This window comes from Bacillus sp. FJAT-42315 (assembly GCF_002797375.1).
Taxonomy (GTDB): Bacteria; Bacillota; Bacilli; order Bacillales; family Domibacillaceae; genus Bacillus_CE.
Genome location: NZ_KZ454941.1, coordinates 303,322 through 355,124, shown reverse-complemented (window position 1 = coordinate 355,124; position 51,803 = coordinate 303,322). Strand labels below are relative to the sequence as shown.

Here is a 51,803-nt window from a genome sequence, read left to right as displayed (position 1 = left end):
GTTATTTTTTGGCGGTCATCATTTCGTCCACATATCGGTCCGCTTTGTCGATCTTTATTTGCTGATAGTAATGATGAATAATTTGTTGGTGATCCTTTCCTTCTTTCGCCATCCCATTGGCTCCATACTGACTCATGCCCACACCATGGCCGTACCCTTTCGTTGAAACAATCACCTCATCACCTTTCACGACCCAACTAAAGTCAGAGGAAGGTAATTGAAGCTTTTCCCGCACTTCTCGTCCAGAAAACTCCTTATTGCCAATTTTCACTTTCGCAATTCGCTGCCCTGGCGTTCGTTTCGTAATCATCCCTGCTTCCTGCCCTCCGTCAATAGAGACACCTAGCTTCCGTTCAAACTCGCTAAGAGGCAATCGCAGTTGGGCGCGATATTTAGGTGATTGCTCATCCCACGGACTTGCCACACTTTTTAAATAAGGAAGTGGCTGACCCCAATAGTCTTCCGAGTTCTCAGTGTAGCCGTTGCTCGTCGAAAAAAAAGAAGCGGTAATAGGAGTACCATCGTACGTGATAATTTCCCCCTTTGTTTCCTGCACAGCTTCATTGATCTTTTTCCATTTCCATGAGAAATCATTACCCCACGTCTTTTCTAGCTCACTTTTCGTTTGAAACACTTGATGATTCACTGTGTCGGTAACGTGCGCTTGACCGTTGCTCACGGTTTTTCCGTTCATCATATGTTGAATAATAAATGTTCTTGCTGTGAGTGCTTGCGCCTTGAGCGCCTCTTTCTCAAACTCTGCAGGCATCTCAGCTGCCACGACCCCTGCCACATATTGTTCTAGTGGGAAGTTCTCTATTTGTTGGCTTCCTGAACGAAATACGGCCACTTCTACTGCGGGTTCTTCAGCAGGAGCATTCGGTGTTGTCTTGTTCGGCTCTTTCATTGCCATCTCCTCTTCTTTAGGAGAAAAAATGAGCACAAGCAACGAAGGGATGACGAGTGCTGTAAAAAATAGAGCAGCAATAATAAGGAATAAAGAGTGACGTTGTTTTTCCATGAATTCCACGCCTCCATCGATAGATTGAGCAAAATACTTAATAGTATAAATATGGTGAGCGCTAGAGGTTTATCACGAAAAAATGTTGCTTTTTTATGAATAAAAACGAGGCGTTACGTATAAGAATATAAATAGTAAAAATATAAAAGAGCCTGACTGTAAGTAGTCAGGCCCTTCATCATTATTAAGCGTTTATATCCGTTATCACTTTTTCAGTAACTGTTTCTTCGCTAACGCGCGTAATATCCGCACCAAGCGCTGCTAGTTTGCCATGGAAATCCACATATCCACGATCTAAATGCTTCAGTTCTGTGACGCGAGTATAGCCATCTCCGATTAATCCAGCAACGATTAACGCCGCTGCCGCACGAAGATCCGTTGCCGCTACTTCTGCGCCTTGAATTGTTGAAGGTCCATTGATGATAACAGAACGTCCTTCGATTTTAATATTGGCATTCATACGACGGAATTCCTCTACATGCATAAAACGGTTTTCAAATACTGTTTCTGTAATCATGCTTGTGCCTTCCGCTTTCAATGCTAATGCCATCATTTGCGATTGCATATCTGTCGGGAAACCTGGGTGAGGCATCGTTTTAATATCGACAGCTTTTAACTTTTCAGGTCCAATAATACGAAGACCTTCTTCTTCTTCGATCACCTGCACACCCATTTCTTTCAACTTAGCAATTAAAGAAGACATATGTTCAGGTACAGCATTTTGGATAAGCACGTTTCCGCCTGTAATCGCTGCGGCTGTCATAAATGTGCCTGCTTCAATACGGTCAGGAATGATGTTGTGATCTGCACCATGAAGCTCTTCTACACCTTCAATACGAATCGTTCCTGTGCCAGCACCGACGACTTTAGCACCCATTTTATTTAGCAAGTTCGCTAAATCAACAATTTCTGGCTCCTTGGCACAGTTTTCAAGCACAGTCGTACCTTCCGCCAACGTAGCAGCCATTAAAATATTTTCTGTTGCTCCTACGCTAGGGAAGTCTAAATAAATTTTTGCTCCCTTTAATCGCTTGCTAACTTCCGCTTCAATGAAGCCATTTTCTACGCGAACGACAGCACCCATTGCTTCAAATCCTTTTAAATGCTGATCAATTGGACGTGAGCCAATCGCACAGCCTCCAGGAAGTGCTACACGAGCTTTTCCAGTGCGCGCTAACAATGAACCCATGACAAGTACAGACGCTCTCATTTTGCGTACATATTCGAAAGGAGCTTCAACGAATAATTCATCAGATGCATCAACAGTTACTGTATTGTTTTCAAATGCTACATGACAATTTAAATGGCGTAACACTTCATTAATTGTATATACATCAGAGAGAGTCGGCACATCCCGAATCACACTCTTTCCTTTACTAGCTAACAAAGTAGCGGCGATTACTGGCAGAACTGAATTTTTTGCTCCTTCTACTTTCACAGTTCCACTTAACTTTTGTCCGCCGCGGACGATAATTTTATCCAAGGTATTCCCCTCCGCGTCCAATTTATATATTAATATTCAATCGTGATGATCGGCGTGCCTATCACAAAGTTTGTCTTAGCTCCCGATCCGTTTTTTCTTAACCCAATTTGCACATTCATTTGATGCGATGGCAACGGAAGGCCTTGATTGAAATGCTCTGAATACGCTGATAAAGAATAAAAATTCTCTTCAGAAACAACTTCCAATTCATTTGCTTTCCAGCCATTTATTAATCCAGAAAACTGATTTGACAAAACTTCTTCAATTTTACCATCAAAACTTCCTTTAACACAAGTAAAAACCTGAGTAGATTCGTGGAAAAATTGTGAATGAATTTTCACAAATTCCCTTTTCATAAATGCTCTTATTCGATCCTCATCTGTAGAAATAACTGTATAGAGAAGAAAATAATGACTATCCTGTTGACCTGTAGATACGATCTGAATTTTTTGACGTAGCTTTCCTGTTGAATGACTAGCAACAACGGCTTTTTCATCTTTCAAGTCCACTGTAAATGTCCACTCGGATAAGTATTCTTGAAGTTTCAAAGCTACTTGCTTCATTTCCTGCTCATTTAAACGTTCACGCATATGTACGGTCCATTCTTCAATATGTCCATTCTCCTTTTGCACGTCTTCTGTCAGCCGCACTAAGTGATTAGAAGTAGACTTCGCAATAGTGCTATTCCCGTAAACAATGACAATGAAACAAATTAATAAAAGGCATTTAATCACTCTGCTCTTTTTCATTCTACTCATCTCCTTATCTGCTAGTATGACCTAGTAGATAAGAAACATACGAGAATTCAAACGACAAATCATCGAAGAAATCGACTTCGCCTTGTTCAATGATTCACTTAAGTAGAAGCAAAAAACCTCTCTAAAAAAATCATATACAAAATCCAAAAAATTTCAACGTGAAAGAAGTACTATCTATTATGCTTCGAAAAAAATTATTGAAATAACAGTGGCAATTGGCGGGACCATAAGAAGTAATCAAGGAAGAAGTTGCTGACCGCAGATCCGATCGCAATTGATAACAAAATAAATAACAACCTTGCTTGAAACACATGATTTGCCTTGATTATTTGTTCATATCGAACAGCTTGTAGTGCCCAAAAAGACAAACCGATAAATACAATATGAGACAAGATACTGATCAATGCCTCTTGTCCAAAATCAGAAACCATCTCATACACCCCAACTTTCACAAAATTTATCCCGCATTAACGGGCTGTAAGACCCCCACCTCAACACGGCAGAAAGAAGCACAGGCATGTAGGTGGGGGATCAACAGCCCGTAAACGCCCGATCGGTTCAACTAACAATCAATGGGGAATGAAGAACCTCCCCACTGATTGAAGTTTCACTTTATTAACGATACATCAAAAACCTTCCGGATCCGGAAGGTTTTTGACTATTACATTTTGCCTTCATAGATTTCAATACGGTTAATTGCCCGTTTTAATGCTAATTCAGCACGTTTAAAATCTACATTTTCTTTCTTATCGCTAAGCAGGCGTTCAGCGCGCATTTTCGCTTCTTTCGCCCGGGCAATATCAATATTTTCCGCTAGTTCAGCAGCTTGTGCTAAAATCGTCACTTGGTCTGGACGAACTTCTAAAAAGCCGCCGCTAATTGCTACCAAATCTGGTTTGCCAGCGCCTTTATTTAAACGGACAGCGCCAATTTGTAAAGGAGCGACCATCGGAATATGACCCGGTAAAATACCTAGCTCACCACTTTGAGCTTTTGCACTGACCATTTCCACATCCGATTCGTACGCTGGGCCGTCAGGAGTGACGATACTGACTTTAACTGTCTTCATTGCTTAACCCCCTGGTCCCTTATTATGCCTCTACACCCATCTCTTTAGCTTTAGCAACAACTTCTTCAATGCTACCTACTAGACGGAAAGCATCTTCTGGAAGATTATCGTATTTGCCGTCAAGAATTTCTTTAAATCCACGAACGGTATCTTTTACTGGTACATAAGAACCTGCTTGACCTGTAAACTGCTCAGCTACGTGGAAGTTTTGTGATAAGAAGAACTGGATACGACGCGCACGTTGTACAACAAGCTTGTCATCTTCTGAAAGCTCATCCATACCAAGGATTGCGATAATATCTTGAAGTTCTTTATAACGTTGTAATGTTTGCTGCACTTGACGAGCTATACTGTAATGCTCTTCGCCTACGATTTCTGGAGAAAGGGCACGTGAAGTAGATGCCAATGGATCTACCGCAGGGTAAATACCCATCTCAGAAAGCTTACGCTCAAGGTTAGTTGTCGCGTCTAAGTGAGCGAATGTTGTTGCAGGAGCTGGATCCGTGTAGTCATCGGCTGGTACATAGATCGCTTGGATCGATGTAACAGAACCAACGTTTGTAGACGTGATACGCTCTTGTAATTGACCCATCTCTGTTGCAAGTGTTGGCTGATAACCAACGGCAGAAGGCATACGACCTAATAGGGCAGAAACCTCAGAACCTGCTTGCGTGAAACGGAAGATGTTGTCGATAAAGAATAATACGTCTTGGCCTTGCTCATCACGGAAGTACTCCGCCATTGTTAATCCTGTTAAAGCTACACGCATACGCGCACCAGGTGGCTCGTTCATTTGTCCGAAAACCATCGCTGTTTTCTTAATAACTCCAGAATCGCTCATCTCATGGAAAAGGTCATTTCCTTCACGAGTACGCTCACCAACACCAGCGAATACTGAGATACCGCCGTGCTCTTGAGCAATGTTATTGATTAATTCCTGGATTAATACTGTTTTACCTACACCGGCACCACCAAACAGACCGATTTTACCACCTTTAATGTATGGAGCAAGTAAATCTACTACTTTAATCCCTGTTTCAAGGATTTCAACTTCTGTAGAAAGTTGGTCAAAAGTAGGAGCTTGACGGTGGATAGCATCACGGCGTGCATCAGCAGAAATCTCTTCGTTCAAGTCGATTACTTCACCTAGTACGTTAAATACACGTCCTAAAGTAATATCTCCAACTGGAACAGAGATTGCATGACCCATATCTAGTACATCTGTGTTACGTTGCAATCCATCAGTAGAAGCCATTGCGATTGTACGTACTGTATCATCACCTAAATGAACCGCTACTTCCAAAGTTAACTCGGAAGCTTCTTTACCCGCTTGTGCAGGAATTTGCACTTTTAACGCGTTATAGATGTCAGGAAGTTGACCGCTTTCGAACTTAACGTCAACGACTGGACCCATAACTTGAAGAACGCGTCCTTTGTTCATTTCTTTCCCTCCTAACTAGCTTTTCACTACTCTAAAGCCGCTACGCCGCCGACGATCTCAGTGATTTCCTGTGTGATCGCTGCTTGACGTGCACGGTTGTATGAAAGCGATAAAGAATCGATTAATTCTTTCGCATTGTCTGTTGCTGATTTCATTGCTGACATACGGGCCGCATGTTCACTTGCTTTACCGTCTAGTAAAGCACCGTAAATCAAGCTTTCCGCGTATTGAGGAAGTAATACTTCCAAAATCTCTTCAGCAGATGGTTCAAATTCATAAGAAGTTAATTTATTAGAAGCTGCAATATCCGTCAATGGCAATACTTTTTTCTCTGTTGCGTCTTGTTGAATAGGACTAACAAAGTGATTGTAGTACATATACAGTTCGTCATAGGTGCCATCAGCAAACATGCCAACTGTTTTGTTCACAATCGCTTTAATATCAGAGAAAGAAGGTTGATCAGGAAGTCCTGCAATATCTAGCACAACATTCATTCCGCGATTTTTGAAGAAATCACGGCCCATACGACCAATAGCGATGATGACATACTCATCTGTTGATTTATGACGCTCTTGAATCAAGTTATGAACAAGGCGAAGAATGCTGCTGTTGTATGCTCCCGCCAAACCACGGTCTGAGGTAATAACCAAATACCCGGTTTTCTTAACGGGGCGGGAGGTTAGCATCGGATGTGTTACATCTTTGCTTCCAAGAGCAATGGATGAGACCACTTCCTGAATTTTCTCCATGTAAGGAACAAATTTCTTAGCATTTGTTTCTGCACGGTTTAATTTAGAAGCGGAAACCATTTCCATCGCTTTTGTGATTTGGCTCGTCTTTTTAGTAGAGTTAATCCGAGTCTTTATATCGCGTAACGATGCCACTGGTTCTCACCACCCTTTTTAATGTTAGAAGTAATGAAAGGGGCGGACCATTAACGATCCTTTCCCGCTTTCAATGATTCTGAAAAATTATTCAGATTTCGCAAACGTCTTTTTGAACTCGTTGATTGCTGCTTTCATTTCATCATCAGAAGCAAGCTCTTTCGTTGTGCGAATATGTTCTAACACATTTGTGTGGTTGTGATCTAACCAGCTTAATAACTCGTCTTCAAAACGACGGATGTCCGTTACTGGAATATCATCTAAATGGCCACGAGTTAATGCATAAAGGATAACAACTTGTTTTTCAACCTTAAGCGGTTTGTTCAAGTCTTGCTTTAATACTTCAACTGTACGCGCACCACGGTTTAATTTTGCTTGAGTTGCTTTATCAAGGTCAGAACCGAACTGAGCAAATGCTTCTAGTTCACGGTATGCTGCTAAGTCTAGACGAAGTGTACCAGCAACCTTCTTCATCGCTTTGATTTGAGCGGATCCACCTACACGGGATACAGAAAGACCAGCATTGATCGCAGGACGTACACCTGAGAAGAATAAGTCAGACTGTAAGAAGATTTGTCCGTCAGTGATTGAGATAACGTTCGTTGGAATGTAAGCAGAGATATCGCCCGCTTGTGTTTCAACGAATGGAAGAGCAGTGATTGAACCTGCACCTAATGTGTCATTTAATTTCGCTGCACGCTCTAGTAAGCGAGAGTGCAAGTAGAAAACGTCACCAGGGTAAGCTTCACGACCTGGAGGACGGCGTAGTAATAGTGAAAGTTCACGGTATGCTGCTGCTTGTTTTGATAAATCATCATATACAATCAGAACGTGCTTGCCGTTGAACATGAATTCTTCACCCATTGTTACCCCAGCATAAGGAGCAAGGAATAACATTGGAGCTGGTTGTGATGCAGATGCTGTTACTACGATTGTGTAATCTAATGCGCCATGTTTACGAAGAGTTTCTACTGCATTACGAACAGTAGATTCTTTTTGTCCGATAGCTACATAGATACAAACCATATCTTGATCTTTTTGGTTAAGAATTGTATCGATCGCTACAGATGTTTTACCTGTTTGGCGGTCACCGATGATCAATTCACGTTGTCCACGACCGATTGGTACAAGAGCGTCAATCGCTTTAATACCTGTTTGTAATGGTTCATGAACGGATTTACGATCCATAACCCCTGTTGCTGGGCTTTCGATTGGACGTGTTTTTGTTGTGTTAATTGGGCCAAGACCGTCAACCGGCTGTCCTAGAGAGTTAACAACGCGTCCGATTAATTCTTCGCCTACTGGAACTTCCATGATGCGTCCAGTACGACGAACTTCATCACCTTCACGAATATCTTTGTAAGGTCCAAGGATAACGATACCTACGTTGTTTTCTTCCAAGTTTTGTGCCATACCCATGACACCAGTTGAGAACTCTAGAAGTTCTCCAGCCATGACGTTGTCGAGGCCATGAGCACGAGCGATACCGTCACCAATTTGGATAACTGTACCAACATCGCTTACTTTCATATCGGACTGGAAGTTTTCAATCTGCTTTTTAATCAGCGCACTGATTTCTTCAGCTTTGATGCTCATGAATTTCACCCCTCATAATATATTAGTGGTCAAAGAGAAATTAATAGTCTTTATTAATTCACTCAATTTCGTTTAATTCAATACTTATAACTTATTGATTAGCAACTAATTGTTTTTCTAGACGATCTAGTTTGCCGCGAAGGCTACCGTCATAAATACGGTTACCAATGCGTACTTTCACGCCACCTAACAAATTAGCATCTACTTCATTTGTAATTTTCAATGACTGCTTACCAACTTTTTTAGCGAACTGAGCAGAAATCGATGCTTCTTCCGTTTCCGTTAATGGACGAACAGATACAACTGTTGCTTCTGCCACTCCGCGCTCTTCATTTGCTAATTGTATGTAAGCATCTACTACATCAATAATGTACATTTCACGGTGACGCTCAGTTAAAAGCATCAACAGATTTACAGTATATGATGAAGCATTAGTGAATGCTGACTGCAAAAGAGCTTTCTTTTGTTGGATCGTCATTTTTGGTGATTGTAACAAAGGAAGAAGTTCTTTGCTGTCCGTAAATACGGCTTTCACTACACGAAGCTCTTCTTCAATTGCATCTAGTTGCTTTTGTTCTTTGGCGATTTGGAAAAGTGCTAATGCATAGCGCTTAGCGACTACAGAGTTACTCATCGCTCTTCCCCTGCCTCTTTAATGTACTCGTTAATTAATTTTTCTTGATCCGCTGCGCTCAATTCTTTTTCAATTACTTTAGAAGCAATTAAAACAGAAAGTGATGCGACTTGTTCGCGAACCGCTGCCAACGCTTGCTCTTTCTGCTGATCGATTTCCATCTTCGCAGACTCTTTCAAACGTTCTGCTTCTGCACGAGCAGCCGCAATAATTTCGTTCTTTTGATCGTCGCCGACTTTTTTCGCGTTTTCAATGATTGATTGTGCTTCTTGGCGAGATGCTTTTAATTCTGCACGTGTTTCATCTAATAATTTCTTAGCTTCTACACGGCTTTTTTCAGCTGCTTCGATCTCTGAGGAAATATGTTCTTCACGCTGTTGCATGATTCCCATAAGTGGACCCCAGGCGAACTTTTTAATCAACGCAAGTAAAACGATAAACATCACTAATTGGAACAGAATGTCTCCACCGTTAAAGCCGGCAGATGCTCCAAGTACAAATGCGTTTGCTAACACGCCTACTTCACTCCCTTCAAGAGTCTTAATCCCCTCTTAAATAGAGAAGATTCTATTAAACGAAATGTTTTTTTAAAGATTGAACATAAAGGAATGGCGAAGGTTCGCTTGGAATGATCTTCGCCATTTGGAACAAAATCCCGAAATATAATTTGGCTTCTAGTGTTAAAAATAACATTTTAGCCATTTTTATGATCGAGCTTTGACGACCAAACTACTGAACATATACAAAGCTTGCTTATGTAGCAATCTTGCTTATGACAATATCTAAGTAGTCGTTTCTTGAAGTTATTATTGACCTTGAACCATGAATGCGATAACTACTGCGATGATAGGAATCGCCTCAACTAATGCAACCCCGATAAACATTGTTGTTTGAAGCATACCGCGAGCTTCTGGTTGACGAGCGATACCCTCAACTGTTTTTGAAACGATTAAACCGTTACCAATACCTGCACCAAGTGCTGCTAAACCAATTGCAATTGCTGCTGCTAATAGACCAATTGAACCTGTCATTGTAAAATTTCCTCCTTTTAATGTATGAATAAAATATTTTTCACATAGTTCTGTTCATATAAATGAACGAATTATAATTAATGGTCTTGACTCACTTTGTGGGCCAGATAAACCATTGTTAACATAGTAAAGATAAACGCCTGGATTCCTCCGATAAATAATGAGAATCCTTGCCAAGCAAGTGTTGGAATGACGGCAGCGATATGACCGCCTACTCCTGTTGCCAAACTTCCTGCTAGTAAAGCTAGTAGGATCTCACCCGCGAAAATGTTTCCGTAAAGCCGGAGACCAAGAGTGAGCGTGTTGGCAAACTCCTCAACGATTTTCAATGGGAATAAGAAACCCATCGGACGGAAGAAATCCTTCCCGTACTCGCTGAAGCCTTTCATTTTAATTCCATAATAATGTGATAAACCAACAACCATTGCAGCAAGTGTTAATGTAATGACTGGATCTGCTGTTGGTGATTTCCACCAAAGCGTGTCATTATATACGACTGAAAATGGAAGTCCTAAGAAGTTGGAAATCGCAATGTAAAGGAATAAGGTTAAACCAAGGGCATGAAAGCGTCCCCCCGTTTTCCAGTCCATATTGCTTTGGATAATCCCTTTCACGAAGTCCATGATCCACTCAAAAAAGTTTTGCAACCCAGTAGGCTTCATTGCTAACTTTCTTGTAGAGATGACTGCAATAAGAAAGACAATTGTACTAGCCACTGTGATCATTAACATGTTGGCTAAGTTAAATGTCAGTGAAAAGCCATCAAAAACTTCCCATGTAAACGTTGGATTTTTATGATGCAACTTTTTTCACCTCTCTTCCCCGGTTTTATTTATTAAAAAATGAATGAAAAAATCTATCATAATGACAAGATAGGATGTCATTAATCCCAAAACTGTGAAAATAAGATGGATATGCTCAGGATAGCGTAAGGCAATGAGCGCAGCTAATCCCGCTGAAGCCATTCTAGATAAAGTGCCGAGCGATTTCACTTTTTCGCCTTTATCGATAGCATTGCTAAAACGGTTCATTCGATTGACCATTAACCAATGGTTGAAAAAACTTATGCTTGTCCCAAGGATGAGGCCTGCGAATACAGGCTTATAGGGCGTAATTCCCCAGCAGAAGACGAAAATGGAGAGCAAGTAGATTATGTACTTTCGGTGCCTTGAAAATGTGTGCTGGAGTTCCGGCATAACAAATTAATCTCCCGAATTAAAATAGCGGACTGATTGTAACATTAAAAAAATGCCAATGGTTAAACCCAATAGCAGTCCAATAATTAAACAAAGCGGGTCGGTGTTCCACTTTCCGTCAAGCCAGCGTCCAGCAAATATCCCGATAAGGATCGAGGCTGTTAACTGTGCTAGAATGGAACTGTACAAGGCCATTGCTCGAAAAGGGCTTTTTCGGTTTTTCATGCGAAAACACCTCAATTCTAGAACGGTTTACTTGACATTACAAAAACGGTTACAATTGTTTGTTCCTTACCCTTTGTTAGCATACAATAGGGGTTTTTCAATGTCAATGTGTTTAGAGTGAAAAAGATCACAATTTGTAACGAATCTTTCACAAAATGATCAAAAATTAGGGATGATTATAAGTTTTTCTTATAATATAGAAAAAACTCGACTTTTTACCAAAGGTTCGGTGACACTTCTTCGACTTTCTGACCCTTTCTTTGACCTTGCGTGACACTTCTTCGACTTTCTGACCCTTTCTTTGACCTTGCGCCGCACTTCTTCGACTTTCCAGTTTTTCTATTATAAAAGCCAGCTGCACACTACGCAGCTGGCTTTTATGCAAATTTAGAACCGTTCTGGCTTTTGATCGGTTGCTTTGAAATGGTAGCGGATCGCTTCGCAAATGCGGCGAGACGCTTCCCCATCGCCATACGGGTTAGAGGCTTTTGCCATTTTTTCGTACTCGGCTGGATTGTTTAATAACTCTGTGGCCAATTCGTAAATCGTTTCTTCTTCCACACCTGCAAGCTTTAATGTTCCCGCTTCGATTCCTTCTGGTCGCTCCGTTGTGTCACGTAACACTAGAACCGGTACCCCAAGCGATGGTGCTTCTTCTTGCACCCCACCGGAATCGGTTAAAATTAAGTGCGCTCTTGATGCGAAATTGTGAAAATCAATCACATCAAGCGGTTCAATTAAGTGAATGCGCGGGTCATTACCAAGGATTTCGTCAGCAATCTCACGAACCGCTGGATTTAAATGCACCGGATACACGACTTGAATGTCGCTATTTTCTTGAACAAGACGCTTGATCGCTGAGAACATATTACGCATCGGTTGTCCAAGGTTTTCACGGCGGTGAGCCGTCATTAATACTAGACGATCACTGCCGATACGTTCAAGCACTTCATGACTATATTCTTCTTTCACCGTTGTTTTCAACGCATCGATCGCTGTGTTTCCTGTAACGAAAATCGCTTCTGCTTTTTTATCTTCGTTTAACAGATTGCGTTCTGCTTGATCAGTCGGTGAGAAGTGGAGATCCGCAATCACACCTGTTAGCTGGCGATTCATCTCCTCTGGAAACGGAGAATATTTATTCCACGTGCGTAAGCCTGCTTCAACATGACCAACCGCAATTTGATTGTAAAAAGCAGCTAAACTCGCGATAAATGTTGTCGTCGTATCACCGTGAACGAGCACGATATCCGGCTTGACTTCTTTCATCACGCGATCTAGGCCTTCTAATCCACGAGTTGTCACGTCAATGAGGGTTTGACGGTCTTTCATAATATTCAAGTCGTAGTCAGGTTGTACGTTGAAAATTTCAAGAACTTGGTCAAGCATTTGACGATGTTGAGCGGTCACGGTCACAATTGATTCAAAATGCTCTGGGTGTTTTTGCAATTCAAGAACAAGTGGTGCCATCTTAATTGCTTCCGGACGCGTACCGAAAATCGTCATCACTTTAATTGGGCGATTCATTTTACATGTACCTACCTTTTGATTATTTTGTTCCGAACAGACGGTCTCCTGCATCTCCTAGACCTGGTACGATATAACCTTTTTCATTTAATTTCTCATCTAAAGCAGCGATGTAAATATCTACATCAGGATGTGCTTCCTTCATCGCTTCTACTCCTTCAGGGGCAGCAACTAAGCACATAAACTTCACGTTTTTCGCTCCACGCTTCTTCAAAGAGTTGATCGCTTCAACTGCAGATCCACCAGTCGCAAGCATTGGATCGACAACGATAAAGTCACGCTCTTCTACATCAGAAGGGAGCTTCACATAATATTCCACCGGCGTTAACGTTTGCGGATCACGGTATAGGCCAACATGTCCTACTTTCGCCGCAGGAATCAGTTTTAACACACCTTCAACCATTCCGATACCGGCACGTAAAATCGGCACGATTCCCAATTTTTTACCTGCTAGCATTTTCGTATTAGCTTTACACACAGGTGTCTCAATGCTTACTTCCTCTAATGGCAAGTCGCGTGTAATTTCAAATGCCATCAACGTCGCAATTTCGTCCACAAGCTCACGAAATTCTTTTGTTCCTGTATTTTTATCACGAATCATTGTTAATTTGTGTTGAATTAATGGATGGTCAAACACATATACTTTTGCCAAACTAATCGCTCCCTTATCTTTATGTACAAAAAATACTTCATTAGCAGCTATCACGCAAACGGCAAAAAAAAACCGCATAAGCAGCAGACAGCATTTATACACTTTTCATTATTATAGTACAAAAAAACACCCGAGTACAACCGGGTGCTTGAAGTGTTTAATTATATAATGGATATTTCGCAGTTAAGTCTGCTACACGTTGGCTAGATTTTTGTAACGTCGCTTCGTCTTCATGATTTTTCAATGTGTCCGCGATAATAGAAGCCACTTCGTCCATCGCTTCTAAATCAAAACCACGAGAAGTTACAGCCGCTGTTCCGACGCGAACACCACTTGTTACAAACGGGCTTTGTGGATCGAATGGGATCGTGTTTTTGTTAACTGTGATACCAACTTCATCAAGTACATGTTCCGCTACTTTTCCTGTTAAGCCAAGAGATTGAAGATCGATTAATAGCAAGTGATTATCTGTACCACCTGATACAAGGTTGATGCCTTCTTTTGTTAACCCTTCACCTAAACGTTTCGCATTGTCGATGATGTTTTGTGCATACTCTTTAAAGCTTGGATCTAGCACTTCACCGAAAGCTACAGCTTTAGCAGAAATCACGTGCATTAATGGACCACCTTGGATACCAGGGAAAATCGCTTTATCAATTTTCTTCGCAAACTCTTCTTTACAAAGAATCATACCACCGCGAGGTCCACGAAGTGTTTTATGCGTCGTTGTTGTAACGAAATCAGCATACGGCACTGGGTTTTGGTGAAGGCCTGCAGCCACAAGACCTGCAATATGAGCCATATCGACCATTAAGTACGCGCCTACTTCATCAGCGATTTCACGGAATTTCGCGAAATCAATGGCACGTGGATAAGCACTTGCACCCGCTACGATTAATTTCGGCTTGTTGTCGATCGCTTTTTGACGCACATCTTCATAATCGATCATTTGTGTTTCTTTATCGACACCATACTCGATAAAATTGTATTGTACTCCACTGAAGTTGACTGGGCTACCGTGCGTTAAATGACCACCATGAGAAAGGTTCATCCCAAGAACCGTGTCGCCATGCTCTAAAATTGTAAAGTAAACAGCCATGTTTGCTTGTGCACCAGAGTGAGGTTGCACGTTTGCATGCTCTGCACCGAAAATTTCTTTCGCACGATCACGAGCTAAATCTTCCACAACATCCACATGTTCACAACCACCGTAATAACGCTTAGCAGGATAACCTTCTGCATATTTATTCGTTAATACCGAACCTTGTGCTTCCATCACTGCTTCACTAACAAAGTTTTCAGAGGCAATTAACTCAATTTTCGTTTGTTGACGTTTTAATTCATCTTGGATCGCTGCAAAAACTGCTGAATCTTGAACTTGAAGTTTGCTCATTTTCAATCCCCTTCCGATTTATAGGACTTATTTTCAACTTTTATGTAGTGCCAATTTTATAAATTCTTTTACATTCTACCACGTTTCTGCAATCTTTCAAATGAATTAACGAATTTTTTTTATAAAAAAACCGACTTTCATAAAAAAAGCCGGTTATATCTTAACATTAACTAGTGCAACTTTCGTTTATATTCGTTTTTTCGTAAACCGCCCGAGCACCACCGATTAATTTCGGTCTCGTTTTTGCCATCGTCACATGAGCATGTCCTACTTGTTTCACACTCGTACGTAGCGGAACTGCAACATGCTTCAGGTGCATTCCGATCAATGTATCACCGAGGTCAATCCCGGCGTCAGCTTTGATATATTCAACGACAGCGCTGTTCGAGCTTTGCGCATAAGCATAGGTAGCCATTGAACCGCCAGCTTGTCGAACAGGGATAACCGCAACTTCTTCAAGGTGCAAACGCCCAATCAGCTCACGATCAACCACTAGCGCCCGATTTAAATGTTCACAGCATTGAAAAGCCAAATGAACATCGTGTTCATCCGCCCATATTTTTACTTGACGATACACCATTTCGGCAATATCTAACGTGCCCGCTGTACCGATTTTTTCGCCAGCAATTTCAGAAGTCGAACAGCCAATGACGACCGTTTGATCTGGTTGAAGATTAGCCTGTTGCTGAAATTCTTGTAAAAGTCGGTGTAAATCTTGTTCCCACTCTTTTAATAACACAGGGCTTCACCTCGCCTTATTATTGTTCGTATGCTTTAATCTTACTCACACGATTTTCGTGGCGGCCACCTTCGTAATCAGTCGTTAACCAAACTTTCGCGATTTCACGAGCTAATCCAGGACCAATGACGCGCTCTCCCATCGCTAACATATTGCTGTCATTATGTTCTCTCGTTGCTTTGGCACTAAACAAATCATGAACAAGCGCACAGCGAATGCCTTTGACTTTATTAGCAGCAATGCTCATACCAATTCCTGTTCCGCAAATTAAAATTCCGCGGTCAAATTCACCGTTCGCTACTTTTTCCGCCACTGGAAGCGCGTAATCTGGGTAATCAACAGACGTCCCACATTCACAGCCAAAATCTTCAAATTCAATGCCAAGCTCTTCTAATAAATTTTTTATTTCCTCACGAATATTTACTCCACCGTGATCCGAAGCAATTGCTACTTTCATTTGCACAATCCCCTTTCAAATTAGATACCTATTTTTATTTTGTCATAGAACGATATCTCAGGCAAGCAACCGACATTTTGCTATAAACGAAAACGGGTGATCGTTGATTTTAACTCATCCGCTTGTGTTTTCAGTTGGATAATGGCTTGTTCGATATGGTTCATGACTGTCGTTTGATCTTTTGTCACACGCGTCACTTCTAGTGCGCCTGCTGACGTTTCCTCGGCAATCGCCGCGACTTCTTGCGACTGTCTAGACGTTAGTTCAATGCTGTCCATTTGCTTGTTCACTAAATTAGAAATCATATGAACATCATCTGCCACAGCAAGAATTTTATCCGTCATCATTTCAATCGCCGTGTTCGCTTTTGATCCCTTCTGCACTTCATTGTTTACGCTTTCAACTTGAGAAGAAATTTGCTGCACCACTTGATCAACTTCCTGCTGCATTTGTTGAATCAGTTCAGAAATCCCTTGAACCGCTGTACCACTCTCATCCGCTAGCTTGCGAACTTCCTCTGCGACGACCGCAAAGCCTTTTCCATGCTCTCCTGCTCGCGCCGCTTCAATCGAAGCATTTAATGCTAGCAAATTCGTTTGCGCTGCAATCGCTCCCACTAGTTGAATAATATCGCCCACTTTACGAGCATTTTCTTCTAACCCTCGCACAGCTCGCAAAGAATGTTTGTTTTCAGAAGATAACCTCTCCATGCCCAAAATCAGCGACTGAAATACCTCTTTACTTTCTTCAAGATCGCGAACCATTTCTTCCGCCTGAACAGCTGAAGTTTTCGCTTTTCGTTGCACCTCACCTGCTAAGTGAGTCACATCCTCCACCGACTCTGCTGTGGACTGGATAGCAACAGCAGAATTTTCGGCTCCCGCTGAAATCTCATCCACCGTGCGGAAAATGTCCTCTGCCTTTTGTGAAGCTGTCGCTGCTTTATTTGAAATTCGTTGTACACTTTCGTTCGTCAACGAAAAATTATTCTCAATACTATGAACCATCTCTCGCAAATTAGCGAGCATTTTATTAAAGGCTTGAGCTAATGACCGGATCTCATCTTGACCATTTGGCAATTCCACATCTTTTTCAATATTTCCGGTAGCCGCTTCTAAAGCAGCTGCTTCTAATCGTTGCAACGGCTTAACAAAATAGCCTCCTACAATATAAGCTAAAATACCAGACCACATAATCCCCATTAACAACGTCATAGTCGTAAATAACGTTTCATTCATTCCAGAAAAAAACATCGGATATAAGTAATAAATAAAGAAAGCGCTAGTTGAATACGTAATGATCGCCAAAACAGTCACGAGCACTACAAGTTTCTTCCCTATTCCAAATGAGGCTCTAGTATATTTTTCCATATTTTCCCCTTTCTGCATGAATACTACTCTAGCTCGTTGGGTATTCCTTCAATGAACTGGTCCATCAATTGCTCTAGCTCATTATATGTATCACGATAATCCTCAAGCGAACCACCGAATGGATCACGAACATCAGCTAAGCTCCCGGTCACATATCGTTTGAACACATGAGTTTTTGCTCTTACTTCTGGAAATTGAGAGACAAGCATCTGTTCATGAGAAGCTGTCATTGTTAAAATAATATCCGCCCAATGAACTAATTCTTTAGATATTGCTAGGGAAATATGGTCGCTCGGAATCTTTCCCTCCTCTAACACACACCTAGCCTGTTCAGACGCTGGACTGCCATTCGCCGCAAAAATCCCGGCTGATTTCACTTCCCATTGTGGACGCTTATGCTTCAGCAACGCTTCAGCCATCGGGCTTCTACACGTGTTCCCTGTGCATATAAATAAAACCTTCAACTTCTCATCCCTCCTCGTGTGAATATCTTTTCTATTATTATATAAGATTTTTTATTAATAGGGAAAAAAGATATAAGTTTTATTTATTAAATCGGAAATAGTAATTTAATACCAAATATTAATAACACACATCCACCAAATGCTTCACTATAAGGTCCGAGCAACCCTCTTGTTTTTTTGCCGAGTAAGAGCCCACTCCAAGTTAGCATCGCCGCTATTCCTCCAAAAAGAGACAATACGATGACCGCTCTCGCACCGTAAATACCGAGAGTCAAACCGACTGAAAAGCTATCGAGACTCACGACAATCGCAAATAAAAATAAACTCCATCCGGCAGGGATCGATCGTCCCGATTCTTCCTCTTTCAAGACCGATACAATCATTTGCACACCAGCTATTATTAATAAAATGCCCCCAATGATATTAGCAACTTCCCCGAACGTATTCGACAACACCCTTCCCGCTGCCATTCCTACAAGCGGCAACCCAACATGTAATGCCCCAACGATTAACCCTATGTAAAAGATCCGCTTTAGTCTAATCGGTATCATGCCAAGGCTTAAACTAGCCGAAAATGCATCCATCCCTAAAGCCAATGCCATCATTGTTAATGTGAGAATTTCACCCATTCTCTCCTTCACTTCCTTCTCTTTTGGACGTGCCTTTTTTCAAACATATGCAAGCACGAAAAAGAATTGTACTATCTGCTTCTTTTTCACACAAAAAAAGAGGCCCGACACCGAAACACCATATTGTCATATGATGTGAAGTGCCAGACCCTTGATAGATCAGTTTTCTTTTTGCTTGCGCCACTGGTGAGAAGCAGCTTTTTCTAATCGGTTCATGATGGCCAGTCCTACTCCTTCGTATGGAAAAACCTCTGAAAAAATAATATCGACATCGACTTCATTAAACGCGCGAAGGACATCATAAAGAGAATGAGCCACAGTCGTTAAATCCGTTCGATTTCCACATGGCAAAATCACATCGGCCTCGTACAAGGATGCCATTTCTTCCGTTGTTAACACCCCGACCTTTTTGCCTTCCATTCGCTCCTGATCGATCTGTTGCTGGATCCATTCACGGCTGCCATCGACTAAAATTAGCGGCGCATTCGGAGCGTAATGCTTATATTTCATCCCCGGAGACTTCGGCTGCTCGTTAGCATTTTTTAAAGCGGGATCAAGCGTAACTTCTCCAACTACCACTTCAAGTTCTTCCTTTGTAATTCCACCTGGTCGCAAAATGACCGGAATATCAGTCGTACAATCAACAACGGTGGACTCGACGCCAACGCCTGTCTCACCACCGTCCAAAATGCCGGCCACTTGACCATCGAGATCATCTAACACGTGCTTCGCCGACGTTGGGCTTGGTTTGCCGGAGCGATTGGCACTTGGAGCGGCTAATGGCAATTGCGATTCACGAATTAACTGCAAAGCTAGCGGATGATCCGGCATCCGAATCGCCACAGTGTCTAATCCAGCCGTTACGTTATCGGCAAACACTCCTTGTTTTTTCTTAAAAATGATCGTCAACGGCCCCGGCCAAAAAGCTGTCATCAGCCTTTCCGCTTGCCTTGGTATCTCCTCAACTAATTGCTTTAATTGCTGCGGATCGGCAATGTGGACAATAAGTGGATTATCACTAGGTCTGCCCTTTGCTGCAAAAATTTTCGCAGTGGCTTCGTTCGAACAAGCATTAGCCCCTAGACCATAGACTGTTTCTGTTGGAAAAGCCACGACTTCATTATTTGTTAATAACTCGGCTGCTTCTTTCACTTGTGGATAACTATTAACACAATCCACATTTTTATCCACAAACCAATAAGTTGTTTTCATTTCACTCACCTTTTTCATTTCTCCATTTTACGCTATATTTCTCGTATTCTATTCACAAATTCACGGAAGTTACCCACAAACTGTGTATAATTTCTTATGAAATGTTGATAAGTCTGTGGACAAATGTGGATAGTTTTCTGAAAAATAATAAAATTATGTTCCCTGCTATCCACATGTGAATAGTTTTTGGAGAAATTCGTCGATTTTTCGCCATTACTCGCCGCCTCTAAATAGCTCGACAAGCATAAATTTTATTTCTGGCGTTTCTATTTCACCCTCGGCGTACACGGGCTCAGCTTGCTCCACTTCTTCCTCTCCAACTTCTTCCGTTGCAGAAGATTCCACCTCTTCTTCTAGCTCTACCGGTTCTTCTACCCCAGGACTAACGGCCATTCCACTAGAAAAGTCCACAAAGCACAGCGGCGGATATAATACACACCACCAGTTCGCTCCCTGCCCTTCCCCGATCGTAATAATAATTGCTTCATATTCTCCTGCTGGGTATAGAAAATTTCCATATAACTTCGTCGGAAACTTCGCTTGACCAAATTCCACTTTGATCGCTTCGGTTGCCCCTTCTTTTTGCGCTCGTTTTAACGCAATCTTTTGGATTTCAGGAAGCTTTTCTTTCAACAATTGACGAGCTTTCGGAAGCGACTCTAGATCCGCTACCCATTTCGTAATCTCTTTATTTACATCGTCTCTAATCTTTCTTTTCAACTGCTGATCTTTCGCCTCATCGCTATTCGCTAAAATTCTAAGCCGAATCGCTTCCTTTGGAATAATGATCGTTTCATCCGCTTGAGCAGCTTGCTCAGGTATATATAAACTAACAATCGTGGCAATGGATAATGTGAATAAATAAAGTCCGGCTAATAATTTGTTCATCGTTTTCCCCTCCCATCCACCATTCTGTCCAGGTTAGGAAAAACTTAAACAATGTATCTATCACATTTGCAAAAATACCATCCGATCTTTGCCATTAATGTCGTATTCGATTCGAACCGATGCTTGCGGAAAGACTTGCTGCAATAGCTGTTGCACCGCTTCACCTTGTCCAACTCCCACTTCAAAGCCAACGATCGCTTTTTCTTTTAACACTTTAGGTAGCTGCTCGCAAAAGCGCCGATACAAATCGAGTCCGTCTTCTCCACCAAACAAAGCGAGGTGAGGCTCATGATCCACAACGACTGTGGATAACTTTTTTTTATCTGACAGCGGAATATACGGTGGATTAGATAATAACATATCTAATTGGATACCAGCTTCAATGAGCGGCTGCAATAAATCACCGTGCAACCACTTTACATCAGCGTGCAATGATTCACCGTTTGCTTTCGCTGTTTCTAATGCTTCTTCAGATAAATCCACTGCATAAACCATGAGATCCGGCTGTTCTAACTTCATCGTGATAGCAATAATGCCACTGCCTGTCCCGATATCAGCCATCGTTAATGGTCCGTTTTTCGGGAAATATTGTTTGATCCCATTCAACGCGTGCCACACAAGCTCCTCTGTCTCTGGTCGAGGAATTAACACATTAGGATTGACACGAAAGGTTCTGCCGTAAAACTCCTCCGCCCCCATCATATGCTGAATAGGAATTCCTTGTGCATGCTTCTGTACTTTTTCCACCCATTGCTCCTGCTGTTGCTCTGTTAATGGTAAATGTAAGTTTGCCAAAAGCTCTGACCGACTCATCTTTAACACATGTTGCAATAGAATTTCACCCGCGTTCGCATCCCGCTCATGCTCCGTTAAAAAAGAAGAAGCCCAATTGAGGGCTTCGTATACTTTTTTTGTCAAGGGATCTATTCCTCTAAATTTTCAAGCTTCGACGATTGCTCTTCCATAATTAATGCATTGAGCACTTCGTCTAGCTTGCCTTCTAAAATTTGATCTAACTTTTGAATCGTTAAGCCGATTCGATGATCCGTCACACGATTTTGCGGGAAATTGTACGTGCGAATACGTTCGGAACGATCACCGGAACCAACCGCGGATTTACGCTGAGCATCATATTCTGCTTGAGCTTCCTGTTGGAACTTATCATATACACGAGCGCGAAGAACTTTCATCGCCTTCTCTTTATTTTTGATTTGGGATTTTTCATCCTGACAAGACACAACCGTACCCGTCGGAAGATGCGTTAAGCGAACCGCAGACATCGTTGTATTAACACTTTGTCCTCCTGGTCCACTCGATGCAAACGTATCGACACGAATATCCTTTTCATGAATATCGATTTCCACATCCTCCGCTTCCGGCAAACAAGCAACCGTGGCTGTCGATGTATGAATACGTCCCCCTGATTCCGTTTCCGGTACACGTTGCACACGATGAGCACCATTTTCAAATTTCATTTTCGAAAAAGCGCCCTTTCCATTAATCATAAAAATGATTTCTTTATAACCACCCAATCCAGTAGGGCTCGCTTCAATTACTTCCGTTTTCCAGCCTTGTACTTCTGCATAACGGCTGTACATCCGATAAAGATTCCCAGCAAATAACGCCGCCTCATCTCCACCAGCTGCGCCACGAATCTCCATAATAACGTTTTTATCATCATTCGGATCTTTCGGGATGAGCAAAACTTTCAATCGCTCCTCATATGTTTCGAGGCTACTCTCTAGCTCATGTAGCTCCTCTTTTACCATCTCGCGCATCTCAGCGTCCAACTTCTCCTCAAGCATCGCCTTCGCATCTTGATGTTGCGATTTTGCTTCCTTATACTCACGATACACTTCAACCGTTTCCTGAATATCCGATTGTTCCTTCGAATAATCTCTTAGCTTCTTCGGATCATTCACAATTTCCGGATCACTCAAAAGCTCATTTAACTTCTCATAACGGTCCTCGACCGCCTGCAACCGATCAAACATAACGTCACCTCAACTATTCGTCCATAATGTTACTATTATATAATACCAAAAAAAACAGGACAACACAGAAAAGCGGAAGGCGCTCGTCCATCGGCGACAAGCAAAAGACGAGCTGACTGGAAGGTTGCTCTTTAACCTTTTAGACAGATTGGCTTTTGACCTCGAGCCGATAGCGACTGCAGCTGGACAACACGAAAAGCGGAAGGCGCTGTTCAGCGACGTATGGACTGGAACAATCCGATCGAGATAAAGGAAAATGAAAAGCGGAGCCAACTTGATCAGCCGCGACAAGCAAAAGACAAGCCAGCTAAAAGGTTGTTCTTTAACCTTTTGGACGGATGGGCTTTTGACCTCGAGCGGCTAGTTGGCGCAGCTAGACAACACGATGAACGTCAGTGAATCGATGTTGACTTATCATCGTGAAAAAAACCTTCTTCAGCCAAGCTGAAAAAGGCAACGATCTATTTAATCCGCATTTCAATTTCGTATCTCGGCAAAGCAGCGACTAGACTTTCATAAGCGGCTTTCACTTCGGCTTCTGTATAATTATGGCCTTGTTTTTCGTGGACAGTGACTCGCATTTTACCACCGTTGATCCATACGGAGCCTGGTTCGTATGGAGTGAAACGCTTGATGACGTCTCTAGCATGGTCAATATCTGTTCCACGAGTTGGTTGCTGCGGTGACAAGTCTAGAAAATTAGGGTTTTGATTGGTGTTGACTGGATCATTTTGCTTCGCTTCATCTGCACGTGTTTTCGTTATATTATCAGGAGCGAAATCTTTTCCGTGCTGATTTTCATTCCAACTTTCATTAGAAGCTTCTTTGTCTCCACACGCTCCTAAGGCAAATGCTAGCAAGATCGCCATTAGAAAAAAACGCATAAAAAAACCTCCTTTACATGTAGGTTGACCTGTTTAAAGGAGGTTTATCCGACTTCTAATTATTTTTTCTCTAAATGATGGACAACTTTAGGTACTTCATGGTGATGACGGCAACGCGGTTCATAACTTTCAGATGCGCCTACTAAAATGATCGGGTCATCATATTTAGCAGGTTGTCCATTAATTAAACGCTGCGTTCGGCTAGCAGGTGAACCACAAACAGCACAAACAGCTTGTAATTTCGTCACAAGCTCGGCCGCGGCCATTAAAGCAGGCATCGGTCCAAAAGGTTCACCACGAAAATCTTGATCCAATCCAGCCAAGACCACTCGATGTCCTCGATCCGCTAAGGTTTGCGCCACATTTGTAATGTCATCATCAAAAAACTGCGCTTCATCTATCGCTACTATATCTACATCAGACGTCACTTCTGACAAAATAGTTGCACTGCTTTGAATCGGTTTCGCAATCACAGAAGAACCATTGTGAGAAACGACCGATTCTTCACTATAACGATTATCGATTGCCGGTTTAAACACCATAATCGTTTGTTTAGCAAATTGAGCGCGGCGAACACGGCGAATAAGCTCCTCTGATTTCCCTGAGAACATACTGCCACAAATCACTTCTAACCATCCAGTTTGCTTCATTACATACATGAAAGAAAACCTCACTTCCATTGCTAAAAATACAAAAAAAAGGCAAGCAGTTAATCGTTAACTCCTTGCCTGTCTTTTTCATTTCATTATTTCTTGATGCCGTATTTTTTGTTGAAACGATCAACACGTCCGCCTGCATCAGCGAATTTTTGACGGCCAGTGTAGAATGGATGGCACTCAGAGCAAACCTCAACTTTGATTTCCTCGTTTACAGAACCAGTTTCAAACTCGTTTCCGCATGCGCATTTCACCATTGCTTTTTTGTAACCTGGATGAATTCCTGCTTTCATTCTTGTCATCTCCTTCCGCCCTGAATCATTTCGAAACAGAGTAAGTATATACGAAGTACGGCTAAAAAAACACCGAACTTAATTACTAAACACACCTCAACATTATAACAAGCCTCTAAATAAAAATCAATTAGGAATTATAAAATTCGTTTCGATGGTCCATTTGTTTTAATTTCAGCAATCAGCTGCTCAATGAAATCAGCATTTGACTTCGTTTGTCGTAATCGACGAAGGAATTTCTCAGCAAGGTCTGGTGAATCCGACATCGTTTTTCGAATCGACCAAATCATTTCAAGCTGTCCTTTTTCAATGAGCAATTCTTCTTTACGAGTACCTGAACGCTTAATATCAATCGCTGGGAAGATACGGCGTTCAGCAAGCGAACGATCGAGATGAAGTTCCATATTTCCCGTTCCTTTAAACTCTTCATAAATGACGTCATCCATACGGGAGCCTGTATCAACAAGAGCTGTTGCTAAAATGGTTAAACTACCACCTTCTTCAATGTTACGAGCCGCACCGAAAAAGCGTTTCGGACGATGGAAAGCAGCCGGGTCAATCCCCCCAGATAATGTTCGTCCACTTGGCGGAATGACAAGATTATATGCTCTAGCAAGTCTTGTAATACTATCCATTAAAATAATAACGTCACGCTTATGCTCGACTAGGCGCATGGCACGCTCTAGTACAAGCTCAGCGACTTTAATATGATTTTCTGGCACTTCATCAAATGTGGAACTAACGACTTCCGCTTGAACGGAACGCTCAATATCCGTTACCTCTTCTGGACGCTCGTCAATTAACAACACGATCAGTTCTGATTCTGGATGATTGGTTGTAATAGAATTAGCAATTTCCTTTAACAACATCGTTTTCCCCGCTTTCGGCGGAGCAACGATTAATCCACGCTGACCAAAGCCAACAGGCGAAATTAAATCCATAATACGAGTAGAAAGATTTTTAGGGTTCGTTTCGAGTAAGATTTGACGGTCCGGATATAAAGGAGTCAATGCTGGGAAGTGGACACGCTCTTTTGCTGTTTCCGGGTCATCACCATTAACGGCTTCTACATGAAGAAGACCATAATAGCGCTCATTTTCTTTCGGAGGTCGTACCTTTCCAGATACTTTATCACCATTTCTTAAATCAAAACGGCGAATTTGCGAAGCAGAGATGTAAATGTCTTCGGAGCTAGGTGAATAATTGATTGGGCGTAAGAAGCCGAAACCTTCTGATTGAATAATTTCTAAAACGCCTTCCATGAAGAAATAGCCTTGTTCTTCCGCGCGCGCCTTTAAAATCGCGAAAATTAACTCTTTTTTTGTCAATTTACTATAATAGGAAATTTTGTATGTACGCGCAAGTTCATAAAGCTCTTTCAGCTTTAAATTTTCTAAATACGATATTGTTAGTTCTTCCATTTTGGCACCACACTTTAGTTTAATTCTCCCCTATGATATAGAGAGCCGTTCTTATCAAAACATACCTATTTTAACTGTTAGGGATGACTGAATCAATAAATAAATAAGTTGTAAAGGAAGGAAAGTTTTCACACGCGGTTACTTGTAGTAATGATCGTGGGTTACAAAAAATGAAACAGCAGAAACGGGCGAGTTCACCCGTTCCTACTGTTCTTTTACTATTAAGGCTTGATGACTAAATTTGGTTTCTTATTCAAGCTGTGACGGCCGTCAACGAAACGAACCGTACCAGATTTTGCTCTCATAACAATTGAATGAGTCTCACCGTAAGAGCCTTTGAATTGAACTCCTCGCATTAACTCTCCATCCGTTACTCCTGTTGCAGCAAAGATCGCATCGTCACCACGAACAAGGTCTTCCATACGAAGTACTTTATTCACATCAAGGCCCATGCCTTCGCAACGTTTCACTTCCGCTTCATCTTGTGGAAGTAAACGTCCTTGGATTTCTCCTCCAAGACATTTTAAAGCGACAGCCGCAATAACGCCTTCTGGAGCGCCACCAGAACCGAATAAAATATCTACACCTGTTTGATCAAATGCCGTGTTAATCGCACCCGCTACATCGCCATCATTAATCAATTTAATACGAGCACCTGCTTCGCGTAATTGAGCAATAATTTCTTCGTGACGCGGACGATTTAATACAGTAGCTACAACATCTTGAATATCTTTATTTTTCGCTTTAGCGACAGCTTTTAAATTATCTAGTACTGACGCATTAATATCAATTTGGCCAACCGCTTCAGGTCCAACAGCGATTTTGTCCATATACATATCCGGTGCATGCAGAAGGTTTCCATGATCAGCTACAGCTAGTACAGCTAAAGCATTCCAACCACCTGATGCCACAATATTTGTTCCTTCCAGGGGATCCACAGCTATATCCACTCTCGGACCGTAGCCAGTACCAAGTTTTTCTCCGATGTATAGCATTGGAGCCTCGTCCATCTCACCTTCACCGATGACCACTGTTCCTTTCATCGGGATCGTATCGAACACATCACGCATTGCAGAAGTTGCCGCGTCATCCGCCTCATTTTTCTTTCCTCGTCCCATCCAGCGAGCGGAAGCTAAAGCTGCGGCCTCCGTTACACGGACAAGCTCCATTGATAAACTTCTTTCCATTTTGGTTTTCCTCCTGTATTACAACTGCAAATTTTAATCCGTATATCACATTAACATATATATTGTAACACATACATAGGAAATTGCGGGAAACAATTGTTTAGCTTTTTATTTGTTCTAGCTCTTCTTCGGATAATTCCTCGCGCCAAAGCTCCGCACCAATATCACTAAGCTTTTCAACGAGCCTACTATATCCTCGATCGATATGTTCTAATCCTGTGATTTCTGTAACTCCTTCTGCCATCAACCCTGCGATAACAAGAGCAGCCCCAGCGCGCAAATCGCTCGCTTTCACCTTTGCTCCGTGGAGTTGTACAGGACCATTAATAACCGCTGAACGCCCTTCCACTTTCATATTGGCATTCATGCGACGTAGTTCATCCACATGTTTAAATCGAGCAGAATAGATCGTATCCGTGACTACGGCCGATCCTTCTGCCTTAGTTAATAGAGAGGTAAAAGGTTGTTGGAGATCTGTTGGAAAACCCGGATAAACAAGGGTTTTAATGTCCACTGCTTTTAATCGATCCGCTTTTCCAACAAAAATTTTATCGTCGGCCGTTTCAATCGGGATGTTCATTTCTCGTAGCTTGGCTGTTAAAGATTCTAAATGAAGAGGAATGACATTATCTATGACAAGGCCATCGCCGACAGCTGCGGCAAGAATCATAAAAGTACCGGCTTCAATACGATCGGGGATAATCGTATGACGGCACCCATTTAAGTGTTCAACTCCGTCAATCCGAATAATATCTGTGCCTGCTCCTTTAATCCTTGCACCCATATTGTTTAGCAATGTAGCTACATCAATAATTTCTGGCTCTTTTGCCGCATTTTCAATAACCGTTTGTCCTTTTGCTTTGACAGCAGCCAGCATAATATTAATCGTAGCACCTACACTGACTACATCTAAATAAATTCTCGCACCGCGGAGCTCTTTCGCTCGCAAGTAAATTGCCCCTTGCTCGTTTGTAACTTCCGCTCCAAGCGCTTCAAACCCTTTAATATGCTGATCAATCGGGCGAGGACCTAAATGACAGCCTCCCGGAAGGCCAATGACCGCTTTCTTAAACTTCCCGAGCATGGCGCCCATCAAATAGTAAGAAGCTCTTAGCTTTTTGACACGACCATTCGGAAGCGGCATTGCAATCATATTGGTAGGATCGACCTGCATTTCGCCATCCTTAAAGGTGACTTCACCACCAATTTCCTCTAGTAGCCCTTTTAGCATATGAATATCGGATATATCCGGCAGCCCTTCAATTGTGACTGGAGACTCGGCCAAAATGGTGGCAGGGACAAGAGCAACCGCACTATTCTTCGCTCCGTCAACTTTAATCGTTCCTCTTAATGGACGGCCTCCTACAATTTTCAGCTTTTCCATGTTTGACTCCCTTCTTTCACGCACTGACTAAGCATCGAAAAGGAATAGTACCTAGATGTTTGAACAGCAAATTTAATAGTTAATAGTTTATCCCATTGTAGGTAAATCATGTAATAAATATTGATTATTTTGCTTTGCGTTGTTCCCAATCAGCAAGGAAAGCATCAATACCTTTATCTGTTAATGGATGTTTGAACATTTGTTGTAGAACTTTAAATGGAATCGTAGAAATATGCGCGCCGCGAAGAGCAGCTTGTGTAACATGCTGTGGATGACGAATGGATGCAGCGATAATTTCAGTTTCAATCTCATGAATCGCGAAGATACCCGCAATTTCTTCAATCAAAGCTAATCCATCAGTACCAATATCATCAAGACGACCTAAAAACGGCGATACATATGTAGCACCCGCACGAGCAGCTAATAATGCTTGATTCGCACTGAAAATTAACGTTACATTCGTTTTAATGCCTTCTTTAGCAAAAATCGCTACAGCTTTCAATCCTTCTGGTGTCATCGGTACTTTCACCGTAATGTTTGGAGCGATTTTCGCTAGTTCACGACCTTCTTCGACCATTCCCTCTGCATCAAGGGCAATCACTTCAGCGCTAACAGAATCGCTAACTAAGTCAGTAATTTCACGAAGGCGCTCATGAAACGGAACATCTTCCTTTGCAACTAAAGAAGGGTTCGTTGTTACTCCTGATAAAATCCCCCATGAATGAGCTTCTCTAATCTCTTCCATATTAGCCGTATCGATAAATAATTTCATAAGCCAACTCTCCTTTATAATAAATATTAATTGTTTAAAAAATATGCACGGAAACCGCCTTACTAAATAAGGCGGTTTCACTCGTACTTTTGATGTATTTTTTACGCTTTACCTGAAGAACCAAATTCACGCATTTTGCCTTTAACTGTTTCTTTAATCGTTTCGCGTGCAGGTCCTAAGTATTTGCGTGGATCGTATAGGTCTGGCTTTTCAGCTAACACTTCGCGAACAGTTTTCGCAGAAGCAATTTGGTTTTCCGTATTCACATTAATTTTCGCTGTTCCTAAAGAGATGGCTCTTTGAATATCTTTTGTTGGAATGCCTGTACCACCATGAAGAACTAATGGTATCCCTGTTAAATTCATAACTTCTTCCATACGATCAAAACCAAGGTTCGGTTCACCTTTGTAAGGTCCATGGACAGAGCCTAATGCAGGTGCAAAGCAGTCTACACCCGTTTCACGAACTAATTGATCGCACTCAGAAGGAATCGCATACATCGCTTCTGCATCATCAACAATAAGGTCATCTTCTTGACCACCAATGCGCCCAAGTTCAGCCTCTACAGATACACCATGAATATGCGCAAGCTCAACTACTTTTTTCGTTAATTCGATGTTTTCCTCTAACGGATGGTGAGATCCATCGATCATAACAGAAGTGAACCCTGCATGAATCGCTTTCGCACACATTTCAAAGCTTGAGCCATGGTCTAAATGAATAGCCACTGGCACAGTTACATTGTACTCTTCCATTAAGGCTTCCACCATAGCAACGACCAATTTAAAACCACCCATGTAACGGGCAGCGCCTTCAGAAACCCCAAGAATTACAGGTGATTTTTCTTCTTCTGCTGCTTGTAAAATCGCTTGCGTGAACTCAAGGTTGTTTAAGTTAAATTGTCCTACAGCGTACTTTTCTTCCTTTGCTTTGTTAAGCATGTCCGTCATGGAAACTAAAGGCATAAATATTTTCCTCCTTGATCATCTGTTGTCAGCACTCTGACCTATTCATTGCTCACTTTGTATCATACCAAAATAACCCGGAAAACAAAAGCGGAAGACGCTCGATTAGCGCGATAGCGGATTTAGGCGCTCGACTGAGGGTTCACGGTTTTGGAACCCGACTGAGCGTGCAAAAATCAGCGTATGCGTTAGCGTCTGAAGCTAGACGAAACAAAAGCAGAAGACGCCTATTTATCGGCGACAAGCAAAACTCAGTAAGCGATGTACTCCTTCACCGTTTGGCGGATATCATCAATATCAAATGGTTTAGCAAAATGAGTGAGGGCTCCGAGATTTTTTGCCTCTTGAATCATATCAAGCTCTCCGTAGGCAGTCATAATAATGACCCGGATATCGCTATTTTTTTGTTTCATCCTTTTTAAAATCTCGATTCCATCCATCCCAGGAATCTTCATATCTAGTAGAACTAAATCCGGTTTATGCTCATCCGCAATCTCTAAGGCTTGGACCCCATTTGCCGCTTGAAAAGTTTCATAACCTTCTTTTTGCAATACCTCATTTAATAAAATGCGAATCCCAAATTGATCGTCGACAATTAATATTTTCTCACTCATGTTTATTCCCCCTACTATGTACGCACTTCTTACTTTGTATTTCTTTTCCTACCTTGAAAATTCCTGCTTATCTCGCCAATTAATTTACAATATCAACCTGTTTTGCTCCCAATATGAAACAACTGTATAATAGTTAGCGAAAAGGAGGAATCATTGTGCTGAAAATGTTCTCTACTCAATTAAATGGACTACTCCAGCGAATCGCTGATAAAGAGGCTGAACAAATCGAGGACGGCGCTCGTTTACTTGCACAAGCAGCAATCGGCGACGGAACTATTTTTATAAAAGGATTCAATGAAATGAAGGCAGTAGAAGCGGAAGCGGTATTCGGTGCAGAACCCCTCGTTCACGCTACACCACTTTCGTCGATCGATGAAGTGACAGAGACCGATCGTCTTCTCCTCGTTAGTCGCTTTGCCGATGACGAAGAAGTTTTGATGATCGCTAAGGAATTTCAGAAAAAAAATATCCCGTTTATCGCTATTGCTGGTGCTAGATCTACAGAGAATGAATCATTGGAAAATTCAGCAGATATCTTTATCGATACTAAATTGTTGAAAGGCTTACTGCCGAATGAACAAGGCGAACGCACCGCCTTTCCATCTAGCATCGCCGCTCTTTATATTTTCTTTTTATTAAAATTAACGATTGATGAAATTTTACTAGACAATGATTAAGCTGCCGTTCAATGACGGTAGCTTTTTTCATCTTGAGGGCGGCTAAACTCACGCAAAAAAAAAAAAGCCGTTAAAACGCATACGTGCGCTTTAACGACTTCTATATCACCATTATTTTCCTTGTAATGATGCTTCAATGAAGTCACGGAACAATGGTTGTGGACGAGTTGGTCGAGAAATGAATTCTGGGTGGAATTGAGCAGCCACAAACCAAGGATGGTCTTTCAGCTCAATGATTTCCACTAGACGGCCATCTGGGCTTGTGCCAGAGAAAATGAATCCTTTTTTCTCCATCTCTTCACGGAATTCATTATTGAACTCGTAACGATGACGGTGACGCTCATACACTACTGTGTCATTGTAAGCATCAAACGCTTTTGTTCCTTTTTGAAGTTTACATGGATATAAGCCTAGACGCAATGTACCGCCAAGATCTTCTACGTCTTTTTGTTCTGGTAAAAGATCGATAATTGGGTACTTAGTTGTCGGATCGATTTCTGAAGAATGCGCACCTTCAAGGTTTAACACATTTCGTGCAAATTCAATTGAAGCTAATTGCATACCTAGGCAAATACCGAAGAATGGCACTTTATTTTCACGAGCATATTGAATTGCCGCTAGTTTTCCTTCGATTCCACGATCACCAAATCCACCTGGAACTAAGATACCGTCTGCTTCTTTTAAGTGATCAGCTACGTTTTCTGCTGTTACTTCAGCTGCGTTGACCCAGTCAATTTCAATATCAGCGTCGAATGTGTAACCGGCATGCTTTAATGATTCAGCAACAGAAATGTAAGCATCTTGAAGCTCAACATATTTACCAACAAGAGCAATTCTCGTTTTGCGTGACAAGTTGCGCACTTTATTTACAAGCGCTGTCCACTCTGTCATTTCTGCATCATGGCATTGAAGTTTTAAATGATTGCATACTAAATCATCCATCTTTTGATCTTGTAACGATAATGGAACTGCATATAAAGTATCAGCATCCATTGCTTCAATAACTGCTTCTGGTGCAATGTCACAGAATAGAGCTAGCTTGTCTTTCATGTCTTGAGAAATAGGCATTTCTGTACGAACAACGATAATGTTTGGCTGAATACCAAGGCTACGAAGCTCTTTTACACTGTGCTGAGTTGGCTTTGTCTTCATTTCGCCAGCCGCTTTTAAGTAAGGAATTAATGTACAATGAATATACATTACGTTATCTGAACCGATGTCACTCTTAATTTGACGAATTGCTTCAAGGAAAGGAAGTGATTCAATATCCCCTACCGTTCCGCCGATCTCTGTGATCACTACATCAGCATTTGTTTCTTTACCAGCACGCATCACGCGTTCTTTAATTTCATTTGTAATGTGTGGAATAACCTGAACCGTTCCACCTAAGTATTCGCCGCGACGTTCTTTACGAAGTACTGTCGAATAGATTTTTCCTGTTGTCACGTTGCTATATTTAGACAAATTAATGTCGATGAAACGCTCATAGTGACCTAAGTCTAAATCTGTTTCCGCACCATCATCGGTTACGAATACTTCCCCGTGTTGATAAGGACTCATTGTTCCTGGGTCTACGTTAATGTACGGGTCAAACTTTTGAATTGTTACCTTTAATCCTCGATTTTTTAACAAACGGCCAAGAGATGCAGCTGTGATTCCTTTACCTAAGGAAGAAACAACCCCACCTGTTACAAAAATATATTTAGTCAACTGAAAAGCCCCCTTCAATCTATTGTTCCCTATAATAAAAGTATTGAATAAACCAATTTTTCTCAGGGCTAAAAACACAAAAACGCCCCGCTTACTTAAAAAGTAAAGGGAGCGTTATAAACATAAAACATATCTCTTAAAGAGCCCAAATAAAATACTACAATTTGGGCCAAGATAAGTCAAGAAAAGATTAAAAATCTTTATTTTTGATCGTCGTCTTCGTCATCATCGAGATCATATTCATCTTCAGCAACTAACTCATCATCGAAGTCATCTTCATCTTCATCATCTTCTTCATCTATCTCACTTAAATCATCAAGTTCTTCGATTTCGTCTTCGTCATCTAGATCGTCAATGTCTTCTTCATCAAAGTCGAAATCTTCATCGGCCTCATCCAGATCTTCAACCTCTTCTTCCAATTCCTCTTCTTTTGCAGCCTTTTTCGTCTTTTTCTTTCTCGTTTTGACCGCTGTAGTTACTTCTTCTTCCAATTGGTCAACCGGGTACCATGCACGTAGTCCCCAACGATTCTCGCCCAGTGTGATGAATCGACCATCGAAATTTAAATCCGTATAAAACTGGACCATACGCTGTCTTACTTCTTCATCACTTAGCTCTAAATGTTGTTGAATTTGATTTAAAATTTCTTGAAATGTAATCGGTTGTTTACTTTCCTCAAGAATAATAAATGCCACTTCAATAAAGGACATTTCTTTGCGTTCTTCTTTTGACAATTGCTTTAAATTCACATCCGCACTTCCCTTCTCTATTTACACACCCTGCAAAAGTGGTGGAGCTTCACTCACACCTTCTTCATTAGCATTCGTTTGGCAACATACCATTGCTTTCGAACAATTTTCAGAGCAAAAAAGGCCATATTTTTCATTATAAACATAACCACTTTCAATATGCTATAAGTTTATGTCAAGATTCATACTTTTTTTCTCCATTTACTTGATACTTTCATTCAGTGATGTTTTTTGGGACTTTTTAATTCCATAAAAGCTTTGTAGAATAAGAATAAGGAGAGGAAAATAAAAGGAATAGCACCTAGTTGTTTATTATATAACCATATAAATACAAACGTACTGATACCTATGACGATATAACCTAATAATTGTTTCACCTTTTCACATCCCGTCATTGTCCTTATTCTCATTGTATACTCACAGCTAGCATTTATAAAACAAAAATAATGTTAAGAAATTGCAAAGGCTTCACCTGTTATCATTTATACCCAAAACAAGTAAAAATCATAAGTAAAAAACTGACCGCAAAAGGAATATAACTTGTTCCTTTTGCGATCAGCTCAATTTACATATTTCTTCTATACTGGCCGCCCACTTCGTAAAGGGCTTTCGTAATTTGACCCAGACTGGCTACTCTCACACAGTTCATTAGCTCCGCAAATATATTGCCTCCGCTAATTGCTGTTTCTTTTAGCTGCTCCAAGGCCGCTTCTGTTTCATCTTGATGCTTTTGTTGGAAGTAACGTAGATTCGTAATTTGCAGCTCTTTTTCTTCCATTGTTGCTCGGGCGATTTCCATATTATCAATGTCCTCTTCAGATGGAGGATTTGGATTTAAGTATGTGTTCACACCGATAATCGGCAATTCGCCTGTATGCTTAAGCATCTCGTAATGCATCGATTCTTCTTGAATCTTCCCACGTTGATATTGCGTTTCCATTGCACCGAGCACGCCGCCACGATCGTTAATGCGCTCAAACTCTTGCAACACAGCTTCTTCGACTAAATCTGTCAACTCTTCCACAATAAACGAACCTTGTAGCGGATTTTCATTTTTAGACAAGCCATGCTCATTCGTAATAATTAATTGAATCGCCATTGCCCGACGAACCGATTCTTCTGTCGGTGTCGTGATCGCTTCATCGTAAGCATTCGTATGAAGCGAGTTACAGTTGTCTTGCAGTGCCATTAATGCTTGTAAAGTCGTACGAATATCATTAAAGTCAATTTCTTGCGCATGCAAGGAACGACCGGACGTTTGTACGTGATACTTTAATTTTTGGGAGCGTTCATTCGCACCATATTTGTCGCGCATCGTCGTCGCCCAAATGCGGCGTGATACTCGCCCAATCACTGTATACTCTGGGTCCAACCCGTTCGAGAAGAAGAACGATAAGTTAGGCGCAAAGTCATCAATATTCATGCCTCGACTTAAATAATACTCTACATACGTAAAACCGTTAGCAAGTGTAAAGGCTAGCTGAGAAATCGGATTCGCTCCCGCTTCGGCAATATGATAGCCAGAAATTGAAACAGAGTAATAGTTACGCACTGACTGATCGATGAAATATTGTTGAATATCTCCCATTAAGCGCAAAGCAAATTCCGTAGAGAAAATACAAGTATTTTGTCCTTGGTCTTCTTTTAAAATATCTGCCTGTACCGTTCCACGCACTGTTTTCAATGTCTGTGAGCGAACGTCCGCAAATTCCTCTACCGTCAGCACTCGGCCAAGTTCTTCTTCCTTCACCTTCACTTGCTGGTCAATCGCTGTATTCATAAACATCGCCAAAATAATCGGTGCCGGTCCATTAATCGTCATCGATACAGATGTCGATGGGTGACAAAGATCAAAGCCTTGATATAGCTTTTTCATATCATCTAACGTACAAACGTTGACACCACTTTCCCCGATTTTCCCGAAAATATCTGGGCGATGATCCGGGTCTTCTCCGTACAATGTCACGGAATCAAAAGCAGTACTCAAACGCTTCGCCGTATCATCCTTTGATAAATAATGGAAGCGACGATTCGTTCTTTCTGGCGTTCCTTCTCCAGCAAACTGACGCTTCGGATCTTCCCCTTTTCGTTTAAACGGAAACACCCCAGCTGTATAAGGAAAAGAACCTGGTACATTTTCTCGGTATACCCAACGAAGAATTTCACCATAATCAGCATATTTCGGCAAAGCCACTTTTGGAATAGGAAGCCCTGACAAGCTAGTCGTCGTCAATTCCGTGACGATCTCTTTATCGCGCACCTTCGTAATCAGCTTTTCACCTGCATATTTTTCGCGTAATTCCTGCCAGCCACGAAGAATATTTTTCGACTCAGCCGTTAATTGATCTTCTAGCGATGCTTTTAACGCTTCTAGTGAACGAAGAACTTCTTCATTCTTTTCCTTCGTCTTTACTTCTTCAATTGCTCCTTCTAACTGGAACAATCGGCGAGCAATATTCATTTGTTCATCAGATCGTTTATGATAACCGCGTACTGTTTCTGTAATTTCACGTAAATAATAACGACGATCATTTGGAATAATCACGTTTTGCTTCTCGACATTCGCCTTTTTGCTAAAAGAAGCTGCCCAGCCAGTGCCTGTTTTTTCATTGATCGTTTCGACTAGAGCGGCAAATAATGCATTCGTTCCTTGGTCATTAAACTGGCTCGCGATCGTTCCATACACAGGCATCTCATCTAGCGGCTTATCAAATAAATTACGGCTACGCTGATATTGCTTTTGTACTTGGCGTCTCGCATCTTCAGACCCTTTTCTTTCAAATTTGTTGATGACAATTAAATCCGCAAAGTCGATCATGTCGATCTTCTCAAGCTGAGATGGCGCCCCAAACTCGCTCGTCATCACATACATGGATACATCGGAAATATCAGCAATCTCGGCATCCCCTTGACCGATCCCGCTCGTTTCAACGATGATTAAATCATATTGTGCCGCTTGCACAACTTTAATCGCATCTTTAATCGCAAGTGATAACTCTGTACGAGAATTTCTTGTCGCTAAGCTACGCATAAATACACGCTGATTAAAAATAGCATTCATGCGAATACGGTCACCAAGCAACGCTCCGCCCGTTTTTTGCTTCGTTGGATCAATCGACAAAACCGCTACTTTTTTATCTGGAATTTCATTTAAGAAACGGCGAATCAATTCATCGGTAAGCGAGCTTTTTCCGGCTCCACCAGTTCCCGTGATCCCGATGACAGGGGCATGTCCCTCCATCAATTCAATCCGTTCAAAAACTTCTCGCGCAGCTACTTGTTGCTCTGCATCCGCATCAATTTGATCTTCAGCAAGCGAAATTAATTTCGAAACAAACGGAATTTCTCCATTTGGAAGCTGATCAAGCTCTTCTTTCATAGAGTCTGTTACAGTGGAATAATCACATTCTTCAAGCATGCGATTAATCATGCCTTGCAAGCCTTGTTGACGACCATCTTCCGGAGAAAAGATCCGAGCAATTCCGTACTCGTGAAGTTCTTTAATTTCTTTAGGGATGATAACGCCACCCCCGCCTCCATAAATACGGATATGAGAGCAACCTCTTTCCTTTAACAAATCATAAATGTATTTAAAATACTCAACATGTCCCCCTTGATAAGAAGAGATCGCAATCCCTTGAACATCCTCTTGAATGGCAGCGTTTACAATCTCTTCCACAGAACGATTATGACCTAGATGAATCACTTCCGCTCCACTCGATTGCAAAATCCGACGCATAATATTAATGGATGCATCATGACCATCAAAAAGGCTAGAAGCTGTCACAAAGCGAATATGATGCTTAGGTTTATAAATCTCCACTGTTTGACCCATGTTATTTCCCCCTTAGCTTTTCGTTTTGTACCCGTTAATACCGGAAAAAAGCAAATCCGTCTGTAACTGAATATAGTCATCAATCGTAAATGACTTTCTTAAAGTCCAGCGACGGAACCCCCACATTTGTCCTTGAACAAAAATATTTTGTGCTAGCATATGGATCGTTCGCTCATCCATCTCCAATTCCTTTGTCTCAACACAACGACGAATCAAAGTTTCAAACATGCTTACCATGTCCATTTCCTTTTGCAATACATACGGTAGCGCATCCTTTGAAAGCGATTTTGCTTCCTGGTACATTACAAGCACTTCATCCTGCATATCGTCCATGACTTTGAAATAATAACCAACACCTAGCTTTAAGCTATCAAGTGTCCCTGCTTCTAAATCGATTCTTTGCAGTCGATCTTTTACCTGGTCATAAATGCTATCACATACAAGATAAAGGACATCCTCTTTTGTTCGGATATATTCATATAAAGTACCGATGCTGAACCCCGATGCTTTCGCAATCTCTCTCGTTGTTGTCCGATGAAAGCCTTTTTGCTTAAAAAGTTGGACCGCCCCTTTGATCATTTCGGACCGCCTTTTTTGTATTAACTGTTCATCTTTGACAGATGCATGTACTTTTCGCTTATTTGCATCCATTTTTTATCAACCGCCTTTATTTGAACATACAGAAAGCAAGGAGGAAGAACAGACGAGAGGATTGTATGTCCCCTCCTCTGTTCTTGTCTTAGTATGAAATTTTTTGGTTCTTTGACTTTATAAAGTGTTTCTTCGACTTTCTGGTCAGTTCTTTGACCTTATGAAGCCTTTCTTCGACTTTCTGATCGCTCTAGTCCATACGTCGCTGAACAGCGCCTTCCGCTTTTCTTATTTAGTCACCATTCTTGAGATAACTAGACGTTGGATTTCTTGTGTTCCTTCGTAAATTTGAGTAATTTTTGCGTCACGCATATAGCGTTCTACTGGGTAATCTTTTGTATAGCCGTAACCTCCGAAGATTTGAACGGCTTCTGTTGTAACTTTCATCGCTGTGTCACCAGCCATTAGTTTAGACATAGCAGATTCTTTTCCGTATGGTAATCCTTTAGATTCTAACCAAGCTGCTTGGTATGTCAACAAACGAGATGCTTCAACAGCTGTTGCCATATCAGCAATTTTGAATGAGATTCCTTGGTTTGCGACGATTGGTTTGCCAAATTGTTTACGCTCTTTCGCGTATTCAATCGAAGCATCTAAAGCACCTTGTGCGATTCCGACTGCTTGAGCCGCAATTCCGTTACGACCGCCATCTAATGTCATCATCGCCACTTTAAAGCCGTCGCCCACTTCGCCTAAAATGTTCTCTTTCGGCACACGGCAATCTTCAAAGATAATTTCCGTTGTCGGTGACGAACGAATGCCGAGTTTCTTTTCTTTTTTACCAACGGAGAAGCCCGCGAAATCTTTTTCAACGATAAATGCTGTTGTGCCGCGTTGTTTCGATTCTGGGTCCGTTAAGGCAAACACGATATAAATATCAGCAATGCCGCCGTTAGTGATAAAGATTTTCGAACCATTTAAAATGTAGTCGTCACCATCTAAGCGAGCAGTCGTTTTCATTCCACCTGCATCCGACCCTGAACCCGGCTCTGTTAAGCCGTATGCACCAATTTTTTCTCCTTGTGCCATCGGCTTTAAATATTTTTGCTTTTGTTCTTCTGTACCGAATTTATAAACAGGCCAGCCCGCTAAAGACGTATGAGCGGATAACGTTACGCCTGTTGAAGCACAGACACGTGATAGTTCTTCCACCGCGATACAATAAGCTAAGTAATCACTACCGATACCGCCGTACTCTTCAGGCCACGGAATACCCGTTAAACCAAGCTCTGCCATCTTGTGGAAAAGTTCCATATCAAAGCGCTCTTCTTCATCGCGCTCAGCTGCTGTTGGTTCCACTTCATTTTTAGCAAAGTCTCGTACCATTTTGCGAATCATTTCATGTTCTTCTGTTAGTTGGAAGTTCATCTCATTTCCCCATCCTTTGTCTATTTAATGAGCTGCTTACTAATAACAAGCCTTTGAATTTCGCTAGTACCTTCATAAATTTCTGTGACTTTCGCATCTCTGAAATAACGTTCAACGGCATACTCTTGCGTGTACCCGTAACCGCCATGTACTTGAACGGCTTCAATGGACACATCGACCGCTGCTTTTGAAGCAAATAATTTAGCCATTGAAGCTTCCTTTCCACATGGAAGACCTTGAGCACGTAAGTTGGCAGCACGATACACAAGTAGTTTCGCTGCTTCTACACTTGTGGCCATATCTGCTAGTTTAAAAGCAAGTCCTTGCTGTGCGGCAATTGGCTTACCAAATTGCTTTCGTTCTTTTGAATAATTAGTCGCTTCTTGTAAAGCTGCTTCAGCGATCCCCAACGACTGAGCAGCAATCCCAATTCGACCGACATCGAGGTTTGCCATCGCGATTTTAAAGCCTTCTCCTTCTTGACCGAGAAGATTCGCTGCTGGCACTTGCATATCCTCAAATGTCAATTGCACCGTACGTGAGCCGTGAAGACCCATTTTATGTTCGTCCTTGCCGATCACAAGACCTGGCGTATCTTTTTCAACGATAAACGCTGAAACCCCTTTGCTTCCCAATTCAGGATTGGTAGAAGCAAAGACAATATATGTATCTGCTTCTCCCCCATTTGTGATAAACACCTTTGAGCCATTAATAATATATTGATCCCCTTGTTTGACCGCTCTTGTTTTTAAGCTTGCTGCATCTGAACCAGCGCTAGGCTCGGTTAAACAAAATGCTCCTAAATATTCCCCCGCCGCTAATTTCGGCACATATTTCCGCTTTTGTTCTTCTGTTCCGAAGTAAAGAATAGGGTTCGTTCCAACAGATGTATGAACAGATAAAATAACGCCCATTGTCGCACTCACTTTCGATAGTTCGTTAATAGCGATAATGTATGACGTAAAATCCATTTCACTGCCACCATATTCTTCTGGAATCGTAATTCCCATTAACCCTAATTCAGCCATTTTCTTAAGAATTTCGCGCGGGAATTCCCCCTCTTCCATACGCTCAATCCACGGAGCGATTTCAGACTCCGCAAAATCTCTCACCATTTTTCTCATCATTTCTTGCTCTTCTGTAAAACGCAATTCCATGATTGATTCCCCCTGTTGTTAATGAGTGTTATTCGTAGCTGTAAAATCCGCGACCTGACTTTTTACCAAGCCAGCCTGCTTTTACGTACTTTCTCAATAATGGGCATGGTCGATATTTATCATCGCCAAAGCCATCATGTAAGATTTCCATAATATAAAGACAAGTATCAAGACCGATAAAATCAGCTAGAGTCAACGGCCCCATCGGATGATTCATGCCGAGCTTCATTACTTCATCAATCGCTTCTTTCGTTGCTACTCCTTCATATAACGTATAAATCGCTTCATTGATCATCGGCATAAGGATACGATTAGAGACGAATCCTGGAAAATCATTCACTTCTACAGGTACTTTACCTAGCGTATGTGTCATGTTTTCAATCGTTTTATACACTTCATCCGCTGTCGCTAAGCCGCGAATGATTTCGACTAGCTTCATCACAGGCACTGGATTCATAAAATGCATGCCAATTACTTTTTCAGGGCGATCTGTTGCAGCCGCAATTTCAGTAATAGGCAAAGAAGATGTGTTTGAAGCAAGAATCGTATGGTCTGGAGTAATTTCATCTAGCTGAGCAAAAATTTTACGTTTAATCTCCATGTTTTCAACCGCTGCTTCGATGACTAAATCGACGCTTTTGGCATCCTGTAAGTCCGTAGATTTCACGAGACGACTTAACACTTCATCCTTTTCCCCTGCCGTCATTCGCTCTTTTTCCACTTGACGAGAAAGGTTTTTATTGATGACCGCTAAACCGCGCTCTAAATATTCTTCTTTTAAATCATTTAAAATGACTTCATAGCCTGCCTGCGCACAAACTTGTGCAATTCCTGAACCCATTTGACCTGCACCGATGACCATTAACTTTTTGACCTTCATCATTTCCCCTCCGCCTTTTCCTCAATTGTTCGAAATAAAAAATTACCTTTGTACTTCAATCATGACCGCATCGCCTTGACCGCCACCGCTACAAATAGATGCAATCCCGATACCGCCACCTCTGCGCTTCAATTCATATGCAAGTGTTAAAATAATTCTCGCACCGCTTGCACCAATCGGATGACCAAGAGCAACTGCACCGCCATTGACGTTCACTTTCTCAGGATCTAAGTTAGCAATTTTCCCACTAGCTAAAGCAACTGCTGCAAAAGCTTCGTTAATTTCAAACAAATCGATTTCTTCTAAAGAACGACCCGTCTTTTTCAGCAGTTCATTAATAACAAGACCAGGTGTTTGCGGAAAATCTTTCGCTTCTACCGCTACTTCCGCGTGACCGATTACTGTAGCAAGTGGTGCTTTGCCTTCTTGCTTTGCTCGTTCATCGCTCATTAGTACTAGAGCAGCTGCTCCGTCATTAATGCCAGGTGCGTTTCCTGCTGTAATCGTTCCTTCTTTCCCGAAAGCTGGACGCAACCTAGCTAACGTTTCTTTCGTTGTCTCTTTACGTGGTGCTTCATCCTGGGAAACTGTGATTGGATCTCCTTTTCTCTGTGGTACTTGAACGGCAACGATTTCTTCTGCTAGCTTGCCAGACTCAATCGCTACAATCGCTTTTTCATGGCTTCCTACCGCCCAGTCATCCTGCTCTTCACGAGAAAGATCGAACTCTTCAGCTGTGCTGTTTCCGTATGTTCCCATATGTACGCCTGTAAAGCTACAAGATAGCCCGTCAGATATCATTAAATCGACTAATGGTGCATCGCCCATACGAAGGCCCCAACGCCCTTTTGGTAACGCATACGGCGCATTAGACATCGACTCCATCCCACCAGCAACAATGATATCCTCATCGCCAGCACGAATAATTTGATCCGCCAATGTAACGCTTCGAAGTCCAGATGCACAGACTTTGTTAATTGTTTCTGTCTTCACTTCCCAAGGAATCCCTGCTTCTCTTGCCGCCTGTCTAGATGGAATTTGGCCTTGTCCCGCTTGAAGAACATTTCCAAAAATCACTTCATCTACTTGATCAGGCTGAACACCTGCTCGATTCAATGCTTCCTTAATCGCAATGCCACCAAGCTGAGAAGCAGTCAGTGAGCTTAACCCTCCACCGAATTTCCCAAAAGGCGTTCGCGCCCCATCAATAATTACTGTTTTTGTCATGCTTTTTTCCTCCTTCAAGTTAGGAATAAGTAACCGTTTTCACCATTTGACTGAACGCTCGCTCGAAACAACATCAAAAGGAAAGAGACACAAATACCCCTTCGCCTCTCTACTACTCTCTTACCCTTATTTTAAGCCAAAATTTGATAAAATCAAATAATAATAAAGAAAATTCAAAAAAATTTTACAATAGGAAAAGCGGAAGGCGCTGTTTAGCGACGTATGGACTGGAACGATCCACACGAGATAAAGGAAAACGAAATGCAGAGCCAACTCGTTCAGCCGCGACAAGCAAAAGACGAGCCGACTGAAAGGTTGCTCTTTAACCTTTTGGGCGGATTGGCTTTTGACCTCGAGTGGCTAGTTGGCGGCGCTAGACAACACGATGAACGTTAGTGAATCGATGTTGACTTATCGCAAGGAGGATCGTGGAAGTACACTAGTCGCTAGCGCCTGCAGCTGGACAAAGAAATGCGGAGCCAACTTGTTTAGCGGCGACAAGCAAAAGAAAAGCTGGCTGAAAGGTTATTCTTTAACCTTTTGGACAGATTGGCTTTTGACCTCGAGCCGCTGGCACCTGGAGCTGGACAATAGAAAAGCGGAGTCGACTGCTCAGACACGACAAGCAAATGACAGAATGATGGAATGGCGTTCTTCAGCCATGCAGTCAGGCTGGCATTTGACTCGAGTGTCTAGGAGACGGAGCTAGACAACATAGGAAAAGCGGAAGGAACTGTCACATAAGAGACACCCCTATGTGACAGAACCCTTATTATCCTGTTATTTTTGCTCTTCTTCTGTCGAAGCTGTTTCTGCGATCACAGCCGCTTTTTGCTCTTCTGGTTGTTCTACGTCCGCTGATGCTTCTGTTGTTTCTTCCGGCTCTTCTTCAGGCGTGATTGCGGCTTTTTGCGGACCGAAAACAGCTTTTTCTAAAAGCTCAGCCACGTCATAAGTCGCTACCTTGTCCTCGACTTCCTTCGCTTTCGTTCCATCAGATAGCATCGTCAAGCAATATGGACAGCCTGAGCTAATAACCGATGGATTGCAAGCTAACGCTTGTTCTGTACGGGCAACGTTAATGCGGTGACCAGTATCTTCTTCCATCCACATTAATCCTCCGCCGGCTCCACAACACATACCTGTTTCACGACGGCGCTCCATTTCCACAAGCTTTACACCAGGAATCGCTTTTAAGATTTCACGTGGCGGATCATACACTTCATTGTAACGTCCTAAGTAACAAGAATCGTGGAAGGTGATCGTCTCGTTCACTTCATACTGTGGCTTGAGTCGTCCTTCTTTTACGAGCTGATCAAGTAATTCCGTATGGTGATAAACTTCCGCAGTCAATCCTAAATCCGGATACTCATTTTTGAAAATATTGTACGCATGCGGATCGATCGTCACAATCTTCTTCACTTCGTTTTTCTCAAATTCAGCGATGTTTGCTGTTGCGAGCTCCTGGAATAAAAACTCATTTCCAAGTCGTCGTGGTGTATCTCCTGAGTTTTTCTCTTTGTTTCCTAAAATTGCGAATTTAACATCGGCTTCGTTTAATAATTTCGCAAAAGCAAGCGTAATTTTTTGGCTGCGATTATCAAATGCTCCCATCGAACCAACCCAAAGCAAGTATTCGAAGTCCTCTCCTGCTTTTTTCATTTCTCTCACTGTTGGTACATGAACATCATCGCGCAGATCACGCCAATTTTCTTTTTCTTTACGATTTAAGCCCCATGGATTTCCTTGGCGCTCAATGCTTTGCATCGCACGCTGAGCTTCCGGGTCCATTTTTCCTTCTGTTAATACAAGGTAACGACGCAAATCGATAATTTTATCGACATGCTCATTCATGACTGGACATTGATCTTCACAATTACGACATGTTGTACAAGCCCAGATTTCCTCTTCAGTGATAACATCGCCAATTAAGCTCGGATTGTAAAGCTCCGCTGCTACTTCAGCACCGCCACCCTTAGCCGCACTGGCCAGCGCTAGCTGATTGCCTTTCGTACCAGAGAAAGAAAAAGTTGGCACCCATGGTTGCTTCGATGTCACAGCGGCACCTGTCATCGTCAAATGATCACGCATTTTGACGATTAAATCCATTGGTGAAAGCATTTTTCCTGTGCCTGTCGCTGGACACATATTTGTACAACGGCCACACTCTACACAGGCATAAAAATCAATCATTTGTCGCTGATTAAAATCTTGAATTTTCCCCACGCCGAATGACTCTTGAGACTCATCTTCAAAATCGATTGGCTGAAGCGTGCCAGCCTTTTCTAAGCGGTGAAAATAGACGTTAACAGGTCCCGCAATTAAATGGGCGTGCTTCGATTGTGGCACATAGACTAAGAAAGTAAGTAGAACGAATAAATGAATCCACCACATCACATAGAAAATAGCAATAGCAGCTGTTTCTCCGATGCCAGCCATCGCTACAGCAACAGCTGATGCGATCGGCTCAATACCTGTCCAATGGACATTTGCTCCCTCATGCCAAATTAAATCCATTCCGTTACCAACAAGAACAGAAAGCATAAGCGACCCAATGAAAATTAACACGAGTCCATTTTTCCAGCCGCGCTTTAAGCGGACCAGCTTTTCAATATATCGACGGTGGAAAGCCCAAACAACTGCCACAAGAATGACTAATGTGACAATTTCCTGGAAAAATTTAAAGCCGTCATATAATGGACCGAGCGGCAAGTGAGCTCCTGGAACAATTCCTTTAATAATAAAATCAATGGCGCCAAGCTGTACGAGCAAGAAACCATAGAAAAACATGACGTGAATCGCACCGCTCTTCTTATCCTTGAGAAGCTTTTTTTGACCAAATACATTGATCCAAATGTTATTTAAACGCTCTTTCACATCATTATTGAATTCTTCTTTTTTCCCCAATTGAATGTACTCGTAACGCGTTTTCAATAAATAAACGAATAAATAACCCCCGTAAGCGATTACAGCGATTGATGCAATTAAGTTGATCCACAGTAAACCGTTCATTCTCCCCCACGCACTCCTTTCCAAGATGTCAAATCTTTTTCCCCCTTTTTTAAACAAAAGCAAACATAAAAAATTTTCAGAATGTTTATACCTCTATTATATTATGAATGAGCATTCAGTCAACCAATTATTTTACTTTTCTTAAAAAAAAGATTACGAAAACAACTTTTCCTCCATTTTGGAGATACTACGAAGAAAAGGAGGTGGATGGCTCGTGTGGTTTGTTTTCTGGCTTTTTTTCCTGTTGATCCTCGTCTTAGCCGACCTTTATTTTGGACGAAGAAAAATGAGAAACACCCCCTCTCAAAAGAAGTACCCACATAGGAAAGGGAGAATCCAGTTTTTGGGGAGTGGACCGGAATTTTTTGATCAATTGTTTATCGATATAAAGGAGGCTCAACATCGGGTAAGCTGCCTTTTCTATATTGTGAAGGATGATGAATGCAGTCAGAATTTTTTCTCGTTGTTAAAGGAAACTGCCAAACGTGGAGTTGAGGTTTATTTATTAATGGATTGGCTCGGCAGTTATAAAGTCAAAAAATCCATCGTGAACGATTTGAAGCAAGCCGGTGTTCATGTAGATTTCTCTTGCAAGCCTCGGATTCCATATTTCTTTTTTTCGCTACAGCAGCGTAACCATCGTAAAATTACGATCATTGATGATCAAATTGCGTATCTAGGTGGCTTTAATGTTGGTCGTGAGTATATAAACGAGAGCAAGAAGCCTGCGTTATCCCCATGGCGCGATTATCATTTGCGTTTCACAGGAGAAGCAATTCAAGATTTGGAGGCGGAGTTTTTAGCCGATTGGAATCAGGAAAAACGACCTTTTTTGAATGGGATCTGTCAAGAAAAGACTTGTGAGCAAGGGGTTAAACACATGATTTTACCTTCTAAAAACGGGGAGCTTGAAGATCAAATGGTCTCCATGATCGCAGCTACTAAACAGTCTTTATTTATCGGCTCTCCTTACTTTATTCCTTCTCAGTCGGTGTTTCAGCAATTAATAGCGGCACTTGAGCGAGGCGTGTCGATCACGATCCTATTGCCTGCCCATGCCGACCATCCACTTGTTAAACAAGCAGCCTATCCCTATTTGCGAAAGCTGCTTCAATATAAACATGCACGTATTCATCTATTTAATAATGGCTTCTACCATGCGAAAATTGTCATATTCGACAACCGCCTTTGCGACATCGGTACAGCCAACTTCGATGAGCGTAGCCAGCTGATTAATTGGGAATGTAACTGTTTGATTGATAGCTCTGTATTTATCGCCAGCATTCAACCTGTTATTGAAAAAGATCTCGTTAACTCAGAAACATTAACGTTAGATGGGCTAAATCACTTGTCCACGGGTGAGCGAATGAAGGAACAACTCGCCAAAGTGGTTCGTGGGTATTTGTAGCACTAAAAAAGCTTGCAGACATTGGCTCTGCAAGCTTTTTGAATTACATTTTTTCTGGTGCGGATACACCGATTAGTTGTAGAGCGTTTTTCAATGTGATTTGTACCGCTTTAATCAGTGCTAGGCGTGCTTCTGATAGCGCCTTATTGTTTGGATCGAGCACTTTTTCCGCGTTGTAGAAGCTATGGAACGCAGCTGCTAGCTCTTGCGTGTAATTGGCGATACGGTGCGGAATACGTTTTTCCGCTGCTTCTGCCACTACTTGTGGGAAGTCGCCGATTTTTTTCAATAAGTCGATTTCTTTCTCAGCCACTAGAAGCGACAGGTCAGCTTCTGGGTTGATGTTTATATTTTGCTCTGCGCCTTGGCGTAGGATACTGTTAATACGTGCATGGGCATATTGAGCGTAATAAACAGGGTTTTCGTTCGATTGTGAAACGGCTAAGTCTAAGTCGAAGTCCATATGCGTATCTCCGCTTCTCATCGCGAAGAAGTAACGAACAGCGTCTAATCCTACTTCTTCAACTAGTTCACGCATCGTAACCGCTTTTCCTGTCCGTTTACTCATTTTCATTTTTTCACCGTTTTTATATAAGTGAACAAGTTGGATGACTTCCACTTCTAAGCTTTCTTTATTGTAACCAAGCGCTTCAACCGCTGCTTTCATACGCGGGATATACCCATGGTGATCGGCTCCCCAAATGTTGATCACTTTTTCGTGACCGCGTTCAAACTTATCTTTATGGTACGCAATGTCTGGTGTTAAGTATGTGTATGTGCCATCGTTTTTCACGAGCACACGATCTTTATCGTCACCAAATGTCGTTGAACGGAACCAAACAGCTCCCTCTTCTTCAAAAATATGTCCTTTTTCACGAAGAGCCGCCAATGCCTCGTCGATTTTTCCATTTTCATAAAGCGATGTTTCCGAATACCAAACGTCAAAATCTACGCGGAAATTTGCTAAATCTTTTTTCAGCTTCTCCATCTCGTATTTTAAGCCGTATTCTCTAAATGTTTGGTAGCGCTCTTCTTCTGACATCGACACGAATTTGTCGCCGAACTCTTCTGCTAGCTTTTGGCCGATGCCGATGATATCTTTGCCGTGGTAACCGTCCTCTGGCATTTCTTTTTCTTGACCTAACGCTTGGAAGTAACGTGCTTCGACGGATAAAGCTAAATTATGAATTTGGTTACCCGCATCGTTAATGTAATATTCTCTCGTCACATCATAGCCGGCTTTTTCAAGTACATTACTTAAAGAATCACCAACGGCCGCCCCACGAGCATGTCCTAAATGAAGGTCGCCTGTCGGGTTTGCAGATACGAATTCCACTTGAATCTTTTGGTTGCCTCCAGCATTCGTCTGACCGTATTTGTCCCCTTCTTGTAGCACGACTGGCACTAAGTCAGTTAAATATTGATTGTTCATGTAAAAGTTGATAAAGCCTGGTCCGGCAATTTCGATTTTTTCGATCGATGCTTTCGTTTGATCAAAATGAGCAATGATATCTTCCGCAATCGCGCGCGGAGCCTTCTTTGCTATACGAGCTAGCTGCATCGCCATATTTGTTGAATAATCCCCGTGTGCCTTCTCTTTTGGCGTCTCCAAAATGACAGCTGGAATCTCTTCCTCCTGCGCTAAGCCTGCCTTTACAACGGCCGCTTTCACTTCTGCTTTTAATTCTTCTTGTACTTTTTCTGCAATGTTCATTGTGAAAATTCCTCCTTTTCGGGTCAAACCCCTTGAAATGTAATATTCATTTCGTATGTTCCAACTGGTGATTCCTGCATGAACAAGTTGTAGTTTAGTTTGAGCATGCCTTGTACGGTTTGTTCGTTGTATGTACATTCATGAACTAGCGTGTTAGTTTGTGTACTTAACAGCAATGTGCCATATGGGCTATCATATGAGCCATTCTGCTGTTCATCTAAATGGAATGGTAGTCGCATTTTGACGGCTCCGCTACGTAAAATTAACGCCTCATTTTGAGAGAATTTCACAATCGTATGAATCGTTCCTTCTTCTTGCACCTCATCGTACTTTAAAAAGAACCCGCTACTTTTTTCGTAAAACTGTCCCGAAAGCTTGAGCTCGTAAGATTCCTTTTCTCCATTCATTTCAATGTTTGTCGTTAAACAAATATTCACAGGAATATGTGCTTGCTGATTTGTCGTCAAGCGATTCACTTCCTTTATTTTTTCACTGTTATAACTTATTAAGTATAAAAATCTTTAGCGGAAAATGCAATGTTTGAAAAAGCGAAACCCCCTGGCGCCGTTGACCAGGGGGAATCTCTAATTATTTCTTATTTTCTACTGCCCAGCCAAGCATCATTTCACGAATTAGCTTAGAAGCTGTATTCGCTGTTTGTTCAGAAGAATCATAAATTGGTGCGACTTCCACTAAATCTCCGCCCACAACGTTTACTTCAGAGCGTGCGATCGCATGAATGGAGGCAAGCAATTCTTTTGATGTAATCCCGCCGCAGTCGACTGTACCTGTGCCTGGCGCATGAGCCGGGTCTAACACATCAATGTCAATCGTCACATATACCGGACGACCAGCTAGCGTTGGTAAAATTTCTTTCAATGGCTCAAGCACTTCAAACTTCGAAATGTGCATCCCATTTTCTTTCGCCCATTGGAATTCTTCCTTCATACCAGAACGAATCCCGAATGAGTACACATTCGATGGACCGATTAACTCAGCAATTTTGCGAATCGGCGTCGAGTGAGAAAGCGGCTCGCCCTCATACTCTGTGCGTAAATCCGTATGAGCATCCATATGAATGATCGCTAAATCCGGATATTTTTTCGCGACAGCCTTCATTACTGGCCACGACACTAAATGCTCGCCGCCCATACCAAGCGGGAACTTGCCATCTTTTAATAGACCATCAATGTAGTCCTCAATTAAATCTAAGCTTTTTTGAGCATTTCCAAACGGTAATGGAATGTCGCCAGCATCGAAATATTTCAGTTCCTCCATCTCGATATCTAAATACGCACTATACTCTTCTAAACCGATCGACACTTCACGAATGCGCGTTGGGCCAAAGCGAGAACCCGGACGATAACTAACCGTCCAATCCATCGGCATCCCGTATAACACGACACTGCTCTCTTCATAGTTTGGATGACTCCCGATAAATACATTTCCTGAATATGCTTCATCAAAACGCATAACAATCCCACCTTTTTATATAAAAAATTCAGCTAATGAAGAGGTCCTGCTTGCAGGACCTCTTCATCTTACTCTGTCATATCTTTTACGAATTTTGGTAATACGAAAGCAGCTTTATGCAATTCTTTCGTGTAGTATTTTGTTTCGATTTCGTGGAAGCGGTCTTCGCTTACTTCAAGCGGATCGTGTTTTTTCGAACCGATTGTGAATGTCCACATACCGCTTGGATACGTTGGGATGTTCGCTGTGTACAGACGAGTGATAGGGAAAATTTCTTTCACGTCGCGTTGCACTTCACGAATTAAGTCCGCTTTGAACCATGGGTTGTCTGTTTGCGCAACGAAGATACCGTCTTCTTTTAACGCTTTCGCAATTCCTGCGTAGAAGCCTTTTGTGAAAAGGTTCGCAGCTGGGCCAACTGGCTCTGTAGAATCAACCATGATGACATCATATTCATTTTCACTGTTCGCGATATGCATAAAGCCATCATCTACTTGAACATCGACGCGCTCATTATCAAGCTCGCCTGCGATTTCCGGTAAGAATTTCTTCGAGAATTCGATTACTTTGCCGTCAATATCAACTAGCGTCGCTTTTTTCACGCTTGGGTGCTTTAACACTTCACGGATCACTCCGCCGTCTCCACCACCAACAACAAGAACATTTTCTGGATTTGGATGTGTAAATAAAGGTACGTGTGCCACCATTTCATGATAAACGAATTCATCTTTTTGCGAAGTCATCACCATACCATCTAAAAATAGCATATTGCCCCATTCTTCTGTTTCGGCCATTTCAAGATATTGAAAATCGGTTTGCTCCGTGTGAAGCGTCTTCTTGATTTTCATTGTGATACCAAAGTTTTCTGTTTGCTTTTCTGTATACCAAAGTCCAGCCATTCAATCCTCTTCCTTTCTATTTAAAGAGTAGTCTATTTATTATCTGTAAAGCGCGGACAAGCAGGCCGCCCTTGCTAAATCATTCTTAGTCAAAGCGTCATTTCGCCTTTTTTCCACAAAAAAAGTATAGTGGAATCTTGCAAAAATTCAAGAGAATTTTATGTTTAAAAACTAGTTTTTTTTTTCATACTGAAAGATACCTAT

At 41.9% G+C, this 51,803-nt stretch carries 52 protein-coding genes and 1 pseudogene; 4 read left to right on the top strand and 49 right to left on the bottom strand.

The genetic code is table 11. The features are described 5' to 3' along the window. Position 1: 1 nt before the first annotated feature. The 27 genes and pseudogenes from spoIID to prfA form a co-directional block, all read right to left on the bottom strand. Positions 2–1,021, bottom strand: coding sequence for a stage II sporulation protein D (spoIID, locus tag CEF22_RS01745; protein ID WP_100401488.1), 1,020 nt, complete (start codon positions 1,019–1,021; stop codon positions 2–4). A 184-nt stretch (positions 1,022–1,205) separates the two neighbouring features. Beyond that, on the bottom strand, positions 1,206–2,504 hold the full coding sequence (gene murA, locus CEF22_RS01740) for a UDP-N-acetylglucosamine 1-carboxyvinyltransferase (protein WP_100401487.1): 1,299 nt from the start codon (positions 2,502–2,504) through the stop codon (positions 1,206–1,208). A 29-nt stretch (positions 2,505–2,533) separates the two neighbouring features. After that, positions 2,534–3,253 carry a YwmB family TATA-box binding protein gene (locus tag CEF22_RS01735; RefSeq protein WP_157843128.1) on the bottom strand — a complete coding sequence of 240 codons (720 nt, stop codon included), beginning with the start codon at positions 3,251–3,253 and terminating at the stop codon, positions 2,534–2,536. A 203-nt stretch (positions 3,254–3,456) separates the two neighbouring features. After that, positions 3,457–3,693: a DUF1146 family protein gene (locus CEF22_RS01730; protein WP_094833635.1), complete on the bottom strand. Its 237-nt coding sequence runs from the start codon at positions 3,691–3,693 to the stop codon at positions 3,457–3,459. 230 nt (positions 3,694–3,923) lie between these two features. Next, positions 3,924–4,331: a F0F1 ATP synthase subunit epsilon gene (locus CEF22_RS01725; RefSeq protein WP_100401485.1), complete on the bottom strand. Its 408-nt coding sequence runs from the start codon at positions 4,329–4,331 to the stop codon at positions 3,924–3,926. A 22-nt stretch (positions 4,332–4,353) separates the two neighbouring features. Continuing rightward, positions 4,354–5,772 carry a F0F1 ATP synthase subunit beta gene (gene atpD / locus CEF22_RS01720; RefSeq protein WP_100401484.1) on the bottom strand — a complete coding sequence of 473 codons (1,419 nt, stop codon included), beginning with the start codon at positions 5,770–5,772 and terminating at the stop codon, positions 4,354–4,356. A 26-nt stretch (positions 5,773–5,798) separates the two neighbouring features. Then, entirely contained in the window at positions 5,799–6,656 is an 858-nt protein-coding gene (locus CEF22_RS01715) for a F0F1 ATP synthase subunit gamma (protein WP_095481064.1), read from the bottom strand. Between the two features lie 87 nt (positions 6,657–6,743). Further along, positions 6,744–8,252 carry a F0F1 ATP synthase subunit alpha gene (gene atpA, locus CEF22_RS01710; RefSeq protein WP_094833631.1) on the bottom strand — a complete coding sequence of 503 codons (1,509 nt, stop codon included), beginning with the start codon at positions 8,250–8,252 and terminating at the stop codon, positions 6,744–6,746. Positions 8,253–8,343: 91 nt separating this feature from the next. After that, complete coding sequence (locus CEF22_RS01705) at positions 8,344–8,886, bottom strand: F0F1 ATP synthase subunit delta (protein ID WP_095481065.1); 543 nt, start codon at positions 8,884–8,886, stop codon at positions 8,344–8,346. Then, the gene (locus CEF22_RS01700) at positions 8,883–9,401 is read right to left on the bottom strand and encodes a F0F1 ATP synthase subunit B (RefSeq protein ID WP_095481070.1); all 519 of its coding nucleotides are present in this window, start codon (positions 9,399–9,401) and stop codon (positions 8,883–8,885) included. Before CEF22_RS01700 ends, CEF22_RS01705 begins: the two co-directional genes overlap by 4 nt. A 291-nt stretch (positions 9,402–9,692) precedes the next feature. Beyond that, positions 9,693–9,905: a F0F1 ATP synthase subunit C gene (gene atpE, locus CEF22_RS01695; RefSeq protein ID WP_053368380.1), complete on the bottom strand. Its 213-nt coding sequence runs from the start codon at positions 9,903–9,905 to the stop codon at positions 9,693–9,695. Between the two features lie 89 nt (positions 9,906–9,994). Next, positions 9,995–10,720: a F0F1 ATP synthase subunit A gene (gene atpB, locus CEF22_RS01690; protein WP_095481066.1), complete on the bottom strand. Its 726-nt coding sequence runs from the start codon at positions 10,718–10,720 to the stop codon at positions 9,995–9,997. A gap of 6 nt (positions 10,721–10,726) precedes the next feature. Further along, complete coding sequence (locus tag CEF22_RS01685; RefSeq protein ID WP_094833627.1) at positions 10,727–11,113, bottom strand: ATP synthase subunit I; 387 nt, start codon at positions 11,111–11,113, stop codon at positions 10,727–10,729. A 6-nt stretch (positions 11,114–11,119) separates the two neighbouring features. After that, complete coding sequence (locus tag CEF22_RS01680) at positions 11,120–11,338, bottom strand: AtpZ/AtpI family protein (protein ID WP_232726038.1); 219 nt, start codon at positions 11,336–11,338, stop codon at positions 11,120–11,122. A gap of 387 nt (positions 11,339–11,725) precedes the next feature. Next, positions 11,726–12,865, bottom strand: a complete 1,140-nt coding sequence (wecB, locus tag CEF22_RS01675) for a non-hydrolyzing UDP-N-acetylglucosamine 2-epimerase (protein ID WP_100401483.1) — start codon at positions 12,863–12,865, stop codon at positions 11,726–11,728. Positions 12,866–12,887: 22 nt separating this feature from the next. Beyond that, positions 12,888–13,517 (bottom strand): uracil phosphoribosyltransferase, encoded by a 630-nt coding sequence (upp, locus tag CEF22_RS01670; RefSeq protein WP_095481072.1) that lies wholly within the window; start codon positions 13,515–13,517, stop codon positions 12,888–12,890. A gap of 157 nt (positions 13,518–13,674) precedes the next feature. After that, positions 13,675–14,910, bottom strand: a complete 1,236-nt coding sequence (gene glyA, locus CEF22_RS01665; protein WP_100401482.1) for a serine hydroxymethyltransferase — start codon at positions 14,908–14,910, stop codon at positions 13,675–13,677. 166 nt (positions 14,911–15,076) lie between these two features. Then, the gene (locus CEF22_RS01660) at positions 15,077–15,649 is read right to left on the bottom strand and encodes a TIGR01440 family protein (RefSeq protein ID WP_100401481.1); all 573 of its coding nucleotides are present in this window, start codon (positions 15,647–15,649) and stop codon (positions 15,077–15,079) included. A 19-nt stretch (positions 15,650–15,668) separates the two neighbouring features. Continuing rightward, the gene (gene rpiB / locus CEF22_RS01655) at positions 15,669–16,106 is read right to left on the bottom strand and encodes a ribose 5-phosphate isomerase B (RefSeq protein WP_095479165.1); all 438 of its coding nucleotides are present in this window, start codon (positions 16,104–16,106) and stop codon (positions 15,669–15,671) included. Between the two features lie 80 nt (positions 16,107–16,186). Further along, the gene (locus CEF22_RS01650) at positions 16,187–17,113 is read right to left on the bottom strand and encodes a methyl-accepting chemotaxis protein (protein WP_442857382.1); all 927 of its coding nucleotides are present in this window, start codon (positions 17,111–17,113) and stop codon (positions 16,187–16,189) included. Positions 17,114–17,125: 12 nt separating this feature from the next. Then, positions 17,126–17,299, bottom strand: a pseudogene (locus CEF22_RS19000) (HAMP domain-containing protein); the annotation flags it as partial. Between the two features lie 200 nt (positions 17,300–17,499). Then, positions 17,500–17,940, bottom strand: a complete 441-nt coding sequence (locus tag CEF22_RS01645; RefSeq protein ID WP_100401479.1) for a low molecular weight protein arginine phosphatase — start codon at positions 17,938–17,940, stop codon at positions 17,500–17,502. A gap of 86 nt (positions 17,941–18,026) precedes the next feature. Continuing rightward, entirely contained in the window at positions 18,027–18,569 is a 543-nt protein-coding gene (locus tag CEF22_RS01640) for a manganese efflux pump MntP (protein WP_232726037.1), read from the bottom strand. 159 nt (positions 18,570–18,728) lie between these two features. Continuing rightward, the gene (locus CEF22_RS01635) at positions 18,729–19,781 is read right to left on the bottom strand and encodes an L-threonylcarbamoyladenylate synthase (protein WP_100403873.1); all 1,053 of its coding nucleotides are present in this window, start codon (positions 19,779–19,781) and stop codon (positions 18,729–18,731) included. Positions 19,782–19,994: 213 nt separating this feature from the next. Beyond that, positions 19,995–20,669 carry a stage II sporulation protein R gene (gene spoIIR, locus CEF22_RS01630; protein WP_100401477.1) on the bottom strand — a complete coding sequence of 225 codons (675 nt, stop codon included), beginning with the start codon at positions 20,667–20,669 and terminating at the stop codon, positions 19,995–19,997. Positions 20,670–20,729: 60 nt separating this feature from the next. Next, complete coding sequence (gene prmC, locus CEF22_RS01625) at positions 20,730–21,587, bottom strand: peptide chain release factor N(5)-glutamine methyltransferase (RefSeq protein ID WP_100401476.1); 858 nt, start codon at positions 21,585–21,587, stop codon at positions 20,730–20,732. 5 nt (positions 21,588–21,592) lie between these two features. Beyond that, positions 21,593–22,663, bottom strand: coding sequence for a peptide chain release factor 1 (prfA, locus tag CEF22_RS01620; protein WP_100401475.1), 1,071 nt, complete (start codon positions 22,661–22,663; stop codon positions 21,593–21,595). Positions 22,664–22,885: 222 nt separating this feature from the next. Here prfA and CEF22_RS18785 point away from each other — a divergent pair, with 222 nt between their 5' ends. Beyond that, positions 22,886–23,062: a hypothetical protein gene (locus CEF22_RS18785; RefSeq protein ID WP_157843127.1), complete on the top strand. Its 177-nt coding sequence runs from the start codon at positions 22,886–22,888 to the stop codon at positions 23,060–23,062. Between the two features lie 62 nt (positions 23,063–23,124). Here the strand turns inward: CEF22_RS18785 and CEF22_RS01615 are convergent, their stop codons facing one another. The 9 genes from CEF22_RS01615 to CEF22_RS01575 form a co-directional block, all read right to left on the bottom strand. Further along, entirely contained in the window at positions 23,125–23,547 is a 423-nt protein-coding gene (locus CEF22_RS01615) for a hypothetical protein (protein WP_100401474.1), read from the bottom strand. A gap of 59 nt (positions 23,548–23,606) precedes the next feature. Next, the gene (locus CEF22_RS01610; protein WP_100401473.1) at positions 23,607–24,206 is read right to left on the bottom strand and encodes a thymidine kinase; all 600 of its coding nucleotides are present in this window, start codon (positions 24,204–24,206) and stop codon (positions 23,607–23,609) included. A gap of 86 nt (positions 24,207–24,292) precedes the next feature. Further along, positions 24,293–24,496 carry a 50S ribosomal protein L31 gene (rpmE, locus tag CEF22_RS01605; RefSeq protein WP_095479173.1) on the bottom strand — a complete coding sequence of 68 codons (204 nt, stop codon included), beginning with the start codon at positions 24,494–24,496 and terminating at the stop codon, positions 24,293–24,295. Positions 24,497–24,633: 137 nt separating this feature from the next. After that, on the bottom strand, positions 24,634–25,917 hold the full coding sequence (gene rho / locus CEF22_RS01600) for a transcription termination factor Rho (RefSeq protein WP_095479174.1): 1,284 nt from the start codon (positions 25,915–25,917) through the stop codon (positions 24,634–24,636). Between the two features lie 221 nt (positions 25,918–26,138). After that, positions 26,139–27,104 (bottom strand): class II fructose-bisphosphatase, encoded by a 966-nt coding sequence (glpX, locus tag CEF22_RS01595; RefSeq protein WP_095479175.1) that lies wholly within the window; start codon positions 27,102–27,104, stop codon positions 26,139–26,141. A gap of 100 nt (positions 27,105–27,204) precedes the next feature. Continuing rightward, positions 27,205–28,488, bottom strand: coding sequence for a UDP-N-acetylglucosamine 1-carboxyvinyltransferase (locus CEF22_RS01590; protein ID WP_095479176.1), 1,284 nt, complete (start codon positions 28,486–28,488; stop codon positions 27,205–27,207). 124 nt (positions 28,489–28,612) lie between these two features. After that, complete coding sequence (gene fsa / locus CEF22_RS01585) at positions 28,613–29,260, bottom strand: fructose-6-phosphate aldolase (RefSeq protein ID WP_095479177.1); 648 nt, start codon at positions 29,258–29,260, stop codon at positions 28,613–28,615. A gap of 101 nt (positions 29,261–29,361) precedes the next feature. Then, a complete protein-coding gene (locus CEF22_RS01580) occupies positions 29,362–30,225 on the bottom strand; it encodes a class II fructose-bisphosphate aldolase (RefSeq protein WP_100401472.1) in 864 nt (287 codons plus the stop codon). Between the two features lie 251 nt (positions 30,226–30,476). Further along, positions 30,477–30,839 carry a response regulator gene (locus tag CEF22_RS01575; protein ID WP_094833606.1) on the bottom strand — a complete coding sequence of 121 codons (363 nt, stop codon included), beginning with the start codon at positions 30,837–30,839 and terminating at the stop codon, positions 30,477–30,479. A 155-nt stretch (positions 30,840–30,994) separates the two neighbouring features. Here CEF22_RS01575 and CEF22_RS01570 point away from each other — a divergent pair, with 155 nt between their 5' ends. Next, positions 30,995–31,516 (top strand): DUF2529 family protein, encoded by a 522-nt coding sequence (locus CEF22_RS01570; protein ID WP_100401471.1) that lies wholly within the window; start codon positions 30,995–30,997, stop codon positions 31,514–31,516. 111 nt (positions 31,517–31,627) lie between these two features. Here CEF22_RS01570 and CEF22_RS01565 read toward each other — a convergent pair whose 3' ends face one another. The 8 genes from CEF22_RS01565 to CEF22_RS01530 all read right to left on the bottom strand — a co-directional run bounded on the left by CEF22_RS01565 (position 31,628) and on the right by CEF22_RS01530 (position 43,093). Beyond that, complete coding sequence (locus CEF22_RS01565; protein ID WP_100401470.1) at positions 31,628–33,226, bottom strand: CTP synthase; 1,599 nt, start codon at positions 33,224–33,226, stop codon at positions 31,628–31,630. A 200-nt stretch (positions 33,227–33,426) separates the two neighbouring features. Next, positions 33,427–33,975, bottom strand: coding sequence for a DNA-directed RNA polymerase subunit delta (rpoE, locus tag CEF22_RS01560; protein WP_100401469.1), 549 nt, complete (start codon positions 33,973–33,975; stop codon positions 33,427–33,429). A gap of 565 nt (positions 33,976–34,540) precedes the next feature. Next, complete coding sequence (gene icmF, locus CEF22_RS01555) at positions 34,541–37,810, bottom strand: fused isobutyryl-CoA mutase/GTPase IcmF (RefSeq protein ID WP_100401468.1); 3,270 nt, start codon at positions 37,808–37,810, stop codon at positions 34,541–34,543. 12 nt (positions 37,811–37,822) lie between these two features. After that, positions 37,823–38,461, bottom strand: a complete 639-nt coding sequence (locus tag CEF22_RS01550; RefSeq protein WP_094833601.1) for a TetR/AcrR family transcriptional regulator — start codon at positions 38,459–38,461, stop codon at positions 37,823–37,825. Positions 38,462–38,689: 228 nt separating this feature from the next. Next, entirely contained in the window at positions 38,690–39,829 is a 1,140-nt protein-coding gene (locus tag CEF22_RS01545; protein WP_100401467.1) for an acyl-CoA dehydrogenase, read from the bottom strand. 20 nt (positions 39,830–39,849) lie between these two features. Next, positions 39,850–40,986: an acyl-CoA dehydrogenase gene (locus tag CEF22_RS01540; RefSeq protein ID WP_100401466.1), complete on the bottom strand. Its 1,137-nt coding sequence runs from the start codon at positions 40,984–40,986 to the stop codon at positions 39,850–39,852. A 28-nt stretch (positions 40,987–41,014) separates the two neighbouring features. Continuing rightward, the gene (locus tag CEF22_RS01535) at positions 41,015–41,866 is read right to left on the bottom strand and encodes a 3-hydroxybutyryl-CoA dehydrogenase (protein WP_095479185.1); all 852 of its coding nucleotides are present in this window, start codon (positions 41,864–41,866) and stop codon (positions 41,015–41,017) included. A 42-nt stretch (positions 41,867–41,908) separates the two neighbouring features. After that, the gene (locus CEF22_RS01530) at positions 41,909–43,093 is read right to left on the bottom strand and encodes an acetyl-CoA C-acetyltransferase (RefSeq protein ID WP_100401465.1); all 1,185 of its coding nucleotides are present in this window, start codon (positions 43,091–43,093) and stop codon (positions 41,909–41,911) included. 385 nt (positions 43,094–43,478) lie between these two features. Between CEF22_RS01530 and CEF22_RS01525 the strand changes: the two genes are divergently transcribed. Further along, the gene (locus tag CEF22_RS01525) at positions 43,479–43,802 is read left to right on the top strand and encodes a hypothetical protein (protein WP_100401464.1); all 324 of its coding nucleotides are present in this window, start codon (positions 43,479–43,481) and stop codon (positions 43,800–43,802) included. Positions 43,803–43,873: 71 nt separating this feature from the next. Here CEF22_RS01525 and CEF22_RS01520 read toward each other — a convergent pair whose 3' ends face one another. Continuing rightward, positions 43,874–46,105, bottom strand: a complete 2,232-nt coding sequence (locus CEF22_RS01520) for a (Fe-S)-binding protein (protein WP_100401463.1) — start codon at positions 46,103–46,105, stop codon at positions 43,874–43,876. A gap of 343 nt (positions 46,106–46,448) precedes the next feature. Between CEF22_RS01520 and CEF22_RS01515 the strand changes: the two genes are divergently transcribed. Further along, on the top strand, positions 46,449–47,513 hold the full coding sequence (locus CEF22_RS01515; protein ID WP_198508000.1) for a phospholipase D-like domain-containing protein: 1,065 nt from the start codon (positions 46,449–46,451) through the stop codon (positions 47,511–47,513). A gap of 43 nt (positions 47,514–47,556) precedes the next feature. On the opposite strand, the gene argS is transcribed toward CEF22_RS01515, so the two are convergent. The 4 genes from argS to speE form a co-directional block, all read right to left on the bottom strand. Further along, complete coding sequence (argS, locus tag CEF22_RS01510; RefSeq protein ID WP_100401461.1) at positions 47,557–49,227, bottom strand: arginine--tRNA ligase; 1,671 nt, start codon at positions 49,225–49,227, stop codon at positions 47,557–47,559. A 23-nt stretch (positions 49,228–49,250) separates the two neighbouring features. Next, on the bottom strand, positions 49,251–49,694 hold the full coding sequence (locus tag CEF22_RS01505; protein WP_232726036.1) for a YwiB family protein: 444 nt from the start codon (positions 49,692–49,694) through the stop codon (positions 49,251–49,253). A gap of 121 nt (positions 49,695–49,815) precedes the next feature. Further along, entirely contained in the window at positions 49,816–50,700 is an 885-nt protein-coding gene (gene speB / locus CEF22_RS01500) for an agmatinase (protein WP_100401460.1), read from the bottom strand. A gap of 68 nt (positions 50,701–50,768) precedes the next feature. Then, positions 50,769–51,599, bottom strand: coding sequence for a spermidine synthase (gene speE, locus CEF22_RS01495; protein ID WP_094833593.1), 831 nt, complete (start codon positions 51,597–51,599; stop codon positions 50,769–50,771). Between the last annotated feature and the right edge of the window lie 204 nt (positions 51,600–51,803).

Bases quoted from the DNA above. Each gene is read 5' to 3' on its own strand.
- spoIID (WP_100401488.1), bottom strand. From the start codon at position 1,021: ATGGAAAAACAACGTCACTCTTTATTCCTTATTATTGCTGCTCTATTT.
- CEF22_RS01735 (WP_157843128.1), bottom strand. From the start codon at position 3,253: ATGAAAAAGAGCAGAGTGATTAAATGCCTTTTATTAATTTGTTTCATT.
- CEF22_RS01730 (WP_094833635.1), bottom strand. From the start codon at position 3,693: ATGGTTTCTGATTTTGGACAAGAGGCATTGATCAGTATCTTGTCTCAT.
- CEF22_RS01725 (WP_100401485.1), bottom strand. From the start codon at position 4,331: ATGAAGACAGTTAAAGTCAGTATCGTCACTCCTGACGGCCCAGCGTAC.
- atpD (WP_100401484.1), bottom strand. From the start codon at position 5,772: ATGAACAAAGGACGCGTTCTTCAAGTTATGGGTCCAGTCGTTGACGTT.
- atpA (WP_094833631.1), bottom strand. From the start codon at position 8,252: ATGAGCATCAAAGCTGAAGAAATCAGTGCGCTGATTAAAAAGCAGATT.
- CEF22_RS01705 (WP_095481065.1), bottom strand. From the start codon at position 8,886: ATGAGTAACTCTGTAGTCGCTAAGCGCTATGCATTAGCACTTTTCCAA.
- CEF22_RS01685 (WP_094833627.1), bottom strand. From the start codon at position 11,113: ATGCCGGAACTCCAGCACACATTTTCAAGGCACCGAAAGTACATAATC.
- CEF22_RS01680 (WP_232726038.1), bottom strand. From the start codon at position 11,338: ATGAAAAACCGAAAAAGCCCTTTTCGAGCAATGGCCTTGTACAGTTCC.
- wecB (WP_100401483.1), bottom strand. From the start codon at position 12,865: ATGAATCGCCCAATTAAAGTGATGACGATTTTCGGTACGCGTCCGGAA.
- glyA (WP_100401482.1), bottom strand. From the start codon at position 14,910: ATGAGCAAACTTCAAGTTCAAGATTCAGCAGTTTTTGCAGCGATCCAA.
- rpiB (WP_095479165.1), bottom strand. From the start codon at position 16,106: ATGAAAGTAGCAATTGCTTCGGATCACGGTGGAGTAAATATTCGTGAG.
- CEF22_RS01650 (WP_442857382.1), bottom strand. From the start codon at position 17,113: ATGGTTCATAGTATTGAGAATAATTTTTCGTTGACGAACGAAAGTGTA.
- CEF22_RS01640 (WP_232726037.1), bottom strand. From the start codon at position 18,569: ATGGGTGAAATTCTCACATTAACAATGATGGCATTGGCTTTAGGGATG.
- CEF22_RS01635 (WP_100403873.1), bottom strand. From the start codon at position 19,781: ATGAAAACAACTTATTGGTTTGTGGATAAAAATGTGGATTGTGTTAAT.
- spoIIR (WP_100401477.1), bottom strand. From the start codon at position 20,669: ATGAACAAATTATTAGCCGGACTTTATTTATTCACATTATCCATTGCC.
- prfA (WP_100401475.1), bottom strand. From the start codon at position 22,663: ATGTTTGATCGGTTGCAGGCGGTCGAGGACCGTTATGAGAAGTTAAAT.
- CEF22_RS18785 (WP_157843127.1), top strand. From the start codon at position 22,886: ATGGACTGGAACAATCCGATCGAGATAAAGGAAAATGAAAAGCGGAGC.
- CEF22_RS01615 (WP_100401474.1), bottom strand. From the start codon at position 23,547: ATGCGTTTTTTTCTAATGGCGATCTTGCTAGCATTTGCCTTAGGAGCG.
- CEF22_RS01610 (WP_100401473.1), bottom strand. From the start codon at position 24,206: ATGTATGTAATGAAGCAAACTGGATGGTTAGAAGTGATTTGTGGCAGT.
- rpmE (WP_095479173.1), bottom strand. From the start codon at position 24,496: ATGAAAGCAGGAATTCATCCAGGTTACAAAAAAGCAATGGTGAAATGC.
- rho (WP_095479174.1), bottom strand. From the start codon at position 25,917: ATGGAAGAACTAACAATATCGTATTTAGAAAATTTAAAGCTGAAAGAG.
- glpX (WP_095479175.1), bottom strand. From the start codon at position 27,104: ATGGAAAGAAGTTTATCAATGGAGCTTGTCCGTGTAACGGAGGCCGCA.
- CEF22_RS01590 (WP_095479176.1), bottom strand. From the start codon at position 28,488: ATGGAAAAGCTGAAAATTGTAGGAGGCCGTCCATTAAGAGGAACGATT.
- fsa (WP_095479177.1), bottom strand. From the start codon at position 29,260: ATGAAATTATTTATCGATACGGCTAATATGGAAGAGATTAGAGAAGCT.
- CEF22_RS01580 (WP_100401472.1), bottom strand. From the start codon at position 30,225: ATGCCTTTAGTTTCCATGACGGACATGCTTAACAAAGCAAAGGAAGAA.
- CEF22_RS01575 (WP_094833606.1), bottom strand. From the start codon at position 30,839: ATGAGTGAGAAAATATTAATTGTCGACGATCAATTTGGGATTCGCATT.
- icmF (WP_100401468.1), bottom strand. From the start codon at position 37,810: ATGGGTCAAACAGTGGAGATTTATAAACCTAAGCATCATATTCGCTTT.
- CEF22_RS01550 (WP_094833601.1), bottom strand. From the start codon at position 38,461: ATGGATGCAAATAAGCGAAAAGTACATGCATCTGTCAAAGATGAACAG.
- CEF22_RS01545 (WP_100401467.1), bottom strand. From the start codon at position 39,829: ATGAACTTCCAACTAACAGAAGAACATGAAATGATTCGCAAAATGGTA.
- CEF22_RS01540 (WP_100401466.1), bottom strand. From the start codon at position 40,986: ATGGAATTGCGTTTTACAGAAGAGCAAGAAATGATGAGAAAAATGGTG.
- CEF22_RS01535 (WP_095479185.1), bottom strand. From the start codon at position 41,866: ATGAAGGTCAAAAAGTTAATGGTCATCGGTGCAGGTCAAATGGGTTCA.
- CEF22_RS01530 (WP_100401465.1), bottom strand. From the start codon at position 43,093: ATGACAAAAACAGTAATTATTGATGGGGCGCGAACGCCTTTTGGGAAA.
- CEF22_RS01525 (WP_100401464.1), top strand. From the start codon at position 43,479: ATGAACGTTAGTGAATCGATGTTGACTTATCGCAAGGAGGATCGTGGA.
- CEF22_RS01520 (WP_100401463.1), bottom strand. From the start codon at position 46,105: ATGAACGGTTTACTGTGGATCAACTTAATTGCATCAATCGCTGTAATC.
- argS (WP_100401461.1), bottom strand. From the start codon at position 49,227: ATGAACATTGCAGAAAAAGTACAAGAAGAATTAAAAGCAGAAGTGAAA.
- speB (WP_100401460.1), bottom strand. From the start codon at position 50,700: ATGCGTTTTGATGAAGCATATTCAGGAAATGTATTTATCGGGAGTCAT.
- speE (WP_094833593.1), bottom strand. From the start codon at position 51,599: ATGGCTGGACTTTGGTATACAGAAAAGCAAACAGAAAACTTTGGTATC.